Origin of the sequence: Bacillus sp. FSL R5-0416 (assembly GCF_037975425.1) — a bacterium.
GTDB classification, from domain to species: domain Bacteria; phylum Bacillota; class Bacilli; order Bacillales; family Bacillaceae; genus Bacillus; species Bacillus subtilis.
Window position 1 is genome coordinate 3676543 of sequence record NZ_CP150252.1, and the last position, 57671, is coordinate 3734213.

Annotated in this window: 53 protein-coding genes (1 of these 53 running past the window's edge); 26 read left to right on the forward strand and 27 right to left on the reverse strand. The window is 40.8% G+C overall.

The window, feature by feature from the left end:
- The 5 genes from NYE20_RS19455 to NYE20_RS19475 form a co-directional block, all read left to right on the forward strand.
- A protein-coding gene (locus NYE20_RS19455; protein ID WP_072173443.1) for a CDP-glycerol glycerophosphotransferase family protein crosses the window boundary here: on the forward strand, positions 1-1124 show its 3' portion. It extends 28 nt beyond the left edge of the window; the window shows 1124 of its 1152 coding nt (coding positions 29-1152); its start codon lies off the left edge, out of view; the stop codon is at positions 1122-1124.
- A gap of 87 nt (positions 1125-1211) precedes the next feature.
- Entirely contained in the window at positions 1212-1925 is a 714-nt protein-coding gene (locus NYE20_RS19460; RefSeq protein ID WP_072173442.1) for a 2-C-methyl-D-erythritol 4-phosphate cytidylyltransferase, read from the forward strand.
- Positions 1922-2947 (forward strand): ribitol-5-phosphate dehydrogenase, encoded by a 1026-nt coding sequence (locus NYE20_RS19465; RefSeq protein WP_003235523.1) that lies wholly within the window; start codon positions 1922-1924, stop codon positions 2945-2947. The genes NYE20_RS19460 and NYE20_RS19465 overlap by 4 nt, the downstream gene beginning before the upstream one ends.
- A gap of 3 nt (positions 2948-2950) precedes the next feature.
- Positions 2951-4120 (forward strand): CDP-glycerol glycerophosphotransferase family protein, encoded by a 1170-nt coding sequence (locus NYE20_RS19470; protein WP_161621178.1) that lies wholly within the window; start codon positions 2951-2953, stop codon positions 4118-4120.
- An 18-nt stretch (positions 4121-4138) separates the two neighbouring features.
- Positions 4139-5998, forward strand: coding sequence for a CDP-glycerol glycerophosphotransferase family protein (locus NYE20_RS19475; protein ID WP_015384814.1), 1860 nt, complete (start codon positions 4139-4141; stop codon positions 5996-5998).
- Between the two features lie 251 nt (positions 5999-6249).
- Here the strand turns inward: NYE20_RS19475 and NYE20_RS19480 are convergent, their stop codons facing one another.
- The 9 genes from NYE20_RS19480 to manA form a co-directional block, all read right to left on the reverse strand.
- Positions 6250-7092 carry a hypothetical protein gene (locus NYE20_RS19480; RefSeq protein ID WP_080375504.1) on the reverse strand — a complete coding sequence of 281 codons (843 nt, stop codon included), beginning with the start codon at positions 7090-7092 and terminating at the stop codon, positions 6250-6252.
- 67 nt (positions 7093-7159) lie between these two features.
- Entirely contained in the window at positions 7160-9292 is a 2133-nt protein-coding gene (locus NYE20_RS19485) for an N-acetylglucosaminidase (protein ID WP_128740774.1), read from the reverse strand.
- Between the two features lie 44 nt (positions 9293-9336).
- Positions 9337-10614, reverse strand: coding sequence for a nucleotide sugar dehydrogenase (locus NYE20_RS19490; protein ID WP_072173440.1), 1278 nt, complete (start codon positions 10612-10614; stop codon positions 9337-9339).
- Between the two features lie 19 nt (positions 10615-10633).
- Entirely contained in the window at positions 10634-12949 is a 2316-nt protein-coding gene (locus NYE20_RS19495) for a glycosyltransferase (RefSeq protein ID WP_072173439.1), read from the reverse strand.
- Positions 12946-13170, reverse strand: coding sequence for a hypothetical protein (locus NYE20_RS19500; protein ID WP_072173438.1), 225 nt, complete (start codon positions 13168-13170; stop codon positions 12946-12948). Before NYE20_RS19500 ends, NYE20_RS19495 begins: the two co-directional genes overlap by 4 nt.
- A 17-nt stretch (positions 13171-13187) precedes the next feature.
- Positions 13188-14456, reverse strand: coding sequence for a glycosyltransferase (locus NYE20_RS19505; RefSeq protein WP_072173437.1), 1269 nt, complete (start codon positions 14454-14456; stop codon positions 13188-13190).
- A gap of 12 nt (positions 14457-14468) precedes the next feature.
- Entirely contained in the window at positions 14469-15671 is a 1203-nt protein-coding gene (locus NYE20_RS19510; protein ID WP_072176294.1) for a glycosyltransferase family 4 protein, read from the reverse strand.
- A 278-nt stretch (positions 15672-15949) separates the two neighbouring features.
- Positions 15950-18592 carry a beta-N-acetylglucosaminidase LytD gene (gene lytD / locus NYE20_RS19515; RefSeq protein WP_161621177.1) on the reverse strand — a complete coding sequence of 881 codons (2643 nt, stop codon included), beginning with the start codon at positions 18590-18592 and terminating at the stop codon, positions 15950-15952.
- 128 nt (positions 18593-18720) lie between these two features.
- The gene (gene manA, locus NYE20_RS19520; RefSeq protein ID WP_161621176.1) at positions 18721-19671 is read right to left on the reverse strand and encodes a mannose-6-phosphate isomerase, class I; all 951 of its coding nucleotides are present in this window, start codon (positions 19669-19671) and stop codon (positions 18721-18723) included.
- 265 nt (positions 19672-19936) lie between these two features.
- On the opposite strand from manA, the gene NYE20_RS19525 reads away from it, so the two are divergent.
- From NYE20_RS19525 to NYE20_RS19535, 3 genes are read left to right on the forward strand one after another with little or no spacing between them, the layout of a single operon-like run.
- Positions 19937-21388 carry a spore germination protein gene (locus tag NYE20_RS19525; RefSeq protein WP_014481095.1) on the forward strand — a complete coding sequence of 484 codons (1452 nt, stop codon included), beginning with the start codon at positions 19937-19939 and terminating at the stop codon, positions 21386-21388.
- A gap of 5 nt (positions 21389-21393) precedes the next feature.
- Positions 21394-22500, forward strand: a complete 1107-nt coding sequence (locus NYE20_RS19530; RefSeq protein ID WP_021480748.1) for a spore germination protein — start codon at positions 21394-21396, stop codon at positions 22498-22500.
- The gene (locus NYE20_RS19535; protein ID WP_161621175.1) at positions 22497-23621 is read left to right on the forward strand and encodes a Ger(x)C family spore germination protein; all 1125 of its coding nucleotides are present in this window, start codon (positions 22497-22499) and stop codon (positions 23619-23621) included. The genes NYE20_RS19530 and NYE20_RS19535 overlap by 4 nt, the downstream gene beginning before the upstream one ends.
- 36 nt (positions 23622-23657) lie before the next feature.
- Here NYE20_RS19535 and NYE20_RS19540 read toward each other — a convergent pair whose 3' ends face one another.
- Positions 23658-25031, reverse strand: a complete 1374-nt coding sequence (locus NYE20_RS19540; RefSeq protein ID WP_161621174.1) for a sugar porter family MFS transporter — start codon at positions 25029-25031, stop codon at positions 23658-23660.
- Positions 25032-25363: 332 nt separating this feature from the next.
- Here NYE20_RS19540 and tagT point away from each other — a divergent pair, with 332 nt between their 5' ends.
- Both tagT and ywtE read left to right on the forward strand, forming a co-directional pair.
- The gene (gene tagT, locus NYE20_RS19545; RefSeq protein ID WP_161621173.1) at positions 25364-26332 is read left to right on the forward strand and encodes a polyisoprenyl-teichoic acid--peptidoglycan teichoic acid transferase TagT; all 969 of its coding nucleotides are present in this window, start codon (positions 25364-25366) and stop codon (positions 26330-26332) included.
- Between the two features lie 155 nt (positions 26333-26487).
- On the forward strand, positions 26488-27348 hold the full coding sequence (ywtE, locus tag NYE20_RS19550) for a 5-amino-6-(5-phospho-D-ribitylamino)uracil phosphatase YwtE (protein ID WP_021480751.1): 861 nt from the start codon (positions 26488-26490) through the stop codon (positions 27346-27348).
- Between the two features lie 33 nt (positions 27349-27381).
- Here ywtE and pgdS read toward each other — a convergent pair whose 3' ends face one another.
- The 5 genes from pgdS to pgsB all read right to left on the reverse strand — a co-directional run bounded on the left by pgdS (position 27382) and on the right by pgsB (position 31752).
- Positions 27382-28623 (reverse strand): gamma-DL-glutamyl hydrolase, encoded by a 1242-nt coding sequence (gene pgdS, locus NYE20_RS19555; protein WP_161621774.1) that lies wholly within the window; start codon positions 28621-28623, stop codon positions 27382-27384.
- A gap of 140 nt (positions 28624-28763) precedes the next feature.
- Positions 28764-28931 (reverse strand): extrachromosomal elements maintenance protein EdmS, encoded by a 168-nt coding sequence (gene edmS, locus NYE20_RS19560; protein ID WP_003227896.1) that lies wholly within the window; start codon positions 28929-28931, stop codon positions 28764-28766.
- A 14-nt stretch (positions 28932-28945) separates the two neighbouring features.
- Positions 28946-30088 carry a capsular polyglutamate synthetase PgsA gene (pgsA, locus tag NYE20_RS19565; RefSeq protein ID WP_003227891.1) on the reverse strand — a complete coding sequence of 381 codons (1143 nt, stop codon included), beginning with the start codon at positions 30086-30088 and terminating at the stop codon, positions 28946-28948.
- Positions 30089-30106: 18 nt separating this feature from the next.
- A complete protein-coding gene (gene pgsC / locus NYE20_RS19570) occupies positions 30107-30556 on the reverse strand; it encodes a poly-gamma-glutamate biosynthesis protein PgsC (protein WP_003227889.1) in 450 nt (149 codons plus the stop codon).
- Positions 30557-30570: 14 nt separating this feature from the next.
- Positions 30571-31752 (reverse strand): poly-gamma-glutamate synthase PgsB, encoded by a 1182-nt coding sequence (gene pgsB, locus NYE20_RS19575; RefSeq protein WP_003227883.1) that lies wholly within the window; start codon positions 31750-31752, stop codon positions 30571-30573.
- Between the two features lie 782 nt (positions 31753-32534).
- Between pgsB and NYE20_RS19580 the strand changes: the two genes are divergently transcribed.
- From NYE20_RS19580 to NYE20_RS19615, 8 genes are all read left to right on the forward strand, one after another.
- Positions 32535-33515, forward strand: a complete 981-nt coding sequence (locus NYE20_RS19580; RefSeq protein WP_015714821.1) for a LacI family DNA-binding transcriptional regulator — start codon at positions 32535-32537, stop codon at positions 33513-33515.
- A 1-nt stretch (position 33516) separates the two neighbouring features.
- Complete coding sequence (gene rbsK / locus NYE20_RS19585; protein WP_161621172.1) at positions 33517-34398, forward strand: ribokinase; 882 nt, start codon at positions 33517-33519, stop codon at positions 34396-34398.
- Positions 34395-34790 (forward strand): D-ribose pyranase, encoded by a 396-nt coding sequence (gene rbsD / locus NYE20_RS19590; protein WP_021480755.1) that lies wholly within the window; start codon positions 34395-34397, stop codon positions 34788-34790. The genes rbsK and rbsD overlap by 4 nt, the downstream gene beginning before the upstream one ends.
- A gap of 15 nt (positions 34791-34805) precedes the next feature.
- Positions 34806-36287 carry a ribose ABC transporter ATP-binding protein RbsA gene (rbsA, locus tag NYE20_RS19595; protein ID WP_032726997.1) on the forward strand — a complete coding sequence of 494 codons (1482 nt, stop codon included), beginning with the start codon at positions 34806-34808 and terminating at the stop codon, positions 36285-36287.
- A 1-nt stretch (position 36288) separates the two neighbouring features.
- Entirely contained in the window at positions 36289-37257 is a 969-nt protein-coding gene (gene rbsC / locus NYE20_RS19600; RefSeq protein WP_003227873.1) for a ribose ABC transporter permease RbsC, read from the forward strand.
- A 12-nt stretch (positions 37258-37269) separates the two neighbouring features.
- On the forward strand, positions 37270-38187 hold the full coding sequence (gene rbsB / locus NYE20_RS19605; RefSeq protein WP_024572245.1) for a ribose ABC transporter substrate-binding protein RbsB: 918 nt from the start codon (positions 37270-37272) through the stop codon (positions 38185-38187).
- 81 nt (positions 38188-38268) lie between these two features.
- Positions 38269-38805, forward strand: a complete 537-nt coding sequence (locus NYE20_RS19610) for an SH3 domain-containing protein (protein ID WP_021480756.1) — start codon at positions 38269-38271, stop codon at positions 38803-38805.
- Between the two features lie 155 nt (positions 38806-38960).
- Positions 38961-39257, forward strand: a complete 297-nt coding sequence (locus NYE20_RS19615; protein ID WP_003227867.1) for a DUF3892 domain-containing protein — start codon at positions 38961-38963, stop codon at positions 39255-39257.
- 39 nt (positions 39258-39296) lie between these two features.
- On the opposite strand, the gene NYE20_RS19620 is transcribed toward NYE20_RS19615, so the two are convergent.
- The 3 genes from NYE20_RS19620 to alsS form a co-directional block, all read right to left on the reverse strand.
- On the reverse strand, positions 39297-39824 hold the full coding sequence (locus NYE20_RS19620) for an NAD(P)H-dependent oxidoreductase (RefSeq protein ID WP_015714827.1): 528 nt from the start codon (positions 39822-39824) through the stop codon (positions 39297-39299).
- A 98-nt stretch (positions 39825-39922) separates the two neighbouring features.
- Positions 39923-40690, reverse strand: a complete 768-nt coding sequence (gene budA / locus NYE20_RS19625; RefSeq protein ID WP_024572687.1) for an acetolactate decarboxylase — start codon at positions 40688-40690, stop codon at positions 39923-39925.
- A gap of 61 nt (positions 40691-40751) precedes the next feature.
- Positions 40752-42464 (reverse strand): acetolactate synthase AlsS, encoded by a 1713-nt coding sequence (gene alsS / locus NYE20_RS19630; RefSeq protein ID WP_072173802.1) that lies wholly within the window; start codon positions 42462-42464, stop codon positions 40752-40754.
- A 157-nt stretch (positions 42465-42621) separates the two neighbouring features.
- Here alsS and alsR point away from each other — a divergent pair, with 157 nt between their 5' ends.
- Positions 42622-43530: an acetoin biosynthesis transcriptional regulator AlsR gene (gene alsR, locus NYE20_RS19635; protein ID WP_003227859.1), complete on the forward strand. Its 909-nt coding sequence runs from the start codon at positions 42622-42624 to the stop codon at positions 43528-43530.
- Positions 43531-43740: 210 nt separating this feature from the next.
- A complete protein-coding gene (locus NYE20_RS19640) occupies positions 43741-45069 on the forward strand; it encodes an arsenic transporter (RefSeq protein ID WP_015251069.1) in 1329 nt (442 codons plus the stop codon).
- A 56-nt stretch (positions 45070-45125) separates the two neighbouring features.
- Here the strand turns inward: NYE20_RS19640 and NYE20_RS19645 are convergent, their stop codons facing one another.
- From NYE20_RS19645 to cotH, 3 genes are all read right to left on the reverse strand, one after another.
- Positions 45126-45803 carry a DUF2642 domain-containing protein gene (locus NYE20_RS19645; RefSeq protein WP_017696595.1) on the reverse strand — a complete coding sequence of 226 codons (678 nt, stop codon included), beginning with the start codon at positions 45801-45803 and terminating at the stop codon, positions 45126-45128.
- A gap of 59 nt (positions 45804-45862) precedes the next feature.
- Positions 45863-47041, reverse strand: coding sequence for a hypothetical protein (locus NYE20_RS19650; protein WP_032727004.1), 1179 nt, complete (start codon positions 47039-47041; stop codon positions 45863-45865).
- A gap of 128 nt (positions 47042-47169) precedes the next feature.
- Positions 47170-48258, reverse strand: coding sequence for a spore coat protein CotH (gene cotH, locus NYE20_RS19655; RefSeq protein ID WP_014478176.1), 1089 nt, complete (start codon positions 48256-48258; stop codon positions 47170-47172).
- A gap of 141 nt (positions 48259-48399) precedes the next feature.
- On the opposite strand from cotH, the gene NYE20_RS19660 reads away from it, so the two are divergent.
- From NYE20_RS19660 to NYE20_RS19670, 3 genes are all read left to right on the forward strand, one after another.
- Positions 48400-49023, forward strand: coding sequence for a spore gernimation protein GerQ (locus tag NYE20_RS19660; RefSeq protein ID WP_072592564.1), 624 nt, complete (start codon positions 48400-48402; stop codon positions 49021-49023).
- A gap of 173 nt (positions 49024-49196) precedes the next feature.
- Entirely contained in the window at positions 49197-49814 is a 618-nt protein-coding gene (locus NYE20_RS19665) for a flavin reductase family protein (RefSeq protein ID WP_072175604.1), read from the forward strand.
- 177 nt (positions 49815-49991) lie between these two features.
- Positions 49992-50327, forward strand: coding sequence for a DUF4181 domain-containing protein (locus tag NYE20_RS19670; protein WP_014481121.1), 336 nt, complete (start codon positions 49992-49994; stop codon positions 50325-50327).
- A 4-nt stretch (positions 50328-50331) separates the two neighbouring features.
- On the opposite strand, the gene ggt is transcribed toward NYE20_RS19670, so the two are convergent.
- The gene (gene ggt / locus NYE20_RS19675) at positions 50332-51909 is read right to left on the reverse strand and encodes a gamma-glutamyltransferase (protein ID WP_161621171.1); all 1578 of its coding nucleotides are present in this window, start codon (positions 51907-51909) and stop codon (positions 50332-50334) included.
- Positions 51910-52122: 213 nt separating this feature from the next.
- Between ggt and chrS the strand changes: the two genes are divergently transcribed.
- From chrS to chrA, 3 genes are read left to right on the forward strand one after another with little or no spacing between them, the layout of a single operon-like run.
- Positions 52123-52599, forward strand: a complete 477-nt coding sequence (gene chrS, locus NYE20_RS19680) for a chromate efflux transcriptional regulator ChrS (protein WP_014478181.1) — start codon at positions 52123-52125, stop codon at positions 52597-52599.
- Positions 52600-52612: 13 nt separating this feature from the next.
- On the forward strand, positions 52613-53206 hold the full coding sequence (gene chrB, locus NYE20_RS19685; RefSeq protein WP_015251064.1) for a chromate efflux transporter subunit ChrB: 594 nt from the start codon (positions 52613-52615) through the stop codon (positions 53204-53206).
- Positions 53203-53739: a chromate resistance efflux protein ChrA gene (chrA, locus tag NYE20_RS19690; RefSeq protein ID WP_014665634.1), complete on the forward strand. Its 537-nt coding sequence runs from the start codon at positions 53203-53205 to the stop codon at positions 53737-53739. Before chrB ends, chrA begins: the two co-directional genes overlap by 4 nt.
- 132 nt (positions 53740-53871) lie before the next feature.
- Here chrA and NYE20_RS19695 read toward each other — a convergent pair whose 3' ends face one another.
- Genes NYE20_RS19695 through NYE20_RS19715 form a run of 5 tightly spaced genes read right to left on the reverse strand, consistent with a single transcriptional unit; the run spans position 53872 to position 57571 of the window.
- Positions 53872-54588 (reverse strand): endonuclease V, encoded by a 717-nt coding sequence (locus tag NYE20_RS19695; protein ID WP_161621170.1) that lies wholly within the window; start codon positions 54586-54588, stop codon positions 53872-53874.
- A gap of 9 nt (positions 54589-54597) precedes the next feature.
- Positions 54598-55062 carry a toxin-antitoxin system YwqK family antitoxin gene (locus NYE20_RS19700; RefSeq protein ID WP_003243602.1) on the reverse strand — a complete coding sequence of 155 codons (465 nt, stop codon included), beginning with the start codon at positions 55060-55062 and terminating at the stop codon, positions 54598-54600.
- Positions 55052-56860 carry an LXG family T7SS effector putative deaminase YwqJ gene (ywqJ, locus tag NYE20_RS19705; RefSeq protein ID WP_339183891.1) on the reverse strand — a complete coding sequence of 603 codons (1809 nt, stop codon included), beginning with the start codon at positions 56858-56860 and terminating at the stop codon, positions 55052-55054. The genes NYE20_RS19700 and ywqJ overlap by 11 nt, the downstream gene beginning before the upstream one ends.
- 18 nt (positions 56861-56878) lie before the next feature.
- Entirely contained in the window at positions 56879-57139 is a 261-nt protein-coding gene (locus NYE20_RS19710; RefSeq protein ID WP_003221757.1) for a YwqI/YxiC family protein, read from the reverse strand.
- A gap of 9 nt (positions 57140-57148) precedes the next feature.
- The gene (locus NYE20_RS19715) at positions 57149-57571 is read right to left on the reverse strand and encodes a DUF5082 family protein (RefSeq protein ID WP_161621168.1); all 423 of its coding nucleotides are present in this window, start codon (positions 57569-57571) and stop codon (positions 57149-57151) included.
- Between the last annotated feature and the right edge of the window lie 100 nt (positions 57572-57671).

The window sequence follows — 57671 nt, forward strand, 5'->3', positions numbered from 1 at the left end:
ATTTGTTCATCAAAGTCATCGGCGCATTGCTGTTTTGGGTCAAACCGGGAAGTCAAGTGACCCTTCTTGTTTCCTTTCCTGATAATGCCCGGGCAATATTAAAGGAATATCAGATGGGACACTACTCATTTCCCATTCATGTACTTCTGACCCAGCATGCCAAATCGCTGGAAACAGAATTTCCTGAGCTTACTGTTTCAGTTATTAACGAAAAACACCCGCTTCATATATATAAAGCGGTCTTTTCTATGCTGAGCAGTAAAGCTGTGATTGTTGATAACTATTTTGTTTTGACAACCGTTTTGACCTGCAGACCGGATATCGAGTGTATCCAAGTTTGGCATGCGAATGGAGCGTTTAAACGATTTGGGTTAAAGGATATCAACACTCAGAACCGTTCGCGTGCTGACGTAAGAAGGTTTCGCAAAGTGTATGCTTCATTTGACCGGATTGTCGTCGGTTCTGAACATATGGCAGACATTTTCAAGGAATTTTTCGATATAAAAGGTGATAAATTTCTTCGGTTTGGCGTGCCTTTAACCGATGCTTACTATGAAGTGCAGGAAAACAGCAATGACCTTAAAAACAAATATCATCTGCCGGCAGATAAAAAAATCATCCTGTATGCGCCAACTTTTAGGGATCATCAGTTTGAAAGCTTTTCGCTGCCGTTTTCAGAAAAACAGCTGCAGCATGATTTAAAAGGAGAATATTTACTTGCAGTAAAACTTCATCCTGTTATGAAGCAATCTGCTGAATTGCCTGGGGATAGTGCGTGGATAAAAGATGTTTCAGATCTCCCTCTTGCAGACCTTTTAAAAATGAGTGACCTGTTAATATCAGATTATTCTTCTGTCCCTTTTGAATTTGCTTTGCTGGACAAACCCATTTTGTTTTATACGTATGATATGGAGGCTTACAACAGAACCCGCGGTTTGATTCGGAATTACTCTGAGGTGATTCCGGGGGTGCCATGCTGTGATTCAAGAGCGCTTCTGGACCAGCTGAAAGTTATGGACAATCTGCAGTCTGAATTCGAGCGCTTTTCACGTGAGTGGAATCTGTACTCCAGAGGGAATGCCAGTAAACAGCTTTTAAGCTATATAAACGAGAAATCTATCTGATCTTCATATATAATAGAGATGGTATTGCAAATAATATGAAAACCTTTTATAAAACATTATGAGTTGTAGTAAGGAAGGAGTCATTTTATGATTTATGCTGAGATTCTAGCCGGTGGAAAAGGTTCCCGCATGGGGAACGTCAATATGCCAAAACAGTTTTTGCCGTTAAATAAACGCCCAATTATCATTCATACGATTGAAAAGTTTTTATTAAATGACCGTTTCGATAAGATTTTAATCGTCTCCCCTAAAGAGTGGATTAACCATACAAAAGACATTTTAAAGAAATTTATCGGGCAGGATGATCGCCTGATTGTCGTTGAAGGCGGCAGCGACCGTAATGAATCTATTATGAGCGGCATCCGCTATATTGAAAAAGAATTCGGTATTCAGGATGATGACGTGATCATCACTCACGATTCTGTGCGTCCGTTTCTCACTCATCGCATTATCGATGAAAACATTGATGCTGTTCTTCAATACGGCGCGGTTGATACTGTTATCTCAGCCATTGATACAATTATTGCTTCAGAAGACCAGGAATTTATTTCTGATATCCCTGTCCGCGACAACATGTATCAGGGGCAAACACCGCAAAGCTTCCGGATCAGCAAATTGGTCGAGCTTTATAATAAACTGTCCGATGAGCAAAAAGCTGTCCTTACTGACGCTTGCAAGATCTGCTCGTTAGCGGGCGAAAAAGTGAAGCTGGTCCGCGGTGAAGTCTTTAACATTAAAGTAACGACACCATATGACTTAAAAGTGGCTAATGCCATTTTACAGGAGCGAATTTCACAATGATTAATCAAACATATCGTTTAGTTTCTGCCCGACAATTTGAAGTGACATATAAAGATAAAGTTGTCCATTCAGATAAGGTCGTCGTCCGTCCTACCCATTTATCCATCTGTGCTGCAGACCAGCGTTATTATACTGGCTCACGCGGCAAAGAAGCGATGGACAAAAAGCTGCCGATGGCTCTGATCCATGAAGGGATCGGAAAAGTCATGTTTGATCCGACAGGCACATTTAAAGTCGGAACCCGGGTTGTTATGGTGCCAAATACACCGGTTGAAGAGCATGAAGTCATCGCGGAGAATTACCTGCGGTCCAGCAGATTCCGTTCAAGCGGTTATGATGGATTTATGCAGGATTATATGTTCATGGCGCCTGATCGGCTTGTTGAGCTTCCAGACAGCATTAATCCGCATGTCGCAGCCTTCACTGAGCTTATTACAATTGCAGTTCACGCGCTTTCCCGCTTTGAGCGCATGGCGCATAAGAAGCGTGACACATTCGGTGTCTGGGGGGACGGAAATCTCGGATTTATCATGACGCTTCTACTGAAGAAAAAATATCCAGACAGCAAGGTGTTTATTTTCGGAAAAACACCTTACAAGCTTGATCATTTTTCTTTTGTTGATGCAGCTTATCAAATTAACGACATTCCTGAAGATGTCAGAATTGATCATGCCTTTGAATGCGTGGGCGGACGCGGCAGCGAAAGCGCAATTGAGCAAATCATTGCCCATGTCCATCCTGAAGCGTGTGTAGCGCTCCTAGGCGTGTCTGAATACCCTGTTGAAATTGAAACAAGAATGGTGCTTGAAAAAGGGATTACGCTGATCGGCAGCAGCCGCAGCGGACGCGAGGATTTTGCCCGTACTGTAGACTTTTTAGCTCAATACCCTGAAGTCGTTGATTATTTAGAAACATTAGTTGGCGGACGCTTCCCGGTACGCAGTATTGAGGAAATTACAAACGCGTTTGAAGCAGATTTGACTTCATCTTGGGGAAAAACTGTTATTGAATGGGAAATTTAAACAGTGAAAACATTCCTTACACGAATTGTAAAAGGAGTATTCGGCACTGCTTATAAACTATTGAGCGCTTTATTACCAGTACAGCACAACAAAATTGTCATAGCTTCCTATCGTGAGGATCATTTAAGTGATAATTTTAAAGGTGTCTATGAAAAGCTGAAGCAAGATCCGTCTCTTCGCATCACCCTGCTGTTCCGCAAGATGGATAAGGGGCTGATTGGACGAGTTGCATATTTGCTTCACCTTTTCAGCTCGTTATATCACCTTGCAACATGCCGCGTGCTTTTGTTGGATGATTATTATTTTCCTTTGTATGTTGTGCCAAAACGAAAGGAAACTGTTGCCATCCAGCTTTGGCATGCTTGCGGCGCGTTTAAAAAATTTGGCTACAGCATTGTGAACAAGCCGTTCGGCCCTTCTTCTGATTATTTGAAGATTGTTCCCGTGCATTCAAACTATGATTATGCCATTGTCAGTGCACCCGCTGCCGTTCCGCATTTCGCCGAAGCCTTTCAAATGGAGCAAAAGCAGATTTTGCCGCTCGGCATTCCAAGAACGGATTATTTTTATCATAAGGAACATATTCGCACTGTACTGGATGAGTTTCATCGGGTTTATCCTGAACTGAAGCATAAAAAAAAGCTTTTGTACGCTCCTACTTTTCGAGGCAGCGGACATCATCAAGAGGGTGACGCTATACCGCTTGATCTGCTACAATTAAAATCGGCGCTAAGCCATAAAGATTATGTCGTGATCCTCCATCTTCATCCGTATATGCGCAAACATGCGCACACGGAAGAGGATGATTTTGTGCTGGATTTAACTGATTCGTACTCTTTGTACGATTTGATGGCAATCTCTGATGGGCTGATAACCGATTATTCTTCAGTTATTTTCGAGTACAGCCTGCTGAAACGTCCGATGTATTTTTACTGCCCGGATTTAGAAGACTACTTGGAAGAACGTGATTTCTACTACCCGTTTGAATCGTTTGTACCCGGGCCGATTTCGAAAGACGTTCCATCGCTTGTACACGATATCGAGAGTGATCACGAGGCTGATACGAAACGTATTGAAGATTTTTCACAGGCATTTATCACCCATCAGGACGGCAAATCTTCAGGGCGGGTGGCCGATTTTATTTCATCATTTTTAACATCTGGTGCCGATTAGGAGAAAGTGAGGTACAAAGTGAAGCTGGCAAGAAAGATTAAGAACAGACTTTTCAGATCAAAAAAGAAAACGCAAAAAGAAAATGCAGCTGTCATTGTCCATCCAGCTGATAACAGGGTTTTTTCTCTTTTTGATAAAACGAAGCGAATTGAAGAAAACCAGCAAGTCCCTGTCAGAAAGATTTCTGAGTTTTCTTGGAATGGGTCAATTCTAAAAATTGCGGGTTATATGTATATCAAGGGCCTGCCGCTTCAAAAAGAGGATCAGGTTCGAAAACGTTTATTATTGGTGAACAACGGTGTTTTATTTACAGCTGTTTCACTGCGGGATGTTCCGGTAGATAAGCTGTCAATTGATACTTCAAATGTGCCTGGAGCCTATAAGTGGGCAGGATTTTCACAGCAGATTAACTTTTCTAAGCTGATGAATGACAAACCTCTTCCGCAGGGCGAGTATAAGCTGTTTCTCGAGATTGAAGCTGTAGATGACCAAAATGTAAAACATCAGGAAGTGCATACAGTCGGAAATGTAAGTAATTTCCTTTCTAATGATGTGTATGCCACAAAAATGGAATTTCATTCTGCTAAAAAGCTGATGAAGTTCAATTTGATCGTTAATTATGATGAGGGCGAAAAGACGATTAATTTGTCTTGCAACAAACTGCAGGAAATTGATCCTAGCCTTTTGGAGCTGGATACTGGAAAAGAGGCAAACCGCTTTTTGCGCAAGCTGAATACAAGCTTATTCCATTTTGCTTATGATGTATTCCGCCTGCTTCCAATTAAGTCTAATAAAATTGTCTTTGCTTCTGACAGCCGGCTTGATATGACAGGAAACTTCGAATTTGTTTATGAAGAGCTGCTGAAACGTGAAGAAAATTTTGATTTCAAATTTTTCTTAAAGAGCAGCATTCGAGATAGAAAAAGCCTGTCTGAACTGATGTCTATGGCTTATCATTTTGCGACAAGCAAAATCATTTTTATAGATGATTTTTATCCGATTATTTATCCGTTAAAAATCCGTAAAAATGCGGACCTTGTCCAGCTGTGGCATGCTGTCGGCGCCTTTAAGACATTCGGCTACAGCCGAATAGGTCTGCCGGGAGGACCGTCACCGCATTCGAAAAACCATAGAAACTACACGAAGGTTATTGTCAGCTCTGAAAATATACGGAAGCACTACGCAGAGGGCTTTGGGGTAGACATTGAGAACGTCATTGCTACGGGCGTACCGCGAACAGACTTTTTCTTTGATGAAGCGAAGAAGGCATTTGTAAAAGAACGCCTTTATACGGAATATCCGTTTCTAAAGGACAAAAAGGTCATTCTTTTTGCTCCAACCTTCCGCGGAAACGGTCAGCAATCAGCTCATTATCCTTTTGAAGTGCTTGATTTTGACCGTCTGTATCGTGAGTTAAAGGATGAATATATCTTCTTATTCAAAATTCATCCATTCGTACGAAACGATGCCAATATTCCTTATCAGTACAGCGATTTCTTTTATGATTTCTCTTCGTTCAGGGAAATTAACGAGCTATTGCTCGTAACAGATATTCTGATAACGGATTACTCTTCTGTTTGCTTTGAGTATGCTTTATTAAATAAACCAATGATCTTCTTCAGCTATGATGTAGATGATTATATTCGCAAACGTGATTTCTATTACGATTACTTTGACTTTATTCCTGGCCCTCTTGCGAAAACGTCTGAGCAAATGATTTCGATCATTAAAGAAGAGAAGTATAACTTTGAACAAATTGATTCATTTGTTCATTATTTCTTCGATGATCTTGATGGAAAAGCAAGTGAGCGAGTCGTCGATCAAATTGTTTTCCCTCAGGAAGAAGAGCCATCAGAGGATAAAGTTCTTAAAAGATAAATCAAAAACACCTTTTGCAGCCGCAAAAGGTGTTTTTTTATTACCACTATATTGTTTACACGCTGTTTGTATAATGAAGAAAAAAATTCCTCATATAAATCAAGTAAGGAACACTTTTATTAAATGTGTTCCTTTTAGCTTGTTTCTCCCAAATTAATTAACTATTTGTTATAAAACACAGAGAACCAGCTTACAGTAATAGCAGTTAGAGATTCTATTCTAAGTAATCTTAACTTTGTACTGATCACTGTTTATGAACCAAACATTGCCTTATGAATAATTTCCATTGTTTTTTGTTTATTTAAGGGATTGTGGCCTAGTTCAGCGTCATAATATAAATGAAGCTCAATTTCTTTATCAGCTGTGAGGTGCGCCAAAGTTTTTTCACTCTTAATGGAATTAAGAAAAGGTATAAGTTGCGTTTCCACGTCAAAACTACAAGCATAATTTTGGTAATAGAAAATTTTAGGAACCTGTTTCAACTTTTGAAAAAATGCACATACATTTAATCTATACCGAAACTGCTTAATCACCTCATGTTTATCTTCATTAGGATAAAGAGTTTCAAATAGTCTGTCTACATGTGATTGATAGAATGTACATACATCAGTTTGTGGATTGTTAACGATAGCATTAGCCCTAAGAAAACTAGCGAGAATTAACGACATAAATCCTCCTGCTGAGCTACCATAAAAGAATATATCTTTCGTGTTAACCTTAATCTTATAAGCAAGTTCTCTTATTACATTTGTAATTGTGGCTAAATAGAAATGATTTTTTGTTCCTTGTCCCCATCCTATTGATAACTTCTGATTTATATAGAGTGTTGGATCATTAAAATAAACAACAGAATGGTTGAACTCTGTCATCCATGTATATCTTTGAAAGATTGGAGGTTTTAGTTTTACATTGTCATATGCTCCTGAGCTTAAAATGAGCAATTTATTTTGATTCAGCCTTATATTTATCAAAAACTCAAATGGCACTCCATCTTCAGTTGTAACACATAGTAAGTAGGGTTCTTCAATTCTTATTTTGTATTCCTTTAAATCGATAAATTTTATAGTCTCTTTCCTTAACTGATTTATTTCCAAACGAATCACCTTGCTTTTTTCATAATAAACAAAACCCAGAAACAATGTTTCTGGATTTTGAAACCTTTTATTTATATTTAGGAATATCATAATACAATGTATAGTTATCTAGCAGAGTATACAAACTATACATTCTATTAACTTGTTTGTAAGCCCAGCCAATATCTGTAGCATATTGATGGCTTACTGTTGGCTCCCATCTCATTTTATATAGTGTATCTTGGTGATAAGTTGCATTGTGAATATAGCTTGAGCCAATAAATTTTGCTCCGCCTAAAATTGCAGCTTCAGGTGTAAACCAGCCTTGATTATATGCATATTGAGCTCCCTTGGTTACTGCATCTCCATCGTAAGCGCCAATTCCATACATGTTATAAACCTTTTTGCCATTATACATCACGCCATTCGCTAACTCTGATGAACCATTTCCAGTTTCCAATAAAGAATGCGCTATGAGATATAATTCATTGATATTATTAGATTCAGCAGCTTTGATAAAGGATTCACCTTTACCTTCCAGAATTCCTTTTCCTTTCAGAATTTTATTGTTTACTTCTGTGGCTGTAAGTCCGGCATATTGTGATAACTTTAGAAACTGAAAGTAATACTTACTACTAATTGAAAAATTCTCTGGGTTAATATAGTAAGTGACTTCTTCCCGGCTGGCTTTTCGCCACCCCATATTTATCTTAGCCCAGTTTCCTTCCTTGCTAATTATAGTTACTTTATCACTTTTCTGGACTTGTCCTATTATATTATCACTTTTTACTTCAGGAGTTGATCTAACATTAAGATAATCAGCAGTTACTGTTGAAGTTGAAGTATTAATATATGAGAGTGAAACATATGCAGCTGAATCCGTTTGCGGATTTGCATTCATCTGCTTTGAAATCATATCGGAAAGTGTAAGATTGTAGTTGGTATTCATTATTTGAGGACCATCTTTAATCTTAACAACTTCAGCATTTAGACCATAAACATTGGATAATTTATTTACTGCTGATGTAGCATTTTCAATTCCTGTGAACTCTTCATTTAGGTTAATGATATAAGTATCTTTTGATAAATTACTATAAGTAGCCCATAAATTTTTACTTTTGAAAAAGTCTAGTCCTTTATTTAAGACAGCTTCTGAATTTATAACTTCAGATGTAATTCTATAACCTTTGATTGTTGTTTTTTGAGAAACAGCCCACCATTTATTGGACTCAAAAAAATTCAGCGCTTTTAGAAGTTTTGTTTCATCGCTAATTTTTTCAGTAGTAATTCTAAACTTATTTTCTCCCAGCTGATCTGTTTTTTGTTTGCTTGCCCACCATTTATTGGACTCAAAAAATGACAAACCTTTATCAATAATTTGGTCATCCAATATTGGTTCTGAAATCAAACGATAAGATTGGTTCTTTACCTCTTTCTTAACATACCACCAGTTCTTTTTTCCAAAAAAGGATTCAATGCCAGTTAATTCACTTTCAGTAATATTACTGATCACCAACCTGTATGATTCTGAGTCAGGTATTTTCTCATAAGAAGCCTCAATTCCAGTTTGACTTTTGGTTTCCGCCGCAGCCTTTTTAACATTATCTTCTGTAGAAAAACCGCCAGATAGTACAGTATAAGTGATCTTTGAATTACCTATAGGTTCATAACTTCCTTTAATGCTTGTTTCATTCTCAAACTTGCTTAAAACCTCTTTAATTCGCTGTTCACTTTGGAAACCGCCTGAAACAATTCGATAATAATATTGTTTCTCTCCGGTTGAAGTATAAGTCCCTTTTACTCCAGTTTGTGATTGTAGTATATCTAGTACTTGTTTTACTTTCGATTCACCAGTGAAGCCGCCAGTGGTAATTTGGTATATGGTTTGAACATTCCCATTCTCAGAATAACTTCCGTTTATTCCTGTATTCTGTTCAAAATCATTTAATACATCTTTTACTTTGTCTTCTCCGTAAAATCCGCCTGTTATTATTTTAAATGCTCTTGTTGTATTACCTGTCAGTTTATAATTAGCATCCCAACCGGTCTCGTTGTTTATTTTATTTGAAATTCCCTTGACTTTATCCTCACTAGTAAATTCATCTTTGATCGTTACTTTATATGTCGATGTGTCAGTATAAGCTAAAACTCTTTCTCCATAAAAACTCAATGTAAGAAAGAATAAAATAACGAAAGAAAAAAGGCATAAATATTTTCTCATTGAGTCAACATCCCCCCTATATTTTATAAATATCATTAATCCTTTTATACATTCAAAACAGCATTATTCAGGAAATTATGGATACTCCCTAAATTGATACATTCGCAGTCTTCTGGTACATTTCTTACAATGTTTCTTGTATCAAAAATCACTTTATTTGACATTCTGTTAGTATCTTCATCATTTATCGTTTTAAATAAGCTATGATCAGTTAAAATAAGAAATAAATCTGATCCCCCCAATGCCTCTGTTAAGTTTTGAGCATTTTCGGAATGGTTAACGTAAGGGTCATAAGCTCTGACCTCATATTTCTTCTCTGACTTTAACATTTCTAAAATTTCTAATGCTGGACTTTCACGTAAATCATCAATATCTCCTTTATAAGCCAATCCTCCAATTGTAATGGTACGGCCATTAACCATTTCCATTATTTCTCTAACTTTCTCCACTATGTAGATAGGCATTGATGAGTTAATTGAACGAGATCGACTTATTAAATCTGCCGTTTCCGGAGCTTTTGCAACAATAAAATATGGGTCAACAGCCAGACAGTGTCCACCTACACCTGGACCTGGACTATGGATATTAACCCTTGGATGCATATTAGCCATTTCAATGACATCCAAAGCATTGATATGTAAATCATTACATATCTTTGTAAGTTCATTTGCAAGAGCGATATTTACATCCCTATACGTATTCTCCATTAACTTGGACATTTCTGCAGTCTTTGCATCTGTTTTGACTATTTTACTTTTTACAAAAGTTCTATATACTTTTTCTCCAGCTTCACTGCAAGAAGGAGTTATGCCCCCAACAATTCTCATATTATTAGCAAGTTCATGGAATATGTTCCCAGGCATTACCCGCTCTGGACAATGCACTAGGTATATGTCTTCACCGATGGTGAACCCATTTTGCTCTAATAGAGGCTGAACATAATCCTCTATACTTCTTGGGGCAATGGTTGATTCAACTATAATAGTGCTTCCTTTTCGAATATAAGGAATAATATTATCTACTGCTTGTAATACATAAGTTAAATCACAAGACATATTGTCATTAATGTTATTAGGAGTTGGTACAGCAATAATAAAAGCATCTGCTGGTTCAGGAACGAGTTGGGCTTTGAAATTTCCATTTGCTAAAGCTTCATCTAGAAATTCTTGTAATCCTGGTTCTTCTAAGTGTGCTTCACCATTATTTAGACTATCTACTACATGCGGTTGTACATCAACACCTATTACATCCACTCCATATTTAGCAAACATTACCGATGTTGGAAGGCCGATATAACCTAGGCCAATTACACAAACTTTCATTTATTTTGAACCTCCTATATTAAATAGTAATTGGTTTTTTATAATCTTTACACATTGAATGTACAGTTGAATTCCTCAACAAATCATCTGCTGTGATATTCCATGTATGGCTATTTCGATTTGCACGTCTGACTAAACAGAAGTTCCAACTGTCATTAGAATATATAATATTTCCATTCTCCTTTGCTCTTTTAAGGAAATCTGAATCTTCTCCTCTATTTTTATCTGAAAATCCACCCAGAGAAACAAAAACTTCTTTTTTAAATACTAAAGTTGCCCCAGAGATAAAATCAGAATATCTTTCCGCACCTGATCCAACCGTTTTTAGAATAAGCAGTTCTCTCTCTTCTAGGTATACATAATGTGCGCTCTTCCCTACAATATCGGCCCCTGAGTATTCCATTGAATGCAACATATCTTCCAAGTAGTGAGGTGCATAGTAGTCATCATCATCAAATTTAGCTATAATTTCTCCCGTAGAACGCTGGACTGCTTTATTTAAACAGTGACCTAAGGACACATTTTCATCAACTTGAAGTATTGTAACCGGGAAATGAAGACTTGAAAATTTTTGTTTCCATTCCTCTGCATCCATTGAATTTTTATTTAGAATAATAATTAACTCAAGGTTTTGATAAGTTTGATGGCGAGCATTGTTATAAAGATTCTCCATATATTCAGTACGCTGAGTTGAAGAGATAATAGAGATCCTAGGTTTTTCTAACAAATTAATATCTATACCAATATGATCACAAATCTCTTGCAATCTATTTTTATAAGTGTGGGAATTTAAAACAAGTCGGTGCCCTTTCTTTTCATACATTTCACGATAAACAGGATTATATAGGAATGTTTTTAAAATGTTAACTGTTTCTTCTTTAGAACAAGCAACAGGGACAAGGTCTCCAAAATATTCCTGCACCCCTTTAGAAGGTCCGGAAATAACCATAGTTTTACTTGCCAAGAGTTCAAAAACTCTTCTTGCAAACATGTGTTTACTGTTTTGTACTGAATTTACATTTACAAACATATTGTAATTTTTATATGCTACATTCATTTGACTGTAGTTTAAAGAACCCACAATATGTCGCTGATATTCCTCTGGCCAAGTGTTGTTCACCTTTTTTGCCGCAGGGACATTATAGTAACGGTCATATATATCAATCCCAAAATCGAGCGCGGGCTTTATTATTTCTTCAATATCTCTTTTTCTAGATTCATGTTTATTATTGTAGTAAGAGCCAGCAAAAGCTATTCCACCTAAGTGATGCAGGTTTTTATTAATTGGATTATGAATTCTCGGCTGAGCAGCAAATGGCAAAATTCCTACGTTATTAATTGAAGAGGTTTCTTTAAATTTCTTTACAGTGTTTTCATCTGCAGTCATAACATAATCAAAATAACTGGCAGCTGTTTTGAAAAACTCGAAATTCTCATAACCTTCTTTATCCCAGAAGACCGTTTTTATGTTTTTGCTCTTGCAGTATTCCGTTAGCTTCTTTAATGCTGTTCGGTGTTTGTTTTTATGTAAATTTGCAACTTCATATTGCCAATGTCCTTGATTTCCCTGCCAGCATGATTCTACAAATACAAAATGAGGATTAAATTCAAGAATCTCATTATCCCAATCTGTGTTTGACAGCCTCAAAATTTCGGCATCATGCTTAAAACATTCATAACTGAACTCATCAAGTATAGCAGCAATCCTCAATTCTTTTTTTTCATTTTTATAATTCTGTGTTTCTGCTTCTATTGAATCAATAAATTGCTGTATTTTTGAAGCCTTAGATATAGTTATAGAGCGGTTAACACCAATATTTTTTGATGCGATTTGTTCTTTAAATACTTGTTTGATTTTCAGTTTATTTAATTGAAGATATCCTTTGCCTTCAAGCCTTAATGCAAAACGATAACTCGTGGTATTTTCGGGTACATCTGCACTGATTTTATCAAAAGGGGCTTCAAAGATTTTGGTACTATACAATTCATTATTTTTATAAAAAGCGATATAAATTTGACCCTTAACAGAACCACTCAAAGTTATAAAAGGATCAATGATAATACGATCTCCTGTTAACTTATAAATCTCTTTATTAGAAGGTATTGAAAAGTTTGTTGTTCTTTCAAAGAGGGAGAGATACACTTTTTCAGCATCAACTTCTAGAGTTTGTTTATTGTATTCGGCTAAAATTCTCATCGGGGTATCGAAAAAAAAGTCATCAAATCCTGTTATACTAACTTCCTTTTCTTTTAATCCAATTAATATTTCTTTTTCTCGTCTAACTTTCTCAAGTTGCTTAGACAAAAGTGTTTTTATGTCTTTGCTTTGTTTCATTTATTTCTTCTCCTTCTCTTCCACATCCAAACTGTTAATCTTCCAAGTTTTGATTCTTTTAAATTATTATATCTAGCTTCTATATACTCCTTTTCCCTAATTAATTCTTGGCACAATGTAATTAAATCTTCTTGCACTTCTAAGCTTTTATGATATTTAATCTTCAGATCATTATACTTATCGGCAAGTTCTTGATTCTTTTGATTTTTTTTTATTTGCATTTTGTTCTCCTTAGGCATTAATTGTATAAAGACAACAGTTGACTCTTTTCTGTTTCCCAATTATATTTTCTTTTAGCTTTGTCACAGTTTTTATGAAATTCGTAATGAAGATCTGCATTTTCCAATAAGGTATTAACTCCCTTCGCGATTGATAAATGATCATGTGAGTCAACTACCAAACCAACTTTCTCACCTTGTATCACCTTTTTAATCTCCGGAAAATCGCATCCTATAACAGGAACCCCAGCCATTATATACTCAAACAGTTTATTCGACGAAGCCGAGTAATGGTTAAAACAAACGTTATTTAATACTTGAAATCCTAAATAAGCACTGCGCGTATATTTTGGAAGTTCACTAAGCGGTACTTTAGGCAAAAATCTCACTCTATGCTGCAGTTCCATATTATTGACCATATTCTCAAGGTCCTTCTTTATACGACCGTCTCCGATAAATAGCAAAGTTCCTTCATTAATGAAAGGCATAGCCTTTATTAACTTATCAAGTCCCCTGCCAACCTGAATTCCTCCTTGATAAAGAAGAATTTTTTCATTTTTAGGCAACCCAAGCATGTGATGTATATCAATCTGTTCTTTGGTTTCTTCAAGTAAAAACGGATAGTTATGAAGTACTTTCGGATAAAAACCATAAAGTTCTTTATTATAGGCTGCCCTTGTATGATTTTCTACGATCATAATATCTATTTTCCTGATTAAATAAGCTTCCATCTTACTGTAAAATGGACTATCATACCCTGTTCTGCTTGTTTGTACTTCATGAGAATCATAAATCAGTTTTCTCTTTTTAAAACGAAATTTTGAACAAATAAACCCTTGGGGTAGTGTATTTAAGTCATTGGAATGATATATATCATATTTTTTAGAATATCCTTTCAAAATCATCCTCATTATAATAGAACCTCTGACTAACATCGTCTTCAGTTTCGTTTTAAGAACAATAACAGCAAACAAACTAAACCCAATAGTCAGTAATGGGAACATTCTTAACAAACAAATCCAAATTAAAAGAAAAAATAAAATAGACCATTTGTTTTTAAATAATTTATATATAAATTGAATGTAAAAAAGCAGTGGAGACCTTTTTACACGATACACTGTAAAATGGTCGTTATATTTCTGTATCAAATCCAAATCAGGATTATTTGGATCATGAATGCATATTAAGTCTACATCATAATATTTATCTGATAACGCTGTACACTCCCGCAGCACTCTTGCATCATTTGTGAAGTGGTTCCAAACAAACATACATACTTTTTTCCTCATATCATTCACGCCTTACCTAGTATCTTCAATAACATTGATTAACTTTTCTATATTGGTCTCCCACATGAAGTTTTCCCTAATAAGTTTATGGCAATTTTTCTGCATTTTTTTCAAAAGTCCTGGGTCATTGTATATTTTCATAATATTAGCGAGCATTTCTTCTGAAGAGCTGTTACTTGTTACAAGCCCTACTCCCTCTTGTTCAATAATAGTCTTTGAATAACCAGCAATCGATCCCACTATAGGAATTCCACAAGTAATATAATCTATAATTCTCCCAGGTAAAACTGTTTCAAACACAGTTGAATCTTTTAAAGTCACGATCCCAATATCGCAACCTGACATTAATTCTAAACACTCCTTCCTTGTCATCGGGTTAACAATCTTCACATTCATTAGATTTTTTTCACGAATGTAGTTGAGTAATTCTTTCTTCTCAACACCGTAACCAACTATTAAAAATTCGATTTGATGTTCATGTAACTTCTCAGCCAAATTTCTAATTATATGTACATTTTGAGCAAGACCTATATTTCCTACATAAATAATTTTTAAGGCTGTTTTTGCATCATTGGAGCTAATTAAAAGTTCTTTCTCTCTTGCTGAATTAGGAATAAAGGTAACTTTTTCTTTTACCAAAGGTGAATGTTCATTTAGGTAATGTAAGAAACCTTCACTATTAATGACAATATGATCTGCTTTCTTATATAAAAGCTTTTCTAAAATCCTAAAAGACTCTACAATAATGGGATGATGAAATACTTTAACGCCCTTCAAAGATTCAGGCCATAGATCCCTGATATCGAGAATAAGTTTGGATTTATTTTTGAATTTCGCGACTAGCCCGACAAAAGCAACAAAAATGGGGGGGGAGGAAACAAAAATAATATCAAATTTTTTAGGTTCTTTCCTTATTTCTTTGAGCATCTTTATCATGATTTCAAGGTAATACAAAAGTCTGCTTAAAAAACTTGAATTATATTTTTTGTTCTTAACTGATACACGCATAACTGAAGGATCTTTATTAATCACATCTTCGTTCCAAAATAATTTTTCTTTATATATTTCTCTACTTGGGTAAGTAGGCTCTGTAGTTAAAACTTGAATATCGTATCCTCTTTGCTTAAGGAGCAAGTATATATTTTTCAGCCGATTTCCCGCGCTCCCTAACTCCGGGTAAAAGTTCTGAGTTATGATTAGGATTTTTTTTGACAAGTAGCCTTGCTCCTTTTAGTAGGTATTTTTTAACATATTAAAGATTATACATCCAATAATGGGTTTCATATAACTCTAATTATATGATTTAAATAGTTCAATTTACAATAATGTTTTTAAAATTTTGGTCTTTTAACAAATGTAACAATGGGAATGCTTACATTTTAAGAAATAAATAGTTATCTTTATAAGATCAATAAAACACCAGTGTGACCTATTAAATCAATGTCACACTGGCTGTTTACTTTATACTGTTTTTTTACTTGCATCTAGTATTACTATTTAAATTCCGGAACATCAAAGTAAAGTGTATAGCCGTCCAGCAATGAATACAGGCTGTACATGCGGTTTACTTGTTTGTACGCCCAGCCGATGTCTGTTGCGTATTGATGTGTCGCTGTAGCTGACCATCTCATTTTGTACAGTGTGTCCTGATTGTAAGCTGTGTTGTGGATATACGATGAGCCTATGAATTTAGCTCCGCCGATAATGGCCGCTTCTGGTGTGAACCAGCCTTGCTCGTACGCGTATTTAGCGCCGTAGTAATTCGGGTTGCTGTCGTAGGCGCCAATTCCGTACATGTTATATACGGTTTTTCCGTTATAGGTTAAGCCATTGGCTAAATCAGATGTTCCATTGCCTGTTTCAAGGAGAGCGTGTGAGATTAAGTACAGCTCGTTGATGCCGTATTTATTGGCGGCATCGATAAATGCTTTTGCTTTTCCTGTCAGGATGCCTTTACCCGCAAGCACTTTCTGATTGACTTCAGTAGCGTTTAGTCCGGCCGTCTGTGACAGCTTGAGAAATTGGAAGTAGTATTTGCTGTCTCTGGAAAAGTTATTCGGATCCACGTATTGAACCACTTCATCACTGCTTGCGTTTCGCCAGCCTAAATTAATTTTGGCCCAGCCGTTTGTCTGGCCGATGATTTTTACCTTATCGCCTTTTTTAAATTGGCCGATCACGTTCGTCGGGCTGACTTCCGGCGTTGACCGGATATTTAGTGCATCAGCCGTAACGGTTGATGTTGCTGTATTAATGTACGTGAGCGATACGTAAGCCGCCCCGTCTGTTTGCGGACTTACTGTCATTTGTTTTTGGACCATATCACGAAGCGAGAGATTGTAATTTGTTTTCATGATTTGCGGACCGTTTTTGACTTTCACGATAGATGATGCCCATCCGTATAATTGTTTTAGCTTGGATGATGCCGCAGCAGCTGTATCATTGCCTGTGAACTGTTCGTTTACGCTGATTTTATAAAGCGTATTGCTTTTCGTTGTGTAGCTCGGAGTTAAACCTTGCGATTTAAGATAGGTTAACCCATTGTTCAATGCAGTTTTGCTGCTGAGCTGGGCTGTCACGATTTTGTATTGTGTATATGCAGTCTGGCCTGTTTTTGATGTTGTGACTGCGATTTTATTTTGTTTGAAAAATGTTAAAACGCGGTCAATCTCTTCTTGGCTGATGATAGCTTCAGTTGTGATTTGGTAGCTGCTCGCAGCTGTCTGACCGGTTTTCTGGCTTGCTGCTGATATATGATTCGATTTGAAAAACGTGAGTGCCTGATTGACTTTCGTTTGATCAAGCAGAGATTCGGTTGTGATTTTAAACGTGTCAGCTATTTGTTTTTTGACGGATTTCGCAGAAGCACTCAGCTGATTTTTCTTTAATATGTTCAAACCCTTTGTGACTTTTGATTGGTCTGATGTTTCTTCTGAGATGAGTTGATATTGATTTTCTGCTGTAGTTCCAGCTGTTGTTTTTGTGGCTTTTACTTTTTTCTGAGCAAAGAAGGCTGCTGCTTTGTTTGCTTGCTGCTCGCCTAAAATCTTTGCCGTCGTGATTTGATAAGCTGCAGACGTTGTCGTTTTTTTGACGCTGGATGACGTGTAATGCCATTTTTTCTTTTTAAAGAAAGTGTCTATTTTTTGGAGCTGCTGTTTTGTTATACCCTTCATATTCACGGTATATGATGTGCTTTTTCCAACCTGTTGATAACTGCCCGATACGCCGGTGTTTTTCTTGATTTGGCTGATGGCATCCTTTACTGTATTCAGGCCTTTGAAATAAGCTGATTGGACATTGTATGACTCAACGGTTGTTTTTTGATTGATGGACTTGTAGCTGCCTGTGATGCCAGTGCTCTGTTTCAGCTGCTGCAATAGAGTCTTGGCATTCGCTTCACCTGAAATGGCAGCAGTTGTGAACGTATAATAGGCTTGCCCTTTCACTGTTTCCTTTAATGATGCCTGCAGCCCAGATTCCTTTTGGAAGGCGTTTTTGATCTGCGCTGCTCTGCTGTCTCCCACGATTGTGCCAGACTGAATGGTTGTGACAGACACCGTGTGTGTGATGGGCTGATACGAGCTTTTAATCCCCGTTTGCTTGGCCAGGCTCTGGATAAGCGCCTTGACTTTTGTCTCATCAGCAATGTCTGATGTCATGACGTTCATATAGGGCTGAGCTGCTCCGTAAGCTTTTACAGCGCCAGCCACTCCCGTCTCCTGTTTCAGCTTTGCTAGGATAGTGTTGGCCTGTTTTTCTCCGGAGATGGCACCTGACGATATTGTGACATATGGCTGTTTGCTTCCAACAGGACTTGACGTTCCTGTAATCGATGTCTGTTTGGCGAGTCCGCTCAGTATTGCTTTCGCTTCTGATTCGCTATGAATGCCTGAGGCGGAAATTTGGTAGGTCGTTGTTGTGCCTGAAGCCTGATAGGATGCATCCCAGCCAGTATCTTTTTCCAGTTTGGCGACAGCTTGTGAGGCTTGGCTTTCTGTACTGAATGTATTCGACGGCTCTACTTTATATAGTGAGTAGTCGGTATACGCGGCTGCCTGGGCAGAACCAGACATGGCAAAAAAGGCAAGGGACGCGGCGGATAGAAGCATAGGTGCGATTAGTCTCTTTTTCATTCCTTCTCCTCTTTCTTATTCTATGAGTATATAAAACTAGTTTATTTATCGGCACGCGCATGCTTCATTTATAGGTGAATCACTTCCATTTTCTAATAAAAAAACTTAATCTCGAAGTGAGATTAAGTTTAAATATGAGACACGATAAGGGTACAAGTTCCTTTTATCGTAAAATCGGGCATTTGAGCCGGCAAAATAAAGTGATCGCCTTTTTTGAGCAGACATGTTTTGTCCTCATACATGAGCAAACCGCTTCCTTCTATCACGCTGCAAATCAGAAAGGATTCATCCTGAGCCATTTCAGCTTCGCCATTGATGTCCCATTTATACACCGAAAAATATTCCCCTTGGACAAATGTTTTAATGGTTATGCCTTTTCTTGATTCTGTCGATTCATCTATATACCCGTCCACATGAGGAACCGTAGCCGCATTGACCGCTTTGGCAAAATGAAGCTCTCTCGGACTTCCGTTGCTATCAAGACGGTCATAATCGTACACCCGGTATGTGGCATCAGAATTTTGCTGAGTCTCTAAAACAAGGGCCCCCTTGCACAATGCATGCAGCGTTCCGCTCGGCACATAATAGAAATCACCCGGTTTAATTTTGATTCTTCGCAGCAGGCCCTCCCAGTCACCGCTGTTGATCATTGTGACAAGTTCGGTTTTTGAGCGGGCCGTATGCCCGTAAATGATTTCTGCGTTTTCCTTACAGTCGATAATGTACCAGCATTCCGTCTTGCCGAGTTCTCCCTCTTCGTTTTCTCCGGCATAGTAGTCATCAGGGTGAACTTTAATTGACGTATCTTCCTTCACATCCAGCAGCTTTGTCAGAAGCGGGAACCGATCCCCCTCTACGCCGCCGAATACTTCACGGTGCTCTTCCCAAAGCTCGATCAATGTCTTTCCTTTATACGGGCCATTTGCAACAGTGCTCGGTCCTTTTGGGTGAGCGGAAATGGCCCAGCATTCCCCCGTTGTTTCTGAAGGAATACTGTATCCAAATCTATCTCGTAAAGCGGTTCCGCCCCAGATTTTTTCTTTAAACACAGGCGTTAGAAAAATCGGTGATTGCGTCATGATCCGTACCCCTCCCCTGTAAATAACTGATCATCATTTTCCCGGTGCGCCCCTCTTACAAACGCCCGTATAAGCTGTCTTTTTTCCGATGACAACATATGTACAAAGCATCATCTTTTCACTACCCCTTCAAAGAAAACGCTTCCTATCTATTATATCACGTCGAAAAGAAGCTTTGTTTCAGCCTTTTCCTCGATAAGAATAATTCTCCTTTTTTGATACAAATTAATAAAAACCGTCAATCTGTTTATGAAGGAGAGAAACTATGCAAATCGACTCTGATCTCCAACGCAATATAGAGACATTGAAAAAAAAGTTGGGACAAAACGACGATATCATGTTTTATACGTTTTCATTTGGAGGCAGCAGACAGAAAGCGTGCCTACTGTATATTGACGGTTTGACAGAAAATAAACTTCTGGCGCAATACGTCATTTCTCCATTACAAAAAGAAGCGTTAGACAAAAAAGAGGGCTTGATTGAAGATTTATCCGCTTTCTTTTTCGGCTATCATCACAATGTAATCTCTACTATAAAGGAAATACAGCAGCTTATTTTTTCCGGACATGCCATCTTGCTGGCCGATGGATACAGCGGAGGGCTGGCTTTTGATACGAAAACATTCATGACGCGCGCCTTTGAAGAACCTTCCTCTGAAATCGTAGAACGCGGTCCGAAGATTGGCTTTATTGAAAATCTCCGGACAAACACGGCGCTTTTACGAGAGCGGACGAGTGACCCTAATCTCATCATAAAAGAAATGACGATAGGCAAAAGGACAAAAAAAAAGATAGCTGTCGCATATATTCAGGATATTGCCCCTGATTATGTCGTAAAAGAAGTGTTTAAACGCCTAAAATCCATCATAACAGATGATTTGCCGGAATCAGGCACACTTGAGCAGCTCATTGAAGATGAACCTTTTTCGATCTTTCCGACGATCTTAAGTACAGAGCGTCCAGATCGTGTAGAAAGCTCATTGTTGGAAGGCCGGGTTTCCATTTTGGTGGATGGCACGCCGTTTGCACTCGTTGTCCCCGCAACGCTTGATGAATTTATTCATTCACCGGATGATTACAGCCAGCGCTGGATTACAATGTCACTTATTCGTTTGCTTCGTTATTCCAGCATCCTGATTACCATTTATTTGCCGGGCTTATATATTTCTCTCGTTTCCTTCCATACGGGGCTTTTGCCGACGAGAATGGCTATTTCAATTGCAGGCAGCAGGCTGAATGTGCCCTTTCCGCCTTTTGTTGAAGCCTTTATTATGATATTTACGATAGAACTGATCCGGGAAGCCGGTTTACGGCTGCCAAAGCCGATCGGACAGACGATTGGGCTTATTGGAGGCGTTGTCATCGGACAGGCAGCTGTGCAGGCGCAAATTGTCAGCGCACTGATGGTCATTGTCGTTTCCGTTACGGCATTGGCGTCCTTTACCGTTCCTTCATACGCCTTTAACTTTCCGCTGCGGATTATTCGTATCGCAGCAATGATAAGTGCAGCTGTATTGGGCATGTATGGCGTCATCATGGTCTTTCTGTTAGTAATTGGCCATTTAATGCGTTTGAAAAGCTTTGGCCAGGATTACATTATTCCGATAATGGCACAGCCCGGACAAGATTTGAAAGACACGATTATTCGCGTTCCCACCCTATTTTTAAAAAGAAGACCTACCCGCAAAGGCACAAAAGATAAAATCAGACAAAGGTGATGGCTATGAGGCAATCAGAGGACAAGCTTACATTTATGCAGACGCTTATTATGGTAAGCAGTACAATGATCGGTGCTGGCGTCTTAACCCTTCCCCGCTCAGCCGCTGAAACCGACAGTCCGATTGGATGGATCATGATCCTGCTGCAGGGCGTTATTTTTATTATTTTTTCTCTGCTTTTTTTGCCTTTTCTTCAACGAAACAGCGGGAAAACGATTTTTGAGCTCAACAGCATTGCAGCGGGAAAAGTGGTTGGTTTCTTTTTGAATGTATTTATTTCCCTGTATTTTATCGGTATCGTATGTTTTCAGACACGGATTTTAGGCGAGGTTGTCGGATTCTTTCTTTTAAAAAACACACCGATGGCGGTTGTTGTGATCATTTTTCTGGCAGTTGCCATTTATCATGTGGCTGGGGGCGTATACCCCATTGCGAAGGTATATGCATATATCTTCCCTATTACAATTATTATTTTTCTCATGCTTTTGATGTTTAGCTTTCGTTTGTTTCAGTTAGATTTTATACGGCCCGTTTTTGAAGGCGGCTTTCAAAGTTTTTTTTCTTTATTTCCTAAAACCCTTTTATATTTTTCTGGATTTGAAATTATTTTTTATCTCGTTCCCTTTATGAAAGATCCAAAGCAGGTAAAAAAAGCTGTCGCCTTTGGTATTGTAACCTCAACTGTTTTCTACAGCATTACTTTGTTTATTGTCATTGGCTGTATGAGTGTGGCTGAGGCAAAAACAGTGACGTGGCCGACGATTTCACTCATTCATGCATTAGAAATCCCGGGCATTTTTATTGAACGGTTTGACCTGTTTTTACAGTTAACTTGGACAGCACAGCAATTTGCATGTATGCTCGGCTCCTTTAAAGGGGCGCATATCGGATTAACAGATATCTTCCACCTGAAAAATAAAAACAATCCTTGGCTGCTTACTGCATTGCTGGCTGTTACATTTTTTCTATCAATGTTTCCTGAAGATCTTAATGCCGTGTTTTATTACGGTACACTTCTCGGATATATATTTCTAGGCATCATTGTAATACCATTTTTCATCTGGTTTTTAAGCTGGATACAGAAAAAACTGGGGAGGGGGCAGCTGCAATGAAGACAATGCTGAAACTTTTTGTAATGGTTCTGATGCTGCAGATGCTCTGCGGATGCTGGGATGTAAAAAATATTGAAAAATTGTCTTTCGCGAGAGGACTTGCGCTCGATGAAACGGATGACCACCAGTATAAATTAACATACCAAAACCTTCTTCCCCAAAGTGAAGACAGCCAAGCATCCGGAAAACCCGAATTTGTTAATGTGACATCCCATGGGAAAACCATTCTAGAAGCAGTCAGTGATGTATCCATCAAGGACCCTCCTATTTATAGCGATCATTTAAAAGTCATTCTTCTTGGAGAAAAGCTAATGAGGAATCAAAACATAGATCAGGTCTTCAATCATTTTATCCGGGATGATGAGCTGCGGCGCAGCAGCTATTTGATGGCAGCAAGAGGGAAAGCCGGAGATATTTTCACAAAAGGAAGTCCGAAGCAGCAGCTGCCGATGCCTTCCGAAAAGCTAATTGATCTGACCAATAACAGCGGGTATAACGGGAAGATTATGATGCCGCTTCGTATCGGCAGAGCTTCTATCTATTGCCAAAATGGCTACAGTTTTCTTATTCAAGCCGTAAAAAACCAAAAGGGAAAAGCAAAGTATGACGGGGCAGGCATTATCAAAAGCGGCAGCAATAAACTCGTCGGATTTCTTTCTGCTGATGAAACCCAGACACTGACCTGGGTCATGGGGACGATCCAAGGCGGCGTTATGCCGACAACAGTTAAAGGTCATCCGATTACGTTTGAGGTTAAAAAGTCGAAATCTAAAATCAAGCCGTCCATTGAAAATGGGAAGCCTGTCTTTCAGGTCTCTGTCAAAACAAAGGGTTTCCTGACAGAAGACCAAAACCCGAAAGAAAATTCCTTTCATAAAAACTATTTGCACAGGCTGGAGAACGTTTTTGAGAAAAAGCTTGAACAAGATGTTAAGCAGGTTATGGATAAACTGCAGCATAAGTATAAAACCGATCCGGTCTTTTTATCAGACTACATAAGGATTCAACACCCTGACTACTGGAATAAAGTAAAAGGGCATTGGGATGAAATATTTTCTGAGGCTGATTTTAAGTACGATATTTCTTTTAAAATCATTAACTTTGGCACGGTGGGAAAGTAAGCAATCAAAAGGGTGCGCATGATCGCGCCCCCTTTTTTATGTTCCGACAGTCTGCTGTTTTCCAGCTGATCCTCCCTGCCCGTTTTTGTTTCTTAAGTCCTGCTCAATTTCTTCAAGGCTTTTTCCCTTTGTCTCTGTCACTTTAAAACGGACAAATAAGAACGCCATGATACCGATCGCCGCATAAATCAGGAATAAATAACTGATGCCGATCGCTTCCATTAATATTGGATAGGTTAATGAAACAATCAATGTCCCAACGTGCAGCATCAAGGTAGATACCCCGGTTCCGATTCCTCTGACGTGAAGGGGGAACAATTCAGGAAGCATCACCCACACAACCGGTCCCCAGCTGACCGCAAAGACAACGATAAACACGCCTAAACAAATGACGGTCGTCCATGAGGCAGCCGGAGTGTTATCGAAAAAGAGATTTACTAAAGCGAGAACGATCAAGCTGATCACCATGCCCGCATTCCCGAATAGCAGTAACGGCTTTCTTCCAATCTTGTCGATGATTTTAATCGCTACTAATGTCATGACAACATTGACTGTGCCGATTCCGACCGTGCCTAAAATCGAAGCGGAGTTTCCGAATCCGACGTTTGTAAAGGTCTTTGGCGCATAGTAGATGATCGTATTCGTTCCGATAAATTGCTGCAAAAAAGCGAGTCCCAAACCTGCAATAAGCGCTGGGCGCACCCATGGATCGAACAGCTCCTTCAGGCCGCCTTCATCCTGCTTTTCCGCTTCTTTTATATCATGTATTTCCTGATCAATATCTTTTGTGCCACGCAATTTTTTAAGAATTTTCTTCGCTTTGCTTTCTTCGCCATTCGTGAACAGCCAGCGCGGGCTCTCCGGCATAAACAAAATGCCAATGAGCAAGAGCAATGACGGCACAGCAGCCAATCCAAGCATCCAGCGCCACGCTTCGGCATCGGCAAATATGTAATTGACAATGTAAGAAAGAAGGATGCCGACCGTGATCATCAGCTGATTCAGCGATGACAGCGCCCCGCGTTTATGTTTTGGCGCCAGTTCAGATAAATAAAGGGGCACGATTGTCGTCGATGTTCCGACTGCAAGTCCCAAAATGATGCGAAACAGCACCATGACTCCCGTATTTGGGGCCAGTGCCACACCAAGACCGCCTATACAAAACAGCAGCGCGGCTGCCATAATTGCTTTTTTTCTTCCAAAACGGTCAGTCAGCTTGCCGGCTGCTCCTGAGCCTAATATCGCCCCAACCAGCAAGGAGCTGACAACAAGACCTTCTGTAAACGCGTTTAAGCCTAACTCCTTTTTCATAAATAAAATAGCTCCGGAAATCACTCCGGTATCATAGCCATATAACGCGCCTCCAAGAGCTCCGAAAAAATAAAGCCATATATTTGACTGCTTTTTCATAAAAATGACTCCCTTTCTCCATCAGCTGCAATGACATTGTCTGTGGGATTTTTTTAGAAATCTTTTAGCCTCTTTTTCCGGCTATTAAACCTTTTTATTTTGCTGATCATAGGTTTTCCAATCATTTACTTGTATTTTTTTCAATGTCACTGAAACATTTTACCTGCTGCGGCGTCCAATATAAGGTGATTCAGCACATCATCATTATCAATTTTCAAAAACAAGAACTTATAAATATAGGAATATTTATCGAAAAATGTCTTTCGAGGAGTTGCCCCATGGCAAATAGAATGGTACGCTTCAAATATTAAAGAAACGTGAGGTATTGATATATGGAAGAACGAACACAACGCAGAAAGAAAAAGAGAAAACTGAGAAAATGGGTGAAAGTCGTTGCCGGTTTAATGGCTTTTCTAGTCATTGCGGCAGGCTCTGTCGGCGCCTACGCTTTTGTAAAGCTGAACAATGCTTCTAAGGAAGCTCACGTCAGCCTTGCACGCGGAGAACAATCCGTAAAACGGATCAAAGAATTTGATCCTGGAAAAGATTCATTTTCTGTATTGCTCTTAGGAATTGATGCCAGGGAGAAAAACGGCGAGACCGTCGATCAGGCAAGAAGTGACGCGAATGTGCTGGTTACATTTAATCGGAAAGAAAAAACAGCTAAAATGCTGAGCATTCCGCGTGATGCCTATGTAAATATCCCAGGCCACGGGTATGATAAATTCACACATGCTCACGCCTACGGCGGCGTTGACCTGACTGTGAAAACAGTTGAACAAATGCTGGATATTCCCGTCGATTATGTCGTAGAAAGCAATTTCACGGCTTTTGAAGACGTCGTAAACGAGTTAAATGGCGTCAAAGTAACTGTAAAAAGCGATAAAGTCATTCAGCAAATCAAAAAAGATACAAAAGGTAAAGTCGTTCTTCAAAAAGGAACACATACGCTTGATGGGGAAGAAGCGCTCGCTTACGTAAGAACACGTAAAGCGGACAGTGACCTTTTACGCGGGCAAAGACAAATGGAAGTGCTGAGCGCCATTATAGATAAATCAAAATCATTGAGCTCAATTCCGGCTTATGATGATATTGTGGATACGATGGGGCAAAATTTAAAAATGAACTTATCTCTTAAAGATGCCATCGGCCTGTTCCCGTTCATCACTTCATTGAAATCAGTTGAGTCTATTCAGCTGACGGGTTATGATTATGAACCTGCCGGAGTCTATTATTTCAAATTGAATCAGCAAAAGCTGCAGGAAGTTAAAAAAGAGCTGCAAAACGATTTAGGTGTATAATGAACGGGATGGCGATTACGCCATCCCGTTTTACATATTTCCTTGTTGAAAATTATCAAAGTAACGTTTAGCCTTAATTTATATGGATTATGTTTCACAGGCAAGCTGAACATACTACACGAAGCAGCTTCATTTTTAAGGAGGTTCCCCTACATATGAAATGTATTGCGATTGATTTAGACGGAACATTACTGAATAAAGAAAGCGTCATTTCTGCGGAAAACAGAGAGGCGATCAAGCGGGCCGTTGATGCCGGCATCCTCGTCACCATTTGCACGGGAAGAGCGACATTTGATGTAAAAGCACTGCTGAATGACTTGGACATCCCTATCATTGCAGCTAATGGCGGCACGATCCATGACACGGGTTACCGTTTGATCAGCCGGACATTAATGGATCAGGAAGCCGGTAAAGCGATTGCTGATTACTTACTTTCAAAAAACATTTACTTTGAGGTATATACAGATGACCATCTGCTATCTCCTTTTGACGGCGAAGCTAAGCTGCACGCGGAGCTTGACATTCTAAAGAGCGCAAACCCAAACGAGCAGACGGATGAATTGTGGCAGGGAGCCATGACTCAATTCAAACAGTTTGGCATTAAACCAATTCCTCATATCGAATCGGTTTTTGACGGCGGTGAAAACATTTATAAGCTTCTTTGCTTCTCCTTTGATATGGACAAGCTGAAACAAGCGAAGGAAGAACTGAAGCATCATAAAAAACTGGCGCAAACTTCTTCAGGAAAACATATTATCGAAATCCTGCCGGCCTCATCAGGAAAAGGACGCGCGTTAACAAAGCTGGCTGACATATACGGAATTGAAACACAGGATATCTATGCGATCGGCGATAGTCCAAACGATTTGTCCATGTTTGAAGTCGCCGGACACCGAATCGCCATGGAAAATGCGATTGATGAATTAAAAGAAAAAAGCACCTTTGTCACAAAAAGCAATGACGAAAATGGTGTGGCCTACTTTATAGACCAGCTTCTTTCAGGCCAATATGCATAAAGAAAAGACTCCAGAGATTGGAGTCTTTTTCTTTTATTGCACCCGTATACTTCCTGCGTATTTATCCTTCCAATATGTGCTCGTGTTCATATTGGTGATGGTCACGCCGTTTGATAATGTGACATGAACAACTTGTCCGTTTCCGATATAGATGGAGGGATTTAAGCTTGTTGATTGAAAGAACACAATGTCTCCCGGCTTCAGGTCCGCCTTCTCAATCTTAGTTCCGGCATTGTACTGGCTTGTTGCGTATCGAGGCAGGGAAATACCAGCTGCTTTCTGGTAGACATATTGGACAAATCCAGCTGTATCAAATCCTGTCTCAGGTGTTACTCCGCCCTGTTTGTAAGGCACTTCTCCGACATAAAGCGTCGCTTCGGAAACAATCGGATTTTCTTTCGGGATTGTCAGGTTGTCAAATCGGCGAATACCCGTCATCTTCGATTTCCAGTAATCCTCTGACAAATAGGAAATGGTTACTTTTTCTGACCGGCTTGCCTGAATGAACCTGCCTGCGCCCGCATAAATGCCTGCATGTGAAATTCCCGTTTTATACGTATTGCTGAAATAGACGACATCACCAGGCTTTATGTTCTGAGGGGCTACCTTCTCGCCCACTGCCCACTGCTGTTCGGCTGATCGCGGCAGATAAATGCCGAGTGCCTGTTGAAACACATATTGCACAAGCCCCGAGCAATCAAAGCCCTCTGACGGCGTGCTTCCGCCAAACACATATGGGACACCGATATATTTTTCAGCCTCCTGTACGACAGGAACATCAGCCGTTGCCGGATCGGCAGCGATTCGTCTCGCCCCGATATAAGTTCCGCTCCAATAGCTGCTTTTTTTGTAATTGGTGATGATAACCCCTTTTGACTGTGTACTGTGAACCATTTGGCCGTCTCCGATATAAAGGGCGTCATGTGTCGGAACAGTACCGGTGCTTCCCTCTTTCTTGAAAAACAAAATATCACCCGGCTTCAGGTTTTCCGGCTTTACAGCTGTTCCGATTTTATACTGGTCGTTTACAGATCTCGGCAGATGAATATCAGCCTTACTGAACACATATTGTATCAATCCTGATGGATCGAAACCCTCTTTCGGCGTTTCCCCGCCATATTTATACTGATATCCAAGCAGGTTTTTTGCTTCGCTGACAATCAATTCTGATGATGTATCAGCTTCCGCAATCTCCGCTTTTGTCAAAATTGGAACCAAAAAACAAATGATAACCGCCACAAGCAAAAACTTCTTCCAGTTTGCCAGTGTGTTCACTTTTATTATCTCCTCCTCTTTTTGCAGTTTTAACATCGGTATTTTTTTGAATATGTTAAGAGACTTTTTGATATTTTTACAGAATGAATATGCTGGGCAAATAAAAAGAGAGTGTCTCATCAGACACTCTCTTTTTTGAATTATTTATTGGCGTTTACCGGTTCTTCCTGCTGTTGGATTTTATTCATTTCCATATCAATCTTCTGTTTTTCCTGATCTGTCAGCTGATCATTGAATTTAAAAGCTGACATAAACATGAACACGATGGCTACGGCAACAAATGGCCAGATGGCTTTGACAAATTTCATCTTTATCACTCCGTTTATTTAGATTTTAGTTTGTCACTATGATCAATATCAAACGTCAGTTTTCCGTCTTCTACTTTCCAAGCGAAATTAGAGTCTTTCGTCAGTTCGCGAATAATGGTTTTCTGTTTAAGGCTGTCTTTTTTCACAGGTGCAGGTGTCGCTTCATGGATGTCGATCGGTGTCACTTCAAAGCGTCCTGTTCCATTTTTCTTCAGGTGATACTGAACCAGTGCACTGTCTCTTGTTCTCGTCCAGCCTTGGTCAAAGACAAAGTTGCCGAGGCTGTAGAAAATGACGGTTCCGTTATATACTTCAATCGGTTCTAAGACGTGCGGATGATGGCCGACGATGATGTCAGCTCCCGCATCAGACATGGCTCTTGCAAGCTGGCGCTGGCGGTCGTTTGGATCATTGTCATACTCTTGACCCCAGTGTGACTGCACAACAACAATGTCCGCATGTTTTTTCGCTTCTGAAATCATAGGGATGAAGATTTCAGGATCTGCGGGCAGCACGCCCGGCGTATTCTTTTTAGCCGCGAAACCTTTCCCGGACACATCGGTAAAGCCAAGCGTCGCAATCGTTACCCCGTTGACTTTCTGGTACGAAATTTTCTTTTTCGCATCACTTAAGCTGTATCCCGCTCCAACGATATCAAGGTTTTGCTTCGCAAATTCTCCAAGTGTATCTTTCATGCCCTGAACGCCGTAATCCATTGCGTGGTTGTTGGCGCTGTTGAGAACTGTGAAATTCATGTCCTTCAAGACTTTTACTGATTCCTTATTCGTCTGCAGATGAATCTTTTTATCTGCTTGTTTATAATTCTTTTGATAGGTTACCGGGTTTTCAAAGTTTCCTGCTACATAATCCGAAGCTCTAAAGATCGGTTCAACATATTGAAAAATACTGTCTGCCCCTTTTTGCTCCGTTACTTTTTCAACATAGCGTCCCATCATAATATCGCCTACAAATGAGGCTGAGAGTACGTCGTCAGAATACGTTTTGACCTTCGGCGTTTCCGCTTTTCCCGCCCACATGAAAGCGAACATAAGGACAAAAACGATCGGAATGGCAATAAATACGTGCTTATTGGTTTTCTTTTTTTGCTGTTTTGTCAGCTTTAGCAGCTTTTCATGAAAGCTCAGTTCTTTTTTCATCGTTTGACACACCTTACATTAAATTAAGTAGTAAACAAACATGATTGCAAAGGTCGCTCCGCTCAATAGCAGCGTGCTTCCGAACGTAATGGTTAAACCTTGTTTCTGAATGGTATTGGCAATTAAACCTGGCACGATGATGCCGATTCCTCTAAATTCTGCGATTTCAAATGGTACAATCGGGTATAGAAAATCAAACGCGATTTTCAGGACGATCCCTGTTATCAGCATGGCAGCGAATTTTCGGCGTCCGTACAAAATCATAAATTTGGATAAACCGTATTTCACAATGACATACGTGAGCAAGCTCACTAGCAAAACAAGTAAAATAAAGACCGGCTGATTAAACACAAGTCCTAAATATCCCGGTACAACAAGTCCTGCCGGCACGATCCCTGTTTTTTCCGCAAAAATTAAACTGAGTAGTACACCTAAAATTAGTGCGATGTATAAATCTGATCCGAACATGTCTGCATTTCCCCCTAGCTTACGAGCTGCTTTACCTTGTATTCGTGGATTTTTTCAATTAAAGGCTCTGCGGCACCATGAATATTGCCGACGCCATATATGACACGGTTGTGCATTCTTTTCTTTAACAATTCCATAATTTCATCTGTTGACTTATACTCTAGATCATGCAGTTTGTCTGCAGGAATTTTGCCTTCTTCGTAGGCTTTTACGATCGGTTCTGTTGTTTCACCGATTAAGATCAGTTCACTTGCTTCAATATAAGGCAATACGTCATTTGCGAATTGCTGTGTCCGATCGACACGGTCTGCGCGGCAGTTCATGATGATGATCGGATCATCGGTCGGGTAACCGATTTCTTTTACACGTTTCCATATATTCAAAGTAGAAGAAGCGTCGTTAGCAGCAAACCCATTAACAAAGTGCCCAGGCTCGCTCGGACTGATCAGCGGAAGAATTCTCATTGCTCCCGGATCTGGCGGCGCATTCAGCATTCCCTTAAATGCTGTTTCTTCGTCAATGCCGAGTGCTTGAGCCACACCCAGCGCCAGAGAAGCGTTATCAGGGAATACCATGTATTCAAATTTACGTAAATATTCATCTGTAATTTTTGAGTTATCAGCAATGATGACTTTTGTGTTTCGTTCTTTTGCTTTTTGTTTAAAGAACTCGGTATATTCACTATCTGTAATGACAAGATGGCCATTATAAGGAATTGTAGCGGTAAACGCTTCTGCAATTTCATCAAGCGTCGGCCCCATGACATCCATATGGTCTTCTAAAACATTCACAATGACGCCGATATTGGCCTGCAGAAGTTCTTCCTGAAAGATGATTTGATAATCTGGGTTAACAGCCATGCATTCACTGACAATCGCGTTAGCCCCTCTTTCTACTGTTTCTCTCATGACTTCTTTTTGCTCTCCGATATTCGGCCCCTGAGGTTTCCGTTTAATCGGCTTTTCCTCCGGTGTGTCCCAGTAAATCATTCTTGCATCTGTTCCTGTTGTTTTTCCAACAGTCTTGTAACCGGCTTCTATTAATATTCCGGTTGTCAGCCTTGTCACAGTCGATTTTCCGCGGATGCCGTTAATATTCACCCGAACAGGGAGGGCATCAATGTTTTTCTGATGTCGTCGTTTTTCTAATATTCCGATGACCAGTATGACAGCACAGGCTATAATGAGTAACCACATTGCTTTTCGACATCTCCTTCTATATTGTTGTAAATTCATTCATCAGTATATAGAATCACTATGAATTCTCAATCGGCATTATGTAACATAATCTTCCCTAATCGACTAAGCCAAACTTCTCTTTTGAAAGAGATTTTATACCTACAAACTGTTTTCTATTTTTGGAAAACAGCAGGACTTACACCTTATCACTTTTTTTAAAAATCGAAGAGAATGCGCTTTCATTTTTCTCCTGATATCCTTCTGGACGTATAGTCACACCCTGCTGTTTGTATTTAATATGCATTTCAAATCAATCTTTTTTCAGCCTGTGTTATCAAGCATCTCCTGCTATCATGCGTGTTTCCGGTTCTTATGAACACAAAATAGTTTTATCCTGTTTCTTAAGGACAAGGTCATAATGTCATCCTTTCTGCATGGAAGCGGCAATATTAGGCCCATTCCAAAATGACTAATGGGACCAGCCATGAAAACGCTAAACATACGAGTCCGAATTCTCTAACATAATTAAACATTTTCTGGGATGATAGTCTTTTCTGTTTCTCACCATTTACAGGTCTAAACGCATGACTTTGAAACAATTTTAATAAAACTTAATATTTGTTCAAGAAATCTTCATCCATATTTGTGAAGACTTTGTCAAAAAAAGAGTGAAAACCTTAAATTTTTCAATTATATATACAATTTACAAGTAGATTTCTTTTGATATTTTTATTGCTAACTTCGGATTGTTCATGATAATCTATCTATGTAAACGGTTACATAAACAAGGAGGAGCTGTTTTGGCTACAATTAAAGATGTCGCCGGAGCGGCGGGCGTTTCAGTTGCGACGGTTTCCCGCGTCCTGAATGATAACGGCTATGTACACGAAGAAACGCGAACGCGTGTCATAGCAGCGATGGCGAAGCTGAACTATTACCCGAATGAAGTCGCCAGATCTCTATATAAAAGAGAATCCCGACTGATCGGACTTTTGCTCCCGGATATCACAAACCCTTTCTTCCCCCAGCTTGCCCGCGGTGCGGAGGATGAATTGAACCGGGAAGGCTATCGCCTTATTTTCGGCAACAGTGACGAGGAATTGAAAAAAGAACTTGAATACCTTCAAACCTTTAAGCAAAATCATGTCGCAGGCATTATTGCCGCAACAAATTACCCGGATCTCGAGGAATACAGCGGCATGAATTATCCAGTTGTTTTTCTGGACAGAACACTTGAAGGGGCTCCTTCTGTGTCCAGTGACGGCTATACAGGAGGAAAGTTAGCCGCTCAGGCTATCATTCACGGGAAAAGCCAGCGCATTACGCTCTTGAGAGGACCCGCTCACCTGCCGACCGCTCAAGACCGCTTTAACGGCGCTTTGGAAATCTTGAAGCAGGCTGAAGTTGATTTTCAGGTCATTGAGACGGCTTCATTTTCAATTAAAGATGCACAATCGATGGCGAAGGAGCTGTTTGCCGCTTATCCAGCGACAGATGGTGTGATCGCGAGTAATGATATTCAAGCCGCTGCCGTTTTACATGAAGCATTGCGGCGCGGAAAAAACGTGCCGGAGGACATTCAAATTATCGGCTATGATGACATTCCGCAAAGCGGACTTCTGTTCCCGCCACTTTCTACAATTAAACAGCCCGCATATGATATGGGGAGAGAAGCTGCCAAACTGCTTTTGGGTATCATCAAAAAACAGCCGCTGGCAGAAACGGCAATTCAAATGCCTGTCACCTATATAGGAAGAAAGACGACAAGAAAGGAAGATTAAGATGCGTAATATTTGTGTGATTGGTAGCTGTTCTATGGATTTAGTGGTCACCTCGGACAAACGCCCAAAAGCCGGTGAAACGGTTCTTGGCACGTCATTTCAGACTGTGCCGGGCGGCAAAGGAGCAAATCAGGCCGTTGCCGCAGCCAGACTTGGGGCGCAAGTGTTTATGGTCGGCAAGGTTGGAGACGATCATTATGGAACAGCTATTTTGAATAATCTCAAAGCTAACGGCGTTCGCACTGACTATATGGAACCGGTTACACATACGGAAAGCGGAACCGCTCATATTGTGCTTGCTGAAGGTGATAACAGCATTGTCGTTGTCAAAGGCGCGAACGATGACATCACCCCAGCGTATGCGTTAAACGCGCTCGAACAGATTGAAAAGGTCGATATGGTCCTGATTCAGCAGGAAATCCCAGAAGAAACGGTTGATGAGGTGTGCAAATACTGCCATTCTCACGATATCCCGATCATGCTAAACCCGGCACCGGCCCGCCCGCTGCAGCAGGAAACCATTGATCACGCCACCTATCTGACGCCGAATGAACACGAGGCTTCGATTTTATTCCCTGAGCTTACCATTTCTGAAGCTCTGGCGCTTTATCCGGCAAAGCTCTTTATTACAGAAGGAAAACAAGGCGTCCGCTATTCAGCTGGCAGTAAAGAGGTGCTCATCCCGTCCTTCCCTGTTGAGCCCGTTGATACAACGGGAGCCGGTGATACGTTTAACGCAGCATTTGCCGTGGCTCTGGCTGAGAAAAAAGACATTGAAGCCGCATTGCGGTTTGCCAACCGTGCCGCTTCCCTTTCTGTCTGTTCCTTCGGTGCCCAAGGCGGGATGCCGACAAGAAATGAAGTAGAGGAGCTGCTGTCATGAAAAAACACGGTATACTGAACAGCCATCTTGCCAAGATTTTAGCCGACCTTGGCCACACTGATAAAATTGTCATCGCGGATGCCGGACTGCCGGTTCCTGACGGCGTTTTGAAAATTGATCTTTCACTGAAGCCGGGCCTTCCGGCTTTCCAAGATACAGCGGCAGTGCTCGCTGACGAGATGGTCATCGAAAAAGTCATTGCTGCAGCTGACATAAAAGCATCCAATCAGGAGAATGCGAAATTTCTAGAAAATCTTTTCTCTGAACAAGAGATTGAATACCTTTCTCACGAGGAGTTTAAGCTGCTGACAAAAGAAGCAAAGGCAGTCATAAGAACAGGAGAATTCACACCATATGCCAACTGCATCCTGCAGGCGGGTGTGCTTTTCTAGAAAGGAGGATGAAACATGCAGATTGAAATGAAAGACATTCATAAAGCATTCGGAAAAAACCAGGTGCTGTCAGGTGTTTCCTTTCAGCTCATGCCTGGCGAGGTTCACGCATTAATGGGAGAAAACGGCGCCGGCAAGTCCACGCTTATGAACATTTTGACAGGCCTGCACAAATCGGATCATGGTCAAATCAGCATAAACGGAAACGAAACGTATTTTTCCAATCCAAAAGAAGCGGAACAGCATGGAATAGCCTTTATCCATCAGGAATTGAATATCTGGCCGGAAATGACCGTTCTTGAGAATCTATTTATCGGTAAAGAGATATCCTCCAAGCTGGGCGTCTTACAAACAAGAAAAATGAAAGCGCTAGCAAAGGAGCAGTTTGACAAACTCTCCGTCTCTCTTTCTCTTGATCAAGAAGCCGGCGAATGTTCCGTCGGACAGCAGCAAATGATCGAAATCGCAAAAGCGCTTATGACAAATGCCGAGGTCATCATTATGGATGAACCGACCGCAGCGTTGACTGAACGTGAAATCAGCAAGCTCTTTGAGGTCATTACAGCGTTAAAAAAGAACGGCGTCTCCATTGTCTATATTTCGCATCGCATGGAAGAAATTTTTGCGATTTGCGACAGAATTACCATCATGCGTGACGGAAAAACGGTAGATACAACAAACATCTCAGAAACTGATTTTGATGAAGTCGTCAAAAAAATGGTCGGACGGGAGCTGACTGAACGATATCCAAAACGCACTCCTTCTCTCGGTGACAAAGTATTCGAGGTGAAAAATGCCTCCGTAAAAGGGAGTTTTGAGGATGTCAGCTTCTATGTGCGTTCCGGTGAGATCGTCGGTGTTTCAGGATTAATGGGAGCCGGCCGGACAGAAATGATGAGAGCGCTGTTCGGCGTTGACAGGCTGGACACGGGTGAGATATGGATCGCTGGGAAAAAAACGGCTATTAAGAACCCGCAGGAAGCCGTGAAAAAAGGTCTCGGCTTTATTACAGAGAATCGCAAGGATGAAGGGCTCCTGCTCGACACCTCGATCCGCGAAAATATTGCCCTGCCCAATCTGTCCAGCTTCTCACCAAAGGGTCTCATTGATCATAAGCGGGAGGCTGAATTTGTCGATCTGTTAATCAAACGCCTCACTATCAAAACAGCATCACCGGAAACGCACGCACGCCATTTATCAGGAGGAAACCAGCAAAAAGTGGTGATAGCCAAGTGGATCGGCATCGGACCGAAAGTGCTTATCTTGGATGAGCCAACCAGAGGTGTGGATGTTGGCGCCAAACGAGAGATTTATACGCTGATGAATGAGCTGACCGAACGCGGCGTCGCTATCATCATGGTGTCATCAGAGCTGCCTGAAATTCTGGGAATGAGCGATCGGATTATCGTTGTCCATGAAGGCAGAATAAGCGGAGAAATCCATGCGCGAGAAGCAACACAAGAACGAATTATGACACTTGCCACGGGAGGGCGGTAATATGAAAACGGAACAACTGCAAACAGAACAAAAACGGATTCACTTCGACGGAGTCATGCAAAAACTCGGCCCGTTTCTTGGTTTATTTATTCTCGTTATCATTGTATCTATTTTAAATCCCAGCTTTCTTGAACCGCTGAATATTTTAAACCTGCTTCGCCAGGTCGCCATTAACGGATTAATCGCGTTCGGGATGACCTTTGTCATTTTGACAGGCGGCATTGATCTTTCTGTCGGCGCTATTCTTGCCCTGTCCAGTGCTTTAGTTGCGGGGATGATTGTGTCCGGTGTCGATCCAGTTCTCGCGATCATCCTTGGCTGTATCATTGGTGCCGTACTAGGCATGATCAACGGATTATTGATTACTAAAGGAAAAATGGCGCCCTTTATCGCCACGCTTGCGACCATGACTGTGTTTCGCGGACTGACGCTAGTGTATACAGATGGAAATCCGATTACTGGACTTGGCACAAACTACGCTTTTCAGATGTTCGGACGCGGTTACTTTTTAGGCATTCCTGTACCGGCAATTACGATGGTTCTTGCCTTTGTCATCCTTTGGGTGCTTCTTCATAAAACACCATTCGGACGCCGAACGTACGCTATCGGCGGCAACGAAAAAGCCGCGCTCATTTCAGGCATCAAAGTGACGCGCGTGAAAGTGATGATCTATTCTTTAGCCGGGCTTTTATCCGCTCTTGCAGGTGCCATATTGACTTCCCGCCTGCATTCGGCCCAGCCGACTGCGGGAGAATCGTACGAACTTGATGCTATCGCGGCAGTCGTCTTAGGAGGGACAAGTCTTTCCGGCGGCCGCGGACGCATTGTCGGCACTTTGATCGGGGTCCTGATCATCGGCACACTTAATAACGGGCTTAATCTGCTTGGCGTTTCATCATTTTATCAGCTGGTTGTCAAAGGGATTGTTATCTTGATTGCGGTATTATTAGACCGCAAGAAGTCAGCTTAGGAGGGTTTTCACATGAAAAAGGCTGTATCCGTCATTTTAACGTTATCATTATTTTTGTTAACCGCCTGTTCGCTTGAGCCTCCCCAATGGGCAAAGCCGTCAAACTCGGGGAACAAAAAGGAATTCACCATTGGCTTGTCCGTCTCAACACTTAATAATCCTTTTTTTGTCTCATTAAAAAAGGGTATCGAAAAAGAAGCTAAAAAACGGGGAATGAAAGTCATCATTGTTGATGCACAAAATGATTCATCGAAACAGACGAGTGACGTGGAAGATTTAATTCAGCAAGGTGTTGATGCATTATTAATCAACCCGACTGATTCTTCGGCGATCTCAACGGCAGTAGAATCTGCAAACGCAGTCGGTGTGCCCGTCGTAACAATCGATCGATCTGCCGAACAAGGAAAAGTTGAAACCCTCGTTGCTTCCGATAATGTAAAAGGCGGTGAAATGGCCGCGGCGTTTATTGCCGACAAACTTGGAAAAGGAGCAAAGGTGGCAGAGCTTGAAGGCGTCCCCGGCGCATCTGCCACACGGGAACGCGGCTCAGGATTCCATAACATCGCAGACCAAAAGCTCCAAGTTGTCACAAAACAATCAGCTGACTTTGACCGCACGAAAGGCCTGACTGTCATGGAAAATCTGCTGCAGGGACATCCTGATATCCAAGCTGTTTTTGCTCACAACGATGAAATGGCGCTAGGTGCTCTCGAGGCAATTAACAGCTCGGGGAAAGACATATTGGTGATTGGTTTTGACGGCAATAAAGATGCGCTCGCTTCCATTAAAGACGGAAAGCTGTCAGCCACCGTAGCTCAGCAGCCTGAATTAATCGGTAAATTGGCTACAGAAGCAGCAGATGATATTTTGCACGGAAAAAAAGTGCAAAAAACAATATCCGCGCCTCTCAAACTAGAAACACAAAAATAATTGTCTGATGTTTAGGAACCTGCGATAACGTGAATAGAGATATAGAATGAATTATTTCTCTTACGTGAGGAGAGGAACGGCATGAACAAACCAACAAAACTTTTTTCAACATTAGCACTTGCGGCTGGAATGACTGCGGCTGCTGCTGGCGGCGCTGGAACGATCCATGCCCAACAGCCAGAAACAACGGTAAGCATTGATGATTTATACAGTTATCCGATTGATTCTTATTTGGTATCAGCAGAGGCTCTAAATGTCAGAACGAAGCCTTCCGCATCAAGCCAGAAAGCCGATACGCTGCACCTAGGAGATAGCTTAAAGCTGATTTCCTTCTCAAATGCTGACTGGGCAAAGGTTCAGTATAAAAACGGAAAAATAGGATTTGTCTCCACTCATTACATTGTAAAAGCAGCGACAACGGTAAAAACCAAAACAAAAACAAAAGTATATACTTCCGCTGATGGAAAGAGCATTAAGACTCTTCCAGCAGACACAAGCGTTTCTTTTTTAGGCTGGAGTAAAACGAATAAAGGCGGTTTTGATTTTGATTGGGTATTCGTTGATTACGGCGGTGCGACAGGTTATATGAAAACAAAGGATTTACACATGACAAAATAACTGAGAGGGATTCCGCATTTATGCGGAATCCCTTTTATTATGAATTGATTTGTCACATTCCCAAGATATTTCTCAGGAAATATTGTCGTATGCTGTGTCGAAACCTTACATGATCATCGACATTTTTGTTCACGCTAAAAAGCGGAGGTGTAAATATGGATCAATTTGAAGCAGCATATGAATCGTATAAAGCCCGGCAAACAACTGTCGATCAAGAAAATGTTCCATCTGGAAAAGAAGAAATTATTGCGGTTAGAAGAAATGAGGAAGACAATATTATCGCAGTGAAAACCAATACAGGAAGAGAGCTCGACTACCCTACTGCGCTGTCAGAAGCAAAATCAGGAAAACTCGCTCATGTTGATGTCTTCCATAAATACGGGCGTGACATTTTGCGAAGTGAACCGGACGGCATCAAGGAAAATAACCTGTCTGAGCTGCCGGATTTTTAAACAAATACAGCCCTGCCGTATGTTGGACAGGGCTGTATTTTAAACAAAAGGCTGCTGGATGTATTCGGCTAACCGTTTTGCACTGTGAGAAATATCCTCTGCAGCTGCATAATTCACGCCATAGAACACATATGGAGGCAGATACTTCATGCCGATCAGATTACTCGTGGCCTGAAATGGTTTCAATAGCTCACTGATCGAGTAATGATTTGCTCCGCCCGCTTGATATTTTTCCGCTTCGCTCCCTGTTGATACAGCCAGCATCAGCTCCTTGCCATGCAAGGCATTTCCTTCTGAACCAAAAGCCCAGCCGTAAGTCAGCACAAGATCCTGCCATTTTTTCAAGAGCGGCGGAGAGCTGTACCAATATAGCGGGAATTGAAAGACAATCCGATCGTATTCCTCGCACAGCTGCTGTTCCTTCGCAACATCTATTTCTTCATCCGGGTATTCCTTATAAAGATCCCGTACTGTGATATTGTCATGTTTACTCAATTCCTCAGCCCACGCCTTATTGACAACTGAGGTCTCCATATGAGGATGAACTGCCAAAACCAATATTTTCATCAGACCACACCTTTACTGTTTTGATGTTATTTTATCTAAAATCAGGAAAAGAGCCAAATAAAAAGAAAGCCCTGTAAAAGGGGCTTTCTTTTTTTCTTTTATTCAGGGCTTCCTTCAGTTGTTTCGATATCTTTCGCAAAATCAGGGTTATCCAGATTCGCATTAAAGAAATCCGCTGTGTTCGGAAGTCTGAGGTTCATGTTCATTTTTTGAGAAATCGTAACCGTGCAATCCTCAAGCACATAGTCAAAAACGTGTCCGCCTGAATTGCGTCCTTCGTCAATGAAGTGCAGGTGATAGCCTGAAACGGCGATTCCGTTTGCATAAGCTGGTGTCAAGAAACCTACGATTGTTCCTCTCACGTTGTCGAAGTTGAAAATCGGCTGTGTTTTGACCGCTTCAACCATTGGCACGTAAGGTTTTTCTTGAAGTTCTACCGTTCTTGTCTGCACCTTTTTAAACAATCCGTCAATACGAATTGCATAAAATAAGTTTCTGCTTGGCAGCATGCTGTTGATCTCTTTTTCAAAGTCTTCGCGTGTCATTTTCGCATCAATTTTGTGCGTCATGTCCGGTGTAAAGAACGTAAATGAACAGAACGGTGAACGGTCTCCTTTTTGGACCGGTGTCGCGGTTCCGTCTGAGCGAAGACGGTAAAATTCGCCGTCAAATCCAATCAGCTCTCCGTCAAGCTTGTTAAAGGTTCCGATACCGAAGTCTCCATATTTCGGAATCTCTGACAGTTCAAAATCTCCGTCATATACTCCGTCTAATAGAGAAGTCATTGTTGATACTTGATAAATCTGGCTCACAGGCTGATCTTTTTGACCACGGCTGAGCACTTGAATGTTGCTTTCTCGTTTCATATTTCCCTTCACTCCTTTTATTTAGTGCTGTTCATAAAACAGTGTCGTGATGCGCAGAGTGCTAGAGAGCTTTCGTTTTCATGAGTTCCCCAAATTCTTTCGGAAGCTTGTCACTTGCTAAATTAATGTTATCACTGTAGTCAACCGGGACATCGATGATGACAGGACCTTCAGCGTTCATGCCTTGACGCAGAACATCTGCCAGCTGGTCTGGTGATTCCACGCGCAAGCCAGTTGCTCCGAAGCTTTCCGCATATTTTACGATATCGATATTTCCGAAATCGACCGCAGATGTACGGTTATATTTTTTCAATTGCTGGAATGCAACCATGTCATATGTGCTGTCGTTCCATACAATGTGTACAATTGGTGCTTTTAGTCGAACTGCTGTCTCTAATTCCATTGCTGAGAATAAGAAACCGCCGTCACCAGAGACAGAAACCACTTTTTCTCCCGGTTTCACCAATGAAGCGCCGATTGCCCAAGGAAGCGCAACGCCGAGTGTTTGCATACCGTTACTGATCATTAATGTTAACGGCTCGTAGCTGCGGAAATAACGTGACATCCAAATGGCGTGCGAACCGATATCGCAAGTTACTGTAACATGATCATCGACTACATTACGCAACTCTTTAACGATTTCAAGAGGGTGCGCTCTGTCTGATTTCCAATCTGCAGGCACCTGCTCACCTTCATGCATATATTGTTTTAAATCAGAAAGGATTTTCTGCTCACGCTCTGCAAATTCTACTTTCACAGCATCGTGTTCGATATGATTAATCGTGGACGGAATGTCACCGATCAATTCAAGATCAGGCTGGTAAGCATGATCAATGTCAGCGATAATCTCGTCTAAATGGATAATTGTCCGGTCTCCATTGACATTCCAGAATTTTGGATCATATTCAATTGGGTCATAGCCGATCGTCAGAACAACATCTGCCTGCTCTAGCAGTAAATCGCCAGGCTGGTTGCGGAACAAACCGATACGGCCAAAATACTGATCCTCTAAATCTCTAGAAAGGGTACCGGCAGCTTGATATGTTTCAACAAATGGAAGCTGAACCTTTTTCAAAAGCTTGCGAACCGCTTTAATTGCTTCCGGTCTTCCGCCTTTCATACCGACCAAAACGACAGGAAGTTTTGCTGTTTGGATTTTTGCTATGGCCGCACTGATTGCATCATCTGCTGCAGGACCGAGTTTTGGTGCTGCAACAGCACGCACGTTTTTCGTATTTGTGACTTCATTCACAACATCTTGCGGAAAGCTCACAAAAGCGGCCCCAGCCTGCCCTGCTGACGCTATCCTAAACGCATTTGTAACAGCTTCCGGTATATTTTTTACATCTTGAACTTCTACACTGTATTTTGTAATCGGCTGGAATAGTGCCGCATTATCCAAAGATTGATGTGTCCGTTTTAAACGATCTGCACGGATCACGTTTCCAGCAAGCGCAACGACAGGGTCTCCTTCAGTGTTCGCTGTCAACAGGCCTGTTGCCAAGTTAGAGGCACCCGGTCCTGATGTGACTAACACGACTCCCGGTTTTCCAGTTAAACGGCCGACTGCTTGGGCCATGAATGCTGCGTTTTGTTCGTGCCGAGCAACGATAATTTCAGGTCCTTTATCTTGTAAAGCGTCAAATACCGCATCAATTTTTGCACCTGGAATGCCAAATACATGTGTGACACCTTGCTCCACCAAGCAATCAACAACAAGCTCCGCCCCTCTGTTTTTCACAAGGGATTTTTGTTCTTTTGTTGCTTTTGTCAACACCCTCACTCCTTATTATGCATTTTAAACGTAAAATTTTAAATATCTTGTGATAAGTTTCACTATACACTCTTTGGAAATTGACCTCCAATATCGATTCGCCTTATGATTAATATGTAATACGAATTATTAACCTATGGAAAGGAATGCATATTGAATGGAGCTTCGCCATCTTCAATACTTTATCGCAGTAGCCGAAGAGCTTCATTTCGGAAAGGCTGCCCGGCGGCTGAACATGACGCAGCCTCCTCTCAGCCAGCAGATCAAACAGCTGGAGGAAGAAGTCGGAGTTACGCTTCTGAAAAGGACAAAACGATTTGTCGAGCTTACCGCAGCAGGAGAAATCTTTTTAAATCATTGCCGCATGGCATTGATGCAAATCGGACAAGGAATTGAACTGGCACAGCGGACGGCCCGCGGCGAGCAAGGCCTTCTAGTAATCGGTTTTGTCGGATCAGCTACATATGAATTTCTGCCGCCGATTGTCCGGGAATATCGTAAAAAATTCCCATCTGTGAAAATAGAACTGCGTGAAATATCCTCGTCTAGGCAGCAGGAGGAGCTACTAAAGGGCAACATTGATATTGGTATACTTCATCCTCCCTTACAGCATACAGCTTTACATATCGAAACCGCCCAAAGCAGCCCTTGTGTTTTAGCTTTGCCTAAGCAACACCCATTGACTTCTAAGGAATCAATTACGATTGAGGATTTAAGAGATGAACCAATTATTACTGTTGCTAAAGAAGCATGGCCTACTCTATACATGGATTTTATTCAGTTCTGTGAACAAGCGGGCTTCAGACCCAACATTGTCCAGGAAGCCACAGAATATCAAATGGTGATTGGTTTAGTCAGTGCCGGAATTGGTATGACATTTGTTCCTTCCTCAGCCAAAAAATTATTTAATTTGGATGTTACTTATCGAAAAATGGACCAAATACAGCTTAATGCCGAATGGGTTATCGCTTACCGCAAAGACAACCATAATCCGCTTATAAAGCATTTTATTCATATTTCAAATTGTCAGCAGACAAGAACTAAAGAGAGTGATGCAGGTACATGAACGATACTTGCAATCTCTTTTTTCTTTTGGGTTTCTTATGGAAATTTTATTAATTTAATATAATCGCTTAGTACAACTTTATATCAGTATACGTATACATACAGTACAAATAGTTGGCAAGGACATTAGTAAGCGCAGGACATTAGTTTGATTTTAAAAATGAAAGATAGAGAGGTGAAGTAAATTATTGAGTTCACCGGCATATTCACATTGCTCGCTTTTTTCGTAACAATGATTTTTATTTTCTGGAGACCAAAAGGACTAAATGAAGCTATCCCCGCCACATTTGGCGCTTTAATGGTTTTATTGTGCGGAAGTGTGTCATTGGCAGACTTAGGGGAAATCGGAACAAAAGTCACGGGTGCATCGGTTACAATCCTTGCCACTATGATTATGGCCATTGCACTAGAAAGCTTTGGTTTCTTTTATTGGGTGGCTGCAAAACTGCTCCAACAATCCAAAGGTTCAGGCATCAAGCTTTTTTGGCTAACCAATTTGCTCTGCTTTCTCATGACCATTTTCCTGAATAATGATGGGAGCATTTTGATCACAACTCCAATCCTTTTGCTTGTACTAAAATATTTAGGTTTAAAAAAACATCAAAAAGCCCCATATTTATTAAGCGGTGTTTTAATAGCCACAGCCTCTAGCGCACCGATTGGCGTAAGTAATATTGTTAATTTAATTTCTCTCAAAATCATTGGAATGGATCTATATCTTCACACTGCCATGATGTTTGTCCCTAGTATGATGGGACTCATTTTTATGACTTGTCTACTGTTTATGTTCTTTTATAAACGTCTTCCCAAGAACCTGCCAGATATACCGAGCCATTTTCAGTCTCTGCGGCATAGAAGGTACCATCCTCTTCATTCGCCATCAGCTCCTTTACCAGAACGAAATCAAACAAAAATCATGTTGTTTGTGCTTGCATTTGTTTTTCTCGTCAGAATGAGTCTATTTGCAGCATCATATACCGGTATTTCTGTTCCTCTAGTCGCTGTCATCGGATCTTTTATCCTGTTGAGCTGGAGATGGATTTATTTCAAAACCTCCCCAAGAGACTTGTTATATAAATCGCCTTGGCACATTTTTATATTCGCTTTTACTATGTATGTCTTAATTTATGGTCTGCATAATATTGGATTCACTGAGTTACTTGTGAATTATTTTGAACCTGTCGTTTCTGGAAGCCTCGCCCACGCAACTTTCGCATCAGGTATCTCTACTTCAGTTTTTTCTAATCTCTTTAACAACCATCCAGCGTTAATGATCAGTACTTTTACCTTAACTGAAATGACCCTGAATCCTTCAACAACAAAAATCATCTACTTGGCAAATATTATCGGCAGTGATATCGGTTCATTATTATTACCTATGGGAACTTTAGCAACGCTTATTTGGATGCATATATTAAAACAGCATGATGAAAGTATTTCATGGGGCGAATATATAAAAACGACCATTATCATCATTCCGCTGACTGTTCTTTTTACGTTAACATGTTTATATTTTTGGATCAGTTGGTTATTTCTTTAGCACTGTATGAAACGAAAAACTGCCTTCTGCTTTTCAAGAGGGCAGTTTTGTATACACTAGGGAAGATGCATTGTCTTTAGATGATTTAACTTCCAAATGACTGGCTCTCCACTTGCGTTAATAAGCTCAATGATATTATTAGAGACATCCTTTAATAGACCAACTTTTTCTGGCACCTCTCCCATATCAAATATGACCAATTCACCAATATTTTTTTTGATCTGCTCCTCAAAATTACGCACAAGAGGAACTTTGGAAGGCACGACAGGCAATTGTGAGTTGTCAAGAGTATACGGTGTTTGTTCAGTTGAATAAGGGGTAAACCATTTTAAATGATGCATAGATATAAAAAGTATTTTAAATACAGGTGAGAAAAATACAATATAATCGTTTAAAACATTTGTAACATACCCATGGATCGATCGACCCCCAGTTACATAAACTTCAATAAACTGGCCTTTGACCTTGTTTAATGTATTTCTATATGAAAAAGCTTGAGTTTCTGCCTCTATCATTGGATCTTCCGGATTGATCAAAAATGGCTTCTCAGTACTGGTCATTATTTTCGCCTTGTTTATTTGATGAAGATGCAACAAGGGAATATAAAGATAATTGCAGCCATCAAAAATAACAAAAATATCCTGTCCGATATCTATGAGGGTGCCGACAAACCTTGTATCTCCTGAAATGACAACCTCAACATCTGTGTTAAGGAATTGATTCAAACCTTTCACGATTCTCCTCCTTTAACTGAAAAAGGGCATCACTTAATCTGATGCTCCTCCATTATCTATTAAAATTTACGTTTCCAGTGATAGTCTATCGTTCTGACAATCGTTTCATAGCTATAATCTTCCTTTTGTTTTCCTGAACTTTTTATTGAACTTGAATAACCTGGTGATCTTGATGATTGATAATCTGAAGATCTTGGTGATCGTTTAGATGATTTTGATGAACTCTTTGAACCTGATGAGCTGTATGATTTTGATGATTGATAATCTGATGATCTTGGCGATCGTTTAGATGATTTTGATGAACTTTTTGAACGTGACGAACAGCCAGATTTGGATGATTGATAATCCGAAGATTTTAGTGATCGTTTAGATGATTTTGATGAACTTTTTGAACGTGACGAACGACCAGATTTGGATGATTGATAATCTGAAGATTTTAGTGATCGTTTAGATGATTTTGATGAGCTATATGATTTTGATGAAATGAACGAATTGCTGTCCTTATCATTATTGTCTTCCTGGCTTTGTTCATTCTTTTGATCCTCTTTTTTGTACGACCCTTTTGGGCCTAAGCTGATGCTTTTTATGTGATAAGAATAGATGCGAAGCACCTCTTGATTTTTCACTATAGTATAATGGCCGTCGGCATTATCTACAAGGATACCCTCAATGGCTTCCGGACCTCCACGATTAATTGAAACCCATTTATGAGTCAGACTCTTAAAAACCTCGCTTAAATCATCAGCTTCCAAGACACCTGATGGCGTCTGTCCTTCTATTTTCAAATCGGGCTCATGTTTACTTATACTCTTTATGTGATGGATATTAAAATACACTACCCCATCCTCATTTGTGTTTAACGCAGCGTAATCATCTCCCAGCCAGACCAATCTTCCTTTTTTAGATTCCGGACCCCCTTGATTAAATTGAACTGATTGGTTCATGAATTGTCCGATTAAGCTATGAAAATCGTCAGCGTCGGGCATTTCCTCAGTCTCAATTGCTGTGGTGCTATTATTGGTATCCTCAGTAATACTTTTCACATGATCCAACTGATAATAAATTATTTTTTTTTCAGCTTGTAAAGCAATATAATCTGATTTTACAGCAGTTAATTTTCCTTTTTTAGATTCCGGACCTCCACGATATACAGTAACAATTTTATCTTTCATTGAATGCAAAAAGTTATAATAAGATATTTCATCATTTGAATGATACTTCATTCTCCTCTTGCTCATTCAAGTTCCTCCTAGTCACTTATACATAGATGATAAACATATTGCATATATACGTGTCACGTTTATTTGTTGAACTAATTCAATAGCCTAATTGTCGCTTTTTCAGCAGAATACCTATTTTCACACATTCATAAAATACTTAAATTATTTTTGAGGTATTGTGAACGGTTTTTAATATATTCACAAATCACATCCGGCTCACGGTCAAAACGCTCAACATCATTCTTTTTGTATGGGTCCATCAAGATAAAAGGCCTAATCCGCTCATACATCGCCATGATTTTCGGTTCCATATATTCTATCGTAAAAAGAGATTGGAGCGTTTTTTCTAACAGGCGCTTGTAGGACTTGCGAAACTCGGATTCATCCAATATCCGGGCGGTTAGTGTATTAAATCCTTGAATTCTTACATAATCGGCAGCCATCCGCTCTCCATGGATATCCCTGCCCCAGGTCGCATCATAATCCCAAGGAATCACCTCAAATAATCCGGTTTCCCCGCTTCTGTATAATGCGTAGTTGTGGACAAACCCGTCATAGTTCGAGGTGAATACAATACCGGCAAGCCAGCGCAAATACTTATCGACATCCACGTGTTTTGTCACTTCTGACTTAAACTGAGCTTTAGGGACAGTATTAATTTTAAAAATCATATCCTGTAAATAAAAATCATCTTCCACAGTCCCTGTCTTCTTTTCATATCCAAGCTCCAGCGACGTCTTCGTTTCCTTTTCCAAATCGCTCATCAGAGAAAAGTTAGCATCATCATCCACCGCGTAAAAAATCGCGCCATCAGCCAGCTTCCTTTTCGCCAAATAATATTCATCTACGGATTCAAGTTCAAGATAAACCCCTTCATTCTTCCCATTCACCTTTACAAACACAAACTCTGCCTTTGGAGACAGTGTCCCTAGCTCCGAGAAAAAATCCAGAGACAATTTGTTTCTCATCAAGGAAGGGTCTTTATACTCCGCATTTAAGTGAATCTCTCGCGCGCCGCGGAATGTTTTCGGCTGATAAAAGGAAATATGGTATGACTTCTTTTTGAAGTCTCTGATATGTGATCCCCGATAAGCGATATCAATATCCAGCCTTTTTTGATTTACCTTCATCACAGCTGGCACCGGATCATCGTCCCATATATCCTTTTTTAATTCACGCAAATCTTTTGGATGAACAAACAGCTGATAAAGCGGTAAATTGGATTGATTCTTCATCCATAATCCTCCTTACAAATATTAGGCTTTTATTTTTATAAGATCTCAGCGGAACACTTATACACTTTTTAAAACCGCGCGTACTATGAGGGTAGTAAGGATCTTCATCCTTAACATCATTTTTAAAAGGAGGATTTCAAATTGGGCCACTATTCCCATTCTGACATCAAAGAAGCGGTGAAATCCGCAAAAAAAGAAGGTTTAAAGGATTATTTATACCAAGAGCCTCATGGAAAAAAACGCAGTCATAAAAAGTCGCACCGCACTCACAAAAAATCTCGCAGCCATAAAAAATCATACTGCTCTCACAAAAAATCTCGCAGTCACAAAAAATCATTCTGTTCTCACAAAAAATCTCGCAGCCACAAAAAATCATACTGCTCTCACAAGAAATCACGCAGCCACAAAAAATCGTACCGTTCTCACAAAAAATCTCGCAGCTATAAAAAATCTTGCCGTTCTTACAAAAAATCTCGCAGCTATAAAAAATCTTGCCGTTCTTACAAAAAATCTCGCAGCTACAAAAAATCTTGCCGTTCTTACAAAAAATCTCGCAGCTACAAAAAATCTTGCCGTTCTTACAAAAAATCTCGCAGCTATAAGAAGTCATGCCGTACACACAAAAAATCTTATCGATCCCATAAGAAATACTACAAAAAACCGCACCACCACTGCGACGACTACAAAAGACACGATGATTATGACAGCAAAAAAGAATACTGGAAAGACGGCAATTGCTGGGTAGTCAAAAAGAAATACAAATAATCTAAGTTTTCATTGTTTCAATAGGCTGCCGGCGGAGGTACGGAAGCCTATTTTTTTATTTGCCCTGTATTAGATATATGTCATGACATAACATATGCAACCCGCATCATTTGGTTTCCTTTAAACCATTTCGTTATAATCAAGGTATCCTAACGATAAAGGCGGTTGTTGCTATGTACATATTTCAAGCTGATCAGCTTAGTGCCAAAGACACATACAAGCTATTGTCAGGTACCGTTATTCCCCGCCCCATTGCATTTGTGACAACACTTTCTTCAGAAGGAGCGGTCAATGCCGCGCCTTTCAGTTTTTATAACGTCGTCAGCTCAGATCCTCCGCTTCTCAGTATTTCTGTTAACAGGACGGAAGGACGCCAAAAAGATACAGCGCGAAACGCAGTGGAGAACGGAGAATTTGTCGTTCATGTCAGTGATGAAGCCATCATTGAAGATATCAATGAAACAGCTGCAAGCTTAAGGCCGGATGAAAGCGAGCTTACACGCACCTCGCTTCATCCTGTTGAAAGCAAAGCTGTTTCAGTTCCCGGCATTAAGGAAGCCCGCGTTCGCTTTGAGTGCAAATTAGAGCGGCATATTACCTTTGACAATGATCAAGGCGTCACTACAGCAGATCTGCTCATCGGAAGAGTTGTCTGCTTCCACCTAGATGAAAAGGTGTATGATGCAGAAAAGGGATATATTTTAACGAATGAATTAAAGCCTGCCTCACGATTGGCGGGAAATCACTATGCCAAGCTGGGGGAAGAATTCACACTGATTCGTCCCAGCTGAAAAGAAGGACTATTTAAATAGAAGAAACTAGTCAAAAAGACCTTATGATTACAAAATATCGCCTGTAAAAAACTGAAAAAATATCAAAAAAAGAACACCCAGAGTAAGCTCAGGGTGTTCTTTTATGAAACGTTTTTTCTTTTTCTTCGTATAAAGGTAGGATTAGGAGGAATTGGAATGACAAACTTTTGGATTTTAATGCTGATCGCTATTACCATCAGTCTCGCCTCTCAATTTTTTATAAAGAAAAAATACGGTATTGATAAATCCGGCTGGCGATATAAGCATGTCAGCAATACACACAAATGGATCGAAATCACTTTACTTATTTTGTTTGTGTTTTCACTCTCCTTTTTTCCAGTTGAATATTTGCTTCTTTTATTTTTTATTGTGATTGACTCAATACGAATTTTTATGGAGTGGCATTATAGACCTGAAGATAAACAGTATATGTACCACATTGTAGAGGTCTCCCTTATGTTTATGCTTTTGATTTATATTTGTACCCTATAGTTATTTAAATCCCCACAGCCGCTCCGTCTCCCCGAGGATCGGCTCCGCCTTGGAGAAAGCCTTCTTCATCAACTTTGATTGCAGCCGCTTGTCCCATCAGCGGATCATAGTCACCGACAACCTCCACGAGATGCCCGCTGTCTTTCAGTTTTTGGATTGTTTTGTCTGTGAATCTGCCCTCGACTCTGAGACCTTCGTATTCCTCTCCCCACGTTCTGCCCCATACCCAGCGCGGTTCGCTGATTGCCTGTTGTGGATGCATTTCGTAGTCCAGCATTCGGGTAATGATGGCCGTCTGGGTCTGCGGCTGGCCTTCGCCGCCTTGTGTGCCGTACAGAATTTTTGGCTTTCCGCCTTTACAGACCATAGCCGGCATCAGCGTATGGAAGGTGCGCTTTCTCGGTTCAAGCGTGTTGACATGATTTTCATCCAGTGAGAAAAATGATCCGCGGTTTTGCAGTAATATGCCTGTATCACCGGCAGTGACTGCCGAGCCAAATTCAAAGTACAGGCTTTGAATGAATGACACTGCGTTGCCATCCGCATCGATTACGGCCGCATATGCCGTATCACTTCCCACCGGCCTGCTTTCTGCCGGTTCTGCCAGATAGCCGATTTCTCCCGCCAATCGTTTCGCATAATTTTTATCTAAAAGCCTTTCAAGCGGAATGTCAGCAAACGCAGGGTCAGTCAAAAAGGCATTCCGATCTACAAAACTCTTTTTCAACGCCTCCACAAGCACATGATAATACTCAAATGAACCGTGCTCGATTTGTGTGAAATCATAGTTTTCCAAAATGTTCAGTGTTAATAAACCGGTAAATCCCTGAGAATTCGGCGGCGCCTGATACACACTGTATCCTCGATAATCACTTGATACAGGCGCTGCCCACTCACCCCGATGCGTTTTAAAATCATCGATTGTCATGTAACTGCCGTTATTTTGTAAATGTGAGACAATCCGCTGAGCGAGATCTCCTTCATAAAATGCGCTTCTTCCTTTTTCAGCAATCAAGTTCAGACTGTCTGCAAGCTCTTTTTGCACAAACCGCTCTCCCGGGACAGGTGCTTTGCCCCTTCTCGTGAAGATGTCAGCCGTGTAAGGCGTGGAAGCCAGCAATTCAATATTCTTTTCTGTGTGACGACACTGATCAGCTGATACAGGAAACCCATTTTGGGCATAATCGCGTGCGGGCTCCAATACATCTGCAAGAGACAGACGCCCGTACTCCTTCAGGACCGCATCCCAGCTATCAACCATTCCCGGCACGGTAATGGCACTGTCAATCCCCCGCAGCGGAATCGCGCTTTTTCCCTTATATACATCTCTCGTTACGTTTTTTCCTGAACGGCCGCTGCCATTGTAGACTTTTACTGCCTTTGTTTCCTGGTGAAAGGTCAGCCAAAAGGAATCCCCGCCAAGTCCGGTCATATGCGGGTACACAACCGCAAGACAAGCACTCACCGCAACAGCGGCGTCAAACGCGTTGCCTCCCTTATCCAGTATAAGGTTTCCGGCTTGAGAAGCGAGGTAATGCGGACTGACGACCATTTGCTTTGTACCGATGACAGATTTGTTCATCACAAGTCCCCTTTTTTAAGAAATTTTCTTCAGTATAGGGAGCCTGATTTTTCACATCTACTGATCCGGCAGAAAAACTGACGAACTTTCTTCATTTCGCAAATAATAATATATTTTCGCATTCAATTCGAAAACAAATGAAAAATTATTATTTCGATACGTAACTTTTATGATAAAATGATTGCTAAAAGGCTACGAAAGCAGGTGGAGCAATTGAGTCATGAATATCAAATCCCCAACCTTGTACTTGATGAGACTGATAAACAAATTCTCACGATTTTGCATGAAGAAGGCAGAATTTCTTATACGGATCTTGGCAAAAGAGTCGATTTGTCACGGGTCGCCGTGCAGGCCCGTATCAACCAATTAATTGAAGCCGGTGTTATTGAAAAATTCACCGCTGTCATCAATCCCGCTAAAATCGGCATTCATGTTTCCGTGTTTTTCAATGTCGAGGTAGAACCGCAATTTTTAGAAGAGGTCGCTCTTAAGCTTGAGGAAGAGCCTGCGGTCACCAGCCTTTATCACATGACAGGCCCGAGCAAGCTGCATATGCATGGGATCTTTGCCAACGATCAAGAAATGGAAGAATTCTTAACAAAACGGCTGTATCCATTGCGAGGCGTCGTCAGTGTTGATTGCCAGATGCTGATCAAACGATACAAAAGCCGTATGGGAATGAAGCTGTAAAGGAGAGAAACGAATGAAAAACCATCCTTATCGGGATATGACGGCCGCAATGGTTCGCACCGGCATATTAGGGTTCGGCGGCGGACCTTCCGTGATTCCGCTGATCCGCCATGAAGCGGTCAATAAATATAAATGGATTGACGATGATGAATTCGGAGAAATATTAGCAATCGCTAATGCGCTTCCCGGACCGATTGCCACCAAAATGGCTGCTTATCTGGGCTTTAAGCTAAAAGGCACATTAGGTGCAGTTGTGGCGACCCTCGCCCACATTCTGCCTACATGTCTTGCGATGGTGGGCTTGTTTGCGGCTGTAAATGTGTTAAGCCATTCAGCAATTGTTGCAGGTATGATCGGTGCCGTCACGCCGGTAATTGCGGTAATGCTCGGAATCATGGCGTACGAGTTTGGCCAAAAAGCGCTTAAAGGTTTCGGCTGGGTTACCGGCATCCTGTTTTTTATCATCGCTTTTATCGGCCTGCAAACTTTACAGATTAATCCCGGCCTGGTCATTATCATTTTCTTAGCGTACGGGGCGTTTCATTTTAAACTGAAAGACAAAATCACAAATAAACATTCAAAAGATAAAGGAATGTCAGCCTCATGATATCGATCTATTTATTTATGGCGTTTTTTATCGCAAACCTACTGGGATATGGCGGCGGACCAGCTTCTATCCCGCTAATGTTTGAAGAAGTCGTAAACAGATACAGCTGGCTCTCAAACGATCAATTCTCAAATATGCTCGCACTTGCGAACGCATTGCCGGGCCCGATCGCCACGAAAATCGCTGCGTATGTCGGCTACAGCGCAGGCGGGTGGCCCGGCTTCCTAATTGCCCTGATCGCAACCGTCGTACCGTCGGCGCTCGCATTGATCGTCCTGCTGCGCATCATCCAGCGCTTCCGCCAATCACCTGTCATCAAAGGCATGACGCTGTCCGTCCAGCCTGTCATAGCGGTCATGATGCTCATTCTTACCTGGCAAATCGGCGCAGACGGCATCAAAGCGATCGGCTGGATCCAATCGATTGTGATTGCGGGGATCTCCCTCCTTGCCATGACAAAATTCAAGATGCATCCGGCGTTCCTGATTATCGCGGCGTTTTTGTATGGCGGCCTTGTGATTCCTCATTTATAGAAACAAGCACCTGGACAGGTGCTTGTTTATTTTGGCCCAGAAATGCCGTTTGATATATGGTTCCTCGCATTCTCACAGAATGCCCTTATATAGGAGTCAATGAAAAAACTTGCAGCTCCCGGCCTGCAAGTTTTACACGTGATTTTTCTGATAAAACGTTCGCAAAACATGCGTCTCAAGGTCAGCCAGGCGGACAGGGATAGGCAGCCTGCTTTCTTGATTGATCAAGCTCATCGTGATCTGATAGCTGCTGTCTAAATCAATATAATTACCGCAAGACAAGAAAATAGGCTTCACGTCCCCCCGCGTTCGCAGCGCCCGGCCATATACCTCGCCGTCAATGAGAATATCGGTGTATGCACCGACTTCATTTTCAGGCATCACGAAATCATAGCCTTTGATTTTGAGATAGGTTTTCGCAATCCCAATTGTCGGCTTGCCCAGAAAAAAAGCCGCATGGGTGGCAACGCCCATATGATTGTAATGCAGATATCCGTTGCCATCAAACAAGAAGACATCCGGCTCCGTCTCCAGCTTTTTCGCCGCCTCGATAATCAAAGGCAGCTCGCGAAACGCAAGAAAACCGGAAACATACGGTACGCTGATTTTCCCCATACTATGCACTTTTTCAATGACTTCTTTTGTATCAGCGTCAATCACGATAATACTGCACACTCCGTATGGTTCTCCGTTCTGCTCCCAATAGGCGAGATCGACGCCTGCGCAGGTGTTGATGGAGTTGGGATGGATCGTGGGGGATAGGTTGATACGATTTTTAAGGTTAAATTGCACTTGTAAAAAGTCTTGTTCCTTTTTCATATCAAATTTATGCACATCAAATACCTTCATAACGATTGCTCACTCTCGACCTAAATTAATGTGAGTCTCTCTTCTCGATTCTAGTATTTCAAAATGAGGACTATCTGTATCTATCTCGTACTTATTTAATAGATTGCCTTCTTCATCCCAATTCTTTTCAGAAATTAGTATGGAATGCTCATACTGTTGCTCACTTTTTTTCCTGCCATTTTCAAACCAAATTATGCTTATACCGTGCAATTGCCCATATCGGTATTCTTTTTCACTTTTTTTATTCCCGTTTTCATAAAATTCACATGTTAAACCATGAGCCAGACCATTCTTATATTTAGTAAAATAGATGATTTGACCATTTGGATATAATTCGTAAGCCAGCCCTGTAAACGGCTGGCCATTTTCGTCTTCAGGATTATCTAAAATCTCATCACTTACCGAAGAGAACCATAAATCCTCAAAGTCCACTCCCTTTTCTTTTATACTCTTCATATCATATTCATTTTCCATACTTTAAAGCCTCCGGTATATAATTTGTATTTTGAGTTATATATTCACAATGTGGACATCTAGGCATCGGGACACCTTCTGGCATCTTTTTATTTATTTTCCTAGCACTTACTACATATACCATTAAATCTTTTAAATCCGCATCAGGTCTTTGAAGTAACGCTTCATTTAGAGCATTAACTTCGGCATGAGAACCCGCCCCTGACGTCTTTATATAACCTTCTTTAAGTTCTGTAGGCATATTTACAATTCTATCATGAATAAGTGGATGTAGTACCTTAGGTGGCTTCCCATCTATATTGTTTATTCCAAAATAATAATTGCCTGTTTTTTTGTCCAATACACCAGCTACCGCAGGGCCTCTTTGTTTTTTAGTTAGACCAGAAGATTTAATTCTACTAAGTTCGTTTAGTACTTCTGCCCTTAGATTTATTCGATGGTGAAGATCTTCTTTAGACAATACACCATGCTTATTTCTTAAATATTGAAGCCTAGTTTGTTTTTCTTCAGTAGTCTTAGCAATATTGCTAATAAGGCTTTCATTACTCACTTTATTGACATATGGAGCATTTTTTTGGTACAACCGATCAAAGTAGTGTGCCAATCCTGCTCCACCAATCATAGTAATAGCTTCGAGCGCCCCTTGCTTCCGCTTCTCCTCAGACACTTTGTTTCCAAACATATCCCGTCCTGTGACGGCTTCTGAGAATCCGTTTGACGCAACAAGGCCGTATGCACCCATTTCTGTCATTTTGAGAATGTCTAAGGATTTGCCTGTTTTGTAGGCGTCTAATGCGTGTTCAGCAGCGATAGCTGCTTTTCCGGTTTTGTAGATGGCTTTTCCGCCTTTGAAGGCCCGGCCTGCCCAGCCGACGACTGGTATGAATCCGGCAGCGGCCATAGCTCCTGCTGTCACACGCTCTGCGGTGGAGAGTTTTTCTCCGGTAACCGGATCAACGCCTTCGGTTGCTCTTTTATAATCATAATAGCCAGTGACTTCTCCAGTAAAGTTGCAAACTCCATCCCATGTTTTTTCGTACCACGGTTTGTTTGCTTCTTCCTCGGCTTTTTCCTGGAGCCGTCTTGCTTCTGCTTGCTGGGTTTTTGCATCGATATAGGTTGTTCCTTGATTTTCTACTTCAATGACGCTTTTGTAGACTTCATTGCTGTGGAAGGCTTTTTTGTCATAGTACATAGGAGAAGCGCTCTTCCCATTGCTGATGGCCTGCATGAGAACGGAATATTTGGTGAGCACTGCGTTGTCCAGAGATTCTAAATTTTGATATTCAGTTGTCAGGGATTCATCAAGCTTATCGACAGCTGTGATCGTGTCACGTCTGATTTTTTGGGCATCGCCCATCTTATCTGCATAGTCGTCAAGCGTATACATGTCGAGGTCAATAATATCGCTGATGCCTGACAAAATAGAATCGATTTCTTCTTTATGAGCGGAGACAATCTCTGAGGCTTTCAGGTCTCCATTGGGCAGCTCATGATCCAAAAAAGAAGTTTCCACATATGAATCATTCAGTTCTTGATCTTTAATATCTCCTGAAATGCCATTTAAAAACGCAATTTGAGCAGAGACAAGCGTCAGCCAGCTGTCTACGATTTCCGCCTGTCCCTGAAAAAAATCTTTAATATTGTCCGCGCCTTTTCCTTTAAAATTATCGCCTAAATCTGCAACTCCCTGAAACGCTTTTTTCAGCGTATTCAGCTGCTCCTCAAGCGTCTCATATTGCTTTTTTCTGCTCTTCGCTTCTTCGATTAAAGATTTAGATTCAAATACTTTGCTCATCGCACTGCCCTTTCTTTTCTATTTTACCGCTATCGCCTCGTCCTGCTCTTTGAGTGAATCTACATTATCCTTTGTATCCTCGATATTTTTCTGTACCGCTTTTTTGTAATCTCCGAGCATGGTTTTGATGTTCTCCTCACGCTCATGGTATTTTTTCGTATAATCGAGGCTGTTTTTTCCGTTGGATCCTGCGGCGCCGATTGATACGTCAGCAAGCGCATCTTTGACAGAATCTAATGTTTTGATGACTGTGTCGTACTTCAGCTTAATTTCTGACATAAAAAAAGATCACCACCATTTTAGTTTACTAATTGTATTTCCGACTTCTTCCGCGAACTCTTCTCCCTTTTTAAGAAGATCTGCTGCACCATTTGCTATGAACAATTCCGATGCATATTTAGCTTTATCCCATTCAAGATCAAAAATTTTCCCGTTAATCGAAGCCATATACTCGTTATATTTATCATTCACAATCTTAGATGCTTCCGATTTCGCCTCTTCTCTTCCCTTGTCGAAATCATCGGCTTTTGTTCCCGTCCAGTGCTGGCCCAATTCAGGTTTCACAATTTCTTTGATTTCAGTGATTGCCTCTTCTTGCAGTGTGTCTATGTCCTTTTTTGCTTTTTTCAGTTTTTCGATCTTGTCTTCCACGTCGGAAATTTTTCCGTTGAGCGAACTTTTGATATCCGCCAGCATACTTTCATAACCCATCTGAATCACCTCTTAATACTCAAAAAGTCGTATGGAGGGGCTGATGAAGATAGACTTTTCCATACTTTATTTCCATATATTATATTTTAAAATAGCCAGA

Coding starts and splice junctions, on each gene's coding strand:
- chrB (WP_015251064.1), top strand. CDS start 52,613: ATGAAAAACCATCCTTATCGGGATATGACGGCCGCAATGGTTCGCACC.
- NYE20_RS19670 (WP_014481121.1), top strand. CDS start 49,992: ATGACAAACTTTTGGATTTTAATGCTGATCGCTATTACCATCAGTCTC.
- alsR (WP_003227859.1), top strand. CDS start 42,622: ATGGAGCTTCGCCATCTTCAATACTTTATCGCAGTAGCCGAAGAGCTT.
- cotH (WP_014478176.1), bottom strand. CDS start 48,258: ATGAAGAATCAATCCAATTTACCGCTTTATCAGCTGTTTGTTCATCCA.
- NYE20_RS19495 (WP_072173439.1), bottom strand. CDS start 12,949: ATGAAACAAAGCAAAGACATAAAAACACTTTTGTCTAAGCAACTTGAG.
- rbsD (WP_021480755.1), top strand. CDS start 34,395: ATGAAAAAACACGGTATACTGAACAGCCATCTTGCCAAGATTTTAGCC.
- rbsK (WP_161621172.1), top strand. CDS start 33,517: ATGCGTAATATTTGTGTGATTGGTAGCTGTTCTATGGATTTAGTGGTC.
- NYE20_RS19540 (WP_161621174.1), bottom strand. CDS start 25,031: ATGAAAAAGCAGTCAAATATATGGCTTTATTTTTTCGGAGCTCTTGGA.
- NYE20_RS19465 (WP_003235523.1), top strand. CDS start 1,922: ATGATTAATCAAACATATCGTTTAGTTTCTGCCCGACAATTTGAAGTG.
- ywtE (WP_021480751.1), top strand. CDS start 26,488: ATGAAATGTATTGCGATTGATTTAGACGGAACATTACTGAATAAAGAA.
- NYE20_RS19700 (WP_003243602.1), bottom strand. CDS start 55,062: ATGGAAAATGAATATGATATGAAGAGTATAAAAGAAAAGGGAGTGGAC.
- manA (WP_161621176.1), bottom strand. CDS start 19,671: ATGACGCAATCACCGATTTTTCTAACGCCTGTGTTTAAAGAAAAAATC.
- lytD (WP_161621177.1), bottom strand. CDS start 18,592: ATGAAAAAGAGACTAATCGCACCTATGCTTCTATCCGCCGCGTCCCTT.
- NYE20_RS19525 (WP_014481095.1), top strand. CDS start 19,937: ATGCAAATCGACTCTGATCTCCAACGCAATATAGAGACATTGAAAAAA.
- NYE20_RS19715 (WP_161621168.1), bottom strand. CDS start 57,571: ATGGGTTATGAAAGTATGCTGGCGGATATCAAAAGTTCGCTCAACGGA.
- edmS (WP_003227896.1), bottom strand. CDS start 28,931: ATGAAATTTGTCAAAGCCATCTGGCCATTTGTTGCCGTAGCCATCGTG.
- ggt (WP_161621171.1), bottom strand. CDS start 51,909: ATGAACAAATCTGTCATCGGTACAAAGCAAATGGTCGTCAGTCCGCAT.
- tagT (WP_161621173.1), top strand. CDS start 25,364: ATGGAAGAACGAACACAACGCAGAAAGAAAAAGAGAAAACTGAGAAAA.
- NYE20_RS19500 (WP_072173438.1), bottom strand. CDS start 13,170: ATGCAAATAAAAAAAAATCAAAAGAATCAAGAACTTGCCGATAAGTAT.
- NYE20_RS19485 (WP_128740774.1), bottom strand. CDS start 9,292: ATGAGAAAATATTTATGCCTTTTTTCTTTCGTTATTTTATTCTTTCTT.
- NYE20_RS19535 (WP_161621175.1), top strand. CDS start 22,497: ATGAAGACAATGCTGAAACTTTTTGTAATGGTTCTGATGCTGCAGATG.
- NYE20_RS19665 (WP_072175604.1), top strand. CDS start 49,197: ATGTACATATTTCAAGCTGATCAGCTTAGTGCCAAAGACACATACAAG.
- NYE20_RS19615 (WP_003227867.1), top strand. CDS start 38,961: ATGGATCAATTTGAAGCAGCATATGAATCGTATAAAGCCCGGCAAACA.
- NYE20_RS19530 (WP_021480748.1), top strand. CDS start 21,394: ATGAGGCAATCAGAGGACAAGCTTACATTTATGCAGACGCTTATTATG.
- pgsC (WP_003227889.1), bottom strand. CDS start 30,556: ATGTTCGGATCAGATTTATACATCGCACTAATTTTAGGTGTACTACTC.
- NYE20_RS19610 (WP_021480756.1), top strand. CDS start 38,269: ATGAACAAACCAACAAAACTTTTTTCAACATTAGCACTTGCGGCTGGA.
- NYE20_RS19460 (WP_072173442.1), top strand. CDS start 1,212: ATGATTTATGCTGAGATTCTAGCCGGTGGAAAAGGTTCCCGCATGGGG.
- NYE20_RS19650 (WP_032727004.1), bottom strand. CDS start 47,041: ATGAGCAAGAGGAGAATGAAGTATCATTCAAATGATGAAATATCTTAT.
- NYE20_RS19490 (WP_072173440.1), bottom strand. CDS start 10,614: ATGAAAGTTTGTGTAATTGGCCTAGGTTATATCGGCCTTCCAACATCG.
- rbsC (WP_003227873.1), top strand. CDS start 36,289: ATGAAAACGGAACAACTGCAAACAGAACAAAAACGGATTCACTTCGAC.
- pgsB (WP_003227883.1), bottom strand. CDS start 31,752: ATGTGGTTACTCATTATAGCCTGTGCTGTCATACTGGTCATCGGAATA.
- rbsB (WP_024572245.1), top strand. CDS start 37,270: ATGAAAAAGGCTGTATCCGTCATTTTAACGTTATCATTATTTTTGTTA.
- rbsA (WP_032726997.1), top strand. CDS start 34,806: ATGCAGATTGAAATGAAAGACATTCATAAAGCATTCGGAAAAAACCAG.
- chrA (WP_014665634.1), top strand. CDS start 53,203: ATGATATCGATCTATTTATTTATGGCGTTTTTTATCGCAAACCTACTG.
- NYE20_RS19620 (WP_015714827.1), bottom strand. CDS start 39,824: ATGAAAATATTGGTTTTGGCAGTTCATCCTCATATGGAGACCTCAGTT.
- NYE20_RS19710 (WP_003221757.1), bottom strand. CDS start 57,139: ATGTCAGAAATTAAGCTGAAGTACGACACAGTCATCAAAACATTAGAT.
- NYE20_RS19505 (WP_072173437.1), bottom strand. CDS start 14,456: ATGAGGAAAAAAGTATGTATGTTTGTTTGGAACCACTTCACAAATGAT.
- ywqJ (WP_339183891.1), bottom strand. CDS start 56,860: ATGAGCAAAGTATTTGAATCTAAATCTTTAATCGAAGAAGCGAAGAGC.
- pgsA (WP_003227891.1), bottom strand. CDS start 30,088: ATGAAAAAAGAACTGAGCTTTCATGAAAAGCTGCTAAAGCTGACAAAA.
- NYE20_RS19695 (WP_161621170.1), bottom strand. CDS start 54,588: ATGAAGGTATTTGATGTGCATAAATTTGATATGAAAAAGGAACAAGAC.
- budA (WP_024572687.1), bottom strand. CDS start 40,690: ATGAAACGAGAAAGCAACATTCAAGTGCTCAGCCGTGGTCAAAAAGAT.